The organism is Micromonospora sp. CNB394, from assembly GCF_000374985.1.
Taxonomy (GTDB): domain Bacteria; phylum Actinomycetota; class Actinomycetes; order Mycobacteriales; family Micromonosporaceae; genus Micromonospora; species Micromonospora marina.
Genome location: NZ_KB895840.1, coordinates 1 through 54,589 on the forward strand (window position 1 = coordinate 1; position 54,589 = coordinate 54,589).

The 54,589-nt window shown below is 73.3% G+C and carries 62 protein-coding genes and 2 pseudogenes (1 of these 64 cut by a window edge); 23 read left to right on the forward strand and 41 right to left on the reverse strand.

The window, feature by feature from the left end; all coding sequences use genetic code 11:
* Positions 1 to 495, reverse strand: a 495-nt coding sequence (locus C569_RS0117905; RefSeq protein WP_018787153.1) for a glutamine synthetase beta-grasp domain-containing protein, incomplete at its 3' end; no start/stop codon positions are given.
* Positions 496 to 728: 233 nt separating this feature from the next.
* Between C569_RS0117905 and C569_RS0117910 the strand changes: the two genes are divergently transcribed.
* Both C569_RS0117910 and C569_RS0117915 read left to right on the forward strand, forming a co-directional pair.
* A complete protein-coding gene (locus tag C569_RS0117910) occupies positions 729 to 2,513 on the forward strand; it encodes an N-acetylglutaminylglutamine amidotransferase (RefSeq protein WP_018787154.1) in 1,785 nt (594 codons plus the stop codon).
* Positions 2,514 to 2,532: 19 nt separating this feature from the next.
* Positions 2,533 to 2,793, forward strand: coding sequence for a hypothetical protein (locus tag C569_RS0117915; RefSeq protein WP_018787155.1), 261 nt, complete (start codon positions 2,533 to 2,535; stop codon positions 2,791 to 2,793).
* A gap of 170 nt (positions 2,794 to 2,963) precedes the next feature.
* Here C569_RS0117915 and C569_RS0117925 read toward each other — a convergent pair whose 3' ends face one another.
* The 10 genes from C569_RS0117925 to C569_RS0117970 form a co-directional block, all read right to left on the reverse strand.
* Positions 2,964 to 3,665, reverse strand: coding sequence for an aspartate/glutamate racemase family protein (locus tag C569_RS0117925; protein WP_018787157.1), 702 nt, complete (start codon positions 3,663 to 3,665; stop codon positions 2,964 to 2,966).
* The gene (locus C569_RS0117930; protein ID WP_018787158.1) at positions 3,662 to 4,942 is read right to left on the reverse strand and encodes an FAD-dependent oxidoreductase; all 1,281 of its coding nucleotides are present in this window, start codon (positions 4,940 to 4,942) and stop codon (positions 3,662 to 3,664) included. The genes C569_RS0117925 and C569_RS0117930 overlap by 4 nt, the downstream gene beginning before the upstream one ends.
* 13 nt (positions 4,943 to 4,955) lie before the next feature.
* Positions 4,956 to 5,834 carry a family 3 encapsulin nanocompartment shell protein gene (locus C569_RS0117935; protein ID WP_018787159.1) on the reverse strand — a complete coding sequence of 293 codons (879 nt, stop codon included), beginning with the start codon at positions 5,832 to 5,834 and terminating at the stop codon, positions 4,956 to 4,958.
* A gap of 14 nt (positions 5,835 to 5,848) precedes the next feature.
* On the reverse strand, positions 5,849 to 6,688 hold the full coding sequence (locus C569_RS0117940; RefSeq protein ID WP_018787160.1) for a class I SAM-dependent methyltransferase: 840 nt from the start codon (positions 6,686 to 6,688) through the stop codon (positions 5,849 to 5,851).
* A gap of 29 nt (positions 6,689 to 6,717) precedes the next feature.
* Positions 6,718 to 7,548 (reverse strand): SDR family NAD(P)-dependent oxidoreductase, encoded by an 831-nt coding sequence (locus C569_RS0117945; RefSeq protein ID WP_018787161.1) that lies wholly within the window; start codon positions 7,546 to 7,548, stop codon positions 6,718 to 6,720.
* Positions 7,549 to 7,552: 4 nt separating this feature from the next.
* Positions 7,553 to 8,524 carry a sulfotransferase domain-containing protein gene (locus tag C569_RS0117950; protein WP_018787162.1) on the reverse strand — a complete coding sequence of 324 codons (972 nt, stop codon included), beginning with the start codon at positions 8,522 to 8,524 and terminating at the stop codon, positions 7,553 to 7,555.
* Entirely contained in the window at positions 8,521 to 9,702 is a 1,182-nt protein-coding gene (locus C569_RS0117955) for an MFS transporter (RefSeq protein ID WP_018787163.1), read from the reverse strand. The genes C569_RS0117950 and C569_RS0117955 overlap by 4 nt, the downstream gene beginning before the upstream one ends.
* Positions 9,699 to 11,027, reverse strand: coding sequence for a DegT/DnrJ/EryC1/StrS aminotransferase family protein (locus tag C569_RS0117960; RefSeq protein ID WP_018787164.1), 1,329 nt, complete (start codon positions 11,025 to 11,027; stop codon positions 9,699 to 9,701). The genes C569_RS0117955 and C569_RS0117960 overlap by 4 nt, the downstream gene beginning before the upstream one ends.
* Before the next feature lie 758 nt (positions 11,028 to 11,785).
* Complete coding sequence (locus C569_RS30520; RefSeq protein WP_231394828.1) at positions 11,786 to 12,406, reverse strand: hypothetical protein; 621 nt, start codon at positions 12,404 to 12,406, stop codon at positions 11,786 to 11,788.
* Between the two features lie 39 nt (positions 12,407 to 12,445).
* Positions 12,446 to 13,669, reverse strand: a complete 1,224-nt coding sequence (locus C569_RS0117970; protein WP_018787166.1) for a CdaR family transcriptional regulator — start codon at positions 13,667 to 13,669, stop codon at positions 12,446 to 12,448.
* Positions 13,670 to 13,753: 84 nt separating this feature from the next.
* On the opposite strand from C569_RS0117970, the gene C569_RS0117975 reads away from it, so the two are divergent.
* The 5 genes from C569_RS0117975 (at position 13,754) to C569_RS0117995 (ending at position 21,245) form a co-directional block, all read left to right on the forward strand.
* Positions 13,754 to 14,845, forward strand: coding sequence for a ferredoxin reductase (locus tag C569_RS0117975; RefSeq protein WP_018787167.1), 1,092 nt, complete (start codon positions 13,754 to 13,756; stop codon positions 14,843 to 14,845).
* 14 nt (positions 14,846 to 14,859) lie between these two features.
* Positions 14,860 to 15,999, forward strand: coding sequence for an acyl-CoA desaturase (locus C569_RS0117980; protein ID WP_018787168.1), 1,140 nt, complete (start codon positions 14,860 to 14,862; stop codon positions 15,997 to 15,999).
* A 169-nt stretch (positions 16,000 to 16,168) separates the two neighbouring features.
* The gene (locus C569_RS0117985; protein WP_018787169.1) at positions 16,169 to 17,668 is read left to right on the forward strand and encodes a glycosyltransferase; all 1,500 of its coding nucleotides are present in this window, start codon (positions 16,169 to 16,171) and stop codon (positions 17,666 to 17,668) included.
* A 279-nt stretch (positions 17,669 to 17,947) separates the two neighbouring features.
* The gene (locus tag C569_RS0117990) at positions 17,948 to 19,408 is read left to right on the forward strand and encodes a 26S protease regulatory subunit (RefSeq protein WP_018787170.1); all 1,461 of its coding nucleotides are present in this window, start codon (positions 17,948 to 17,950) and stop codon (positions 19,406 to 19,408) included.
* A 16-nt stretch (positions 19,409 to 19,424) separates the two neighbouring features.
* Positions 19,425 to 21,245 carry an acyl-CoA dehydrogenase gene (locus C569_RS0117995; RefSeq protein ID WP_018787171.1) on the forward strand — a complete coding sequence of 607 codons (1,821 nt, stop codon included), beginning with the start codon at positions 19,425 to 19,427 and terminating at the stop codon, positions 21,243 to 21,245.
* Positions 21,246 to 21,370: 125 nt separating this feature from the next.
* On the opposite strand, the gene C569_RS0118000 is transcribed toward C569_RS0117995, so the two are convergent.
* On the reverse strand, positions 21,371 to 22,381 hold the full coding sequence (locus C569_RS0118000; RefSeq protein WP_018787172.1) for a YafY family protein: 1,011 nt from the start codon (positions 22,379 to 22,381) through the stop codon (positions 21,371 to 21,373).
* A gap of 63 nt (positions 22,382 to 22,444) precedes the next feature.
* Between C569_RS0118000 and C569_RS0118005 the strand changes: the two genes are divergently transcribed.
* Positions 22,445 to 23,602, forward strand: a complete 1,158-nt coding sequence (locus C569_RS0118005; protein ID WP_018787173.1) for an epoxide hydrolase family protein — start codon at positions 22,445 to 22,447, stop codon at positions 23,600 to 23,602.
* Between the two features lie 384 nt (positions 23,603 to 23,986).
* On the opposite strand, the gene C569_RS33265 is transcribed toward C569_RS0118005, so the two are convergent.
* Positions 23,987 to 24,319, reverse strand: coding sequence for a hypothetical protein (locus C569_RS33265; RefSeq protein ID WP_155945561.1), 333 nt, complete (start codon positions 24,317 to 24,319; stop codon positions 23,987 to 23,989).
* A gap of 418 nt (positions 24,320 to 24,737) precedes the next feature.
* Between C569_RS33265 and C569_RS0118015 the strand changes: the two genes are divergently transcribed.
* From C569_RS0118015 to pyrE, 5 genes are all read left to right on the forward strand, one after another.
* On the forward strand, positions 24,738 to 25,928 hold the full coding sequence (locus C569_RS0118015; protein WP_018787175.1) for a helix-turn-helix domain-containing protein: 1,191 nt from the start codon (positions 24,738 to 24,740) through the stop codon (positions 25,926 to 25,928).
* A 224-nt stretch (positions 25,929 to 26,152) separates the two neighbouring features.
* Positions 26,153 to 26,593, forward strand: a complete 441-nt coding sequence (locus C569_RS35065; protein WP_081635972.1) for a hypothetical protein — start codon at positions 26,153 to 26,155, stop codon at positions 26,591 to 26,593.
* Positions 26,590 to 26,808, forward strand: a complete 219-nt coding sequence (locus C569_RS35070; RefSeq protein ID WP_026268310.1) for a hypothetical protein — start codon at positions 26,590 to 26,592, stop codon at positions 26,806 to 26,808. Before C569_RS35065 ends, C569_RS35070 begins: the two co-directional genes overlap by 4 nt.
* A complete protein-coding gene (locus C569_RS33760; protein ID WP_167361570.1) occupies positions 26,805 to 26,978 on the forward strand; it encodes a hypothetical protein in 174 nt (57 codons plus the stop codon). Before C569_RS35070 ends, C569_RS33760 begins: the two co-directional genes overlap by 4 nt.
* A gap of 19 nt (positions 26,979 to 26,997) precedes the next feature.
* Entirely contained in the window at positions 26,998 to 27,522 is a 525-nt protein-coding gene (gene pyrE, locus C569_RS0118035) for an orotate phosphoribosyltransferase (protein WP_018787178.1), read from the forward strand.
* 2 nt (positions 27,523 to 27,524) lie between these two features.
* Here the strand turns inward: pyrE and C569_RS0118040 are convergent, their stop codons facing one another.
* Positions 27,525 to 28,109: a GIY-YIG nuclease family protein gene (locus C569_RS0118040; RefSeq protein WP_018787179.1), complete on the reverse strand. Its 585-nt coding sequence runs from the start codon at positions 28,107 to 28,109 to the stop codon at positions 27,525 to 27,527.
* A gap of 58 nt (positions 28,110 to 28,167) precedes the next feature.
* Between C569_RS0118040 and C569_RS30530 the strand changes: the two genes are divergently transcribed.
* Both C569_RS30530 and C569_RS0118050 read left to right on the forward strand, forming a co-directional pair.
* Positions 28,168 to 28,611 carry a hypothetical protein gene (locus C569_RS30530; RefSeq protein ID WP_196806743.1) on the forward strand — a complete coding sequence of 148 codons (444 nt, stop codon included), beginning with the start codon at positions 28,168 to 28,170 and terminating at the stop codon, positions 28,609 to 28,611.
* A gap of 63 nt (positions 28,612 to 28,674) precedes the next feature.
* A complete protein-coding gene (locus tag C569_RS0118050; RefSeq protein ID WP_036346199.1) occupies positions 28,675 to 29,037 on the forward strand; it encodes an antibiotic biosynthesis monooxygenase in 363 nt (120 codons plus the stop codon).
* Positions 29,038 to 29,140: 103 nt separating this feature from the next.
* On the opposite strand, the gene C569_RS0118055 is transcribed toward C569_RS0118050, so the two are convergent.
* The gene (locus C569_RS0118055; protein ID WP_018787182.1) at positions 29,141 to 30,196 is read right to left on the reverse strand and encodes a cation diffusion facilitator family transporter; all 1,056 of its coding nucleotides are present in this window, start codon (positions 30,194 to 30,196) and stop codon (positions 29,141 to 29,143) included.
* A gap of 185 nt (positions 30,197 to 30,381) precedes the next feature.
* Here C569_RS0118055 and C569_RS30535 point away from each other — a divergent pair, with 185 nt between their 5' ends.
* The 3 genes and pseudogenes from C569_RS30535 to C569_RS0118065 all read left to right on the forward strand — a co-directional run bounded on the left by C569_RS30535 (position 30,382) and on the right by C569_RS0118065 (position 31,365).
* The gene (locus tag C569_RS30535; protein WP_018787184.1) at positions 30,382 to 30,624 is read left to right on the forward strand and encodes a metalloregulator ArsR/SmtB family transcription factor; all 243 of its coding nucleotides are present in this window, start codon (positions 30,382 to 30,384) and stop codon (positions 30,622 to 30,624) included.
* Between the two features lie 20 nt (positions 30,625 to 30,644).
* Positions 30,645 to 30,887, forward strand: a pseudogene (locus C569_RS34370) (phenazine biosynthesis protein PhzF); the annotation flags it as partial.
* 109 nt (positions 30,888 to 30,996) lie between these two features.
* Positions 30,997 to 31,365 (forward strand): YciI family protein, encoded by a 369-nt coding sequence (locus C569_RS0118065; protein ID WP_018787185.1) that lies wholly within the window; start codon positions 30,997 to 30,999, stop codon positions 31,363 to 31,365.
* A 30-nt stretch (positions 31,366 to 31,395) separates the two neighbouring features.
* Here C569_RS0118065 and C569_RS0118070 read toward each other — a convergent pair whose 3' ends face one another.
* From C569_RS0118070 to C569_RS0118095, 6 genes are read right to left on the reverse strand one after another with little or no spacing between them, the layout of a single operon-like run.
* Complete coding sequence (locus C569_RS0118070; RefSeq protein ID WP_018787186.1) at positions 31,396 to 31,590, reverse strand: hypothetical protein; 195 nt, start codon at positions 31,588 to 31,590, stop codon at positions 31,396 to 31,398.
* Positions 31,591 to 31,599: 9 nt separating this feature from the next.
* Positions 31,600 to 32,667, reverse strand: coding sequence for a hypothetical protein (locus C569_RS0118075; RefSeq protein WP_018787187.1), 1,068 nt, complete (start codon positions 32,665 to 32,667; stop codon positions 31,600 to 31,602).
* A gap of 32 nt (positions 32,668 to 32,699) precedes the next feature.
* Entirely contained in the window at positions 32,700 to 33,020 is a 321-nt protein-coding gene (locus C569_RS0118080) for a PadR family transcriptional regulator (RefSeq protein ID WP_026268312.1), read from the reverse strand.
* Positions 33,021 to 33,061: 41 nt separating this feature from the next.
* Entirely contained in the window at positions 33,062 to 33,559 is a 498-nt protein-coding gene (locus C569_RS0118085) for a YcxB family protein (protein WP_018787189.1), read from the reverse strand.
* A 57-nt stretch (positions 33,560 to 33,616) separates the two neighbouring features.
* Positions 33,617 to 34,360, reverse strand: coding sequence for a cyclopropane-fatty-acyl-phospholipid synthase family protein (locus C569_RS0118090; RefSeq protein WP_018787190.1), 744 nt, complete (start codon positions 34,358 to 34,360; stop codon positions 33,617 to 33,619).
* Between the two features lie 40 nt (positions 34,361 to 34,400).
* On the reverse strand, positions 34,401 to 35,177 hold the full coding sequence (locus C569_RS0118095; RefSeq protein ID WP_018787191.1) for a hypothetical protein: 777 nt from the start codon (positions 35,175 to 35,177) through the stop codon (positions 34,401 to 34,403).
* 46 nt (positions 35,178 to 35,223) lie between these two features.
* On the opposite strand from C569_RS0118095, the gene C569_RS34760 reads away from it, so the two are divergent.
* A complete protein-coding gene (locus tag C569_RS34760; RefSeq protein WP_018787192.1) occupies positions 35,224 to 35,346 on the forward strand; it encodes a hypothetical protein in 123 nt (40 codons plus the stop codon).
* Between the two features lie 11 nt (positions 35,347 to 35,357).
* Here the strand turns inward: C569_RS34760 and C569_RS0118105 are convergent, their stop codons facing one another.
* On the reverse strand, positions 35,358 to 35,963 hold the full coding sequence (locus C569_RS0118105; protein ID WP_026268313.1) for a YdeI family protein: 606 nt from the start codon (positions 35,961 to 35,963) through the stop codon (positions 35,358 to 35,360).
* A gap of 132 nt (positions 35,964 to 36,095) precedes the next feature.
* Complete coding sequence (locus tag C569_RS0118110; protein ID WP_018787194.1) at positions 36,096 to 36,752, reverse strand: HAD family hydrolase; 657 nt, start codon at positions 36,750 to 36,752, stop codon at positions 36,096 to 36,098.
* A gap of 62 nt (positions 36,753 to 36,814) precedes the next feature.
* Here C569_RS0118110 and C569_RS0118115 point away from each other — a divergent pair, with 62 nt between their 5' ends.
* Both C569_RS0118115 and C569_RS0118120 read left to right on the forward strand, forming a co-directional pair.
* Complete coding sequence (locus C569_RS0118115; protein WP_231394829.1) at positions 36,815 to 37,396, forward strand: carboxymuconolactone decarboxylase family protein; 582 nt, start codon at positions 36,815 to 36,817, stop codon at positions 37,394 to 37,396.
* Positions 37,397 to 37,508: 112 nt separating this feature from the next.
* On the forward strand, positions 37,509 to 38,153 hold the full coding sequence (locus C569_RS0118120) for an alpha/beta fold hydrolase (RefSeq protein ID WP_018787196.1): 645 nt from the start codon (positions 37,509 to 37,511) through the stop codon (positions 38,151 to 38,153).
* 28 nt (positions 38,154 to 38,181) lie between these two features.
* Here C569_RS0118120 and C569_RS30540 read toward each other — a convergent pair whose 3' ends face one another.
* Together C569_RS30540 and C569_RS0118130 are read right to left on the reverse strand one after the other, a co-directional pair.
* Entirely contained in the window at positions 38,182 to 39,645 is a 1,464-nt protein-coding gene (locus tag C569_RS30540) for a PepSY domain-containing protein (RefSeq protein ID WP_018787197.1), read from the reverse strand.
* 187 nt (positions 39,646 to 39,832) lie between these two features.
* Positions 39,833 to 40,600 (reverse strand): trans-aconitate 2-methyltransferase, encoded by a 768-nt coding sequence (locus C569_RS0118130; protein ID WP_026268315.1) that lies wholly within the window; start codon positions 40,598 to 40,600, stop codon positions 39,833 to 39,835.
* Positions 40,601 to 40,642: 42 nt separating this feature from the next.
* On the opposite strand from C569_RS0118130, the gene C569_RS30545 reads away from it, so the two are divergent.
* Positions 40,643 to 41,290: a methyltransferase domain-containing protein gene (locus C569_RS30545; RefSeq protein WP_018787199.1), complete on the forward strand. Its 648-nt coding sequence runs from the start codon at positions 40,643 to 40,645 to the stop codon at positions 41,288 to 41,290.
* A gap of 9 nt (positions 41,291 to 41,299) precedes the next feature.
* Here the strand turns inward: C569_RS30545 and C569_RS0118140 are convergent, their stop codons facing one another.
* The 11 genes and pseudogenes from C569_RS0118140 to C569_RS30550 form a co-directional block, all read right to left on the reverse strand.
* Positions 41,300 to 42,436, reverse strand: coding sequence for a winged helix DNA-binding domain-containing protein (locus C569_RS0118140; RefSeq protein ID WP_036346205.1), 1,137 nt, complete (start codon positions 42,434 to 42,436; stop codon positions 41,300 to 41,302).
* 54 nt (positions 42,437 to 42,490) lie between these two features.
* Positions 42,491 to 42,616, reverse strand: coding sequence for a hypothetical protein (locus C569_RS34765; RefSeq protein ID WP_255327279.1), 126 nt, complete (start codon positions 42,614 to 42,616; stop codon positions 42,491 to 42,493).
* 48 nt (positions 42,617 to 42,664) lie between these two features.
* Positions 42,665 to 44,344, reverse strand: coding sequence for a long-chain-fatty-acid--CoA ligase (locus C569_RS0118150; RefSeq protein ID WP_018787201.1), 1,680 nt, complete (start codon positions 44,342 to 44,344; stop codon positions 42,665 to 42,667).
* Positions 44,345 to 44,445: 101 nt separating this feature from the next.
* On the reverse strand, positions 44,446 to 44,625 hold the full coding sequence (locus tag C569_RS0118155) for a hypothetical protein (protein ID WP_018787202.1): 180 nt from the start codon (positions 44,623 to 44,625) through the stop codon (positions 44,446 to 44,448).
* Between the two features lie 72 nt (positions 44,626 to 44,697).
* The gene (locus C569_RS0118160) at positions 44,698 to 45,408 is read right to left on the reverse strand and encodes a spermidine synthase (protein ID WP_018787203.1); all 711 of its coding nucleotides are present in this window, start codon (positions 45,406 to 45,408) and stop codon (positions 44,698 to 44,700) included.
* A 74-nt stretch (positions 45,409 to 45,482) separates the two neighbouring features.
* A complete protein-coding gene (locus C569_RS0118165; protein WP_018787204.1) occupies positions 45,483 to 46,091 on the reverse strand; it encodes a bifunctional 2-polyprenyl-6-hydroxyphenol methylase/3-demethylubiquinol 3-O-methyltransferase UbiG in 609 nt (202 codons plus the stop codon).
* The gene (locus C569_RS0118170; RefSeq protein WP_018787205.1) at positions 46,030 to 46,923 is read right to left on the reverse strand and encodes a sulfite exporter TauE/SafE family protein; all 894 of its coding nucleotides are present in this window, start codon (positions 46,921 to 46,923) and stop codon (positions 46,030 to 46,032) included. The genes C569_RS0118165 and C569_RS0118170 overlap by 62 nt, the downstream gene beginning before the upstream one ends.
* Complete coding sequence (locus C569_RS0118175) at positions 46,920 to 47,504, reverse strand: rhodanese-like domain-containing protein (RefSeq protein WP_018787206.1); 585 nt, start codon at positions 47,502 to 47,504, stop codon at positions 46,920 to 46,922. Before C569_RS0118175 ends, C569_RS0118170 begins: the two co-directional genes overlap by 4 nt.
* 84 nt (positions 47,505 to 47,588) lie before the next feature.
* Entirely contained in the window at positions 47,589 to 48,989 is a 1,401-nt protein-coding gene (locus C569_RS0118180; RefSeq protein ID WP_018787207.1) for an MBL fold metallo-hydrolase, read from the reverse strand.
* A gap of 134 nt (positions 48,990 to 49,123) precedes the next feature.
* On the reverse strand, positions 49,124 to 49,393 hold the full coding sequence (locus C569_RS0118185; protein ID WP_026268316.1) for a metal-sensitive transcriptional regulator: 270 nt from the start codon (positions 49,391 to 49,393) through the stop codon (positions 49,124 to 49,126).
* Positions 49,390 to 49,611: pseudogene (locus C569_RS30550) on the reverse strand (thiol reductase thioredoxin); the annotation flags it as partial. The gene C569_RS0118185 and the pseudogene C569_RS30550, both read right to left, overlap by 4 nt.
* Positions 49,612 to 49,711: 100 nt before the next feature.
* Between C569_RS30550 and eccB the strand changes: the two are divergent.
* Positions 49,712 to 51,121, forward strand: coding sequence for a type VII secretion protein EccB (eccB, locus tag C569_RS0118195; protein ID WP_018787210.1), 1,410 nt, complete (start codon positions 49,712 to 49,714; stop codon positions 51,119 to 51,121).
* A gap of 89 nt (positions 51,122 to 51,210) precedes the next feature.
* Here eccB and C569_RS0118200 read toward each other — a convergent pair whose 3' ends face one another.
* The 5 genes in view from C569_RS0118200 to C569_RS0118220 are tightly spaced (at most 32 nt apart) and all read right to left on the reverse strand, a layout consistent with a single transcriptional unit that may run on beyond the window.
* The gene (locus C569_RS0118200; protein WP_018787211.1) at positions 51,211 to 51,816 is read right to left on the reverse strand and encodes a bifunctional 2-polyprenyl-6-hydroxyphenol methylase/3-demethylubiquinol 3-O-methyltransferase UbiG; all 606 of its coding nucleotides are present in this window, start codon (positions 51,814 to 51,816) and stop codon (positions 51,211 to 51,213) included.
* A 32-nt stretch (positions 51,817 to 51,848) separates the two neighbouring features.
* Positions 51,849 to 52,055: a hypothetical protein gene (locus tag C569_RS34375; protein WP_018787212.1), complete on the reverse strand. Its 207-nt coding sequence runs from the start codon at positions 52,053 to 52,055 to the stop codon at positions 51,849 to 51,851.
* 25 nt (positions 52,056 to 52,080) lie between these two features.
* Positions 52,081 to 52,239 (reverse strand): hypothetical protein, encoded by a 159-nt coding sequence (locus tag C569_RS34380; protein ID WP_018787213.1) that lies wholly within the window; start codon positions 52,237 to 52,239, stop codon positions 52,081 to 52,083.
* A gap of 4 nt (positions 52,240 to 52,243) precedes the next feature.
* On the reverse strand, positions 52,244 to 52,504 hold the full coding sequence (locus C569_RS0118215) for a hypothetical protein (RefSeq protein ID WP_018787214.1): 261 nt from the start codon (positions 52,502 to 52,504) through the stop codon (positions 52,244 to 52,246).
* Positions 52,504 to 54,589: the 3' portion of a molybdopterin-dependent oxidoreductase gene (locus C569_RS0118220; RefSeq protein ID WP_018787215.1), read on the reverse strand. The gene runs 14 nt beyond the window's last position; 2,086 of the gene's 2,100 nt are visible here — the last part of the coding sequence; the start codon falls outside the window, past its right edge; it ends in the stop codon at positions 52,504 to 52,506. Before C569_RS0118220 ends, C569_RS0118215 begins: the two co-directional genes overlap by 1 nt.

Sequence of the window (54,589 nt, forward strand, 5' to 3'; positions counted from 1 at the left end):
CCGGCCGCTGTTCCAGGCGCCCTCGATCGAGTCGATGTAGTAGAACGACTGGTGCGCGGAGGTCTCGTGGCGGATCGAGTCGAAGATGTAGAACTCCGCCTCCGCGCCGAAGTACGCGGTGTCCGCGATACCGCTCGCCGCCAGGTACGCCTCGGCCTTCTTCGCCACGTTGCGCGGATCCCGCGAGTACGCCTCACGGGTGAACGGGTCGTGCACGAAGAAGTTCAACGCCAGCGTCTTCTGCGCCCGGAACGGGTCCACGAACGCGGTCGCCACGTCCGGCAGCAGCAGCATGTCCGACTCGTGGATCGACTGGAAGCCGCGGATCGAGGATCCGTCGAAGGCGAGGCCGTCGGTGAAGACACTGTCGTCGAACGACTCGACCGGCAGGTTGAAGTGCTGCATCACGCCGGGCAGGTCACAGAAACGTACGTCGACGAACTTCACGTCCTCGTCAGTGAGGTATCGCAGGAGTTCCTCGGAATTGGCGAACACACGTCCTCCTGGCAGGCGTCGTTGATCCTGGCCACGTCCCGTGGCCGGACCGCCCGGGGACGTGGCCCGTACCGCCACCGTACGACGGCTCGCCGTGCCCGGCTCGGCAACCGCCCATCCGGGTTTCCTTCGCCACAGGCCGGGTAGTCGCCGTACCCGGCGGACCGCCCGGGACACGACGCGGCGGGAGGTTGGCATGGTGGGCGCTCCGCGACTGACCGGTGGACGCTGAGATGTGCGGGATCAGCGGTGAGGCCAGGTTTGACGGGGCCGCCCCCGACGCCGCCGCGGTGACCCGGATGACCGCGGCCATGCGGTCGCGCGGCCCGGACGGCGAGGGCGCGTGGAGTGACGGCTGGATCACGCTCGGGCACCGCCGGCTCACCGTGATCGACCTGTCCGCGGCCGGCGCCCAGCCGATGGTCCGCGACGACCTCGGCCTGGCCCTGGTCTTCAACGGGTGCGTCTACAACTACCCGCAGTTGCGCGACGAACTTCGTGCGGCCGGGCACACCTTCCACAGCACCAGCGACACCGAGGTGATCCTGGTGGCGTACGCGCATTGGGGGGAGCGGTTCGTCGACCACCTGGTCGGCATGTTCGCGGTGGCCCTGGTGGACCGGCGGCGCCGCCGCCTCGTGCTGGCCCGCGACCGGCTCGGCATCAAGCCGCTCTACCTCGCCGAGTCGCCCGGCCGGCTCCGGTTCGCCTCGACGCTGCCGGCGCTGCTGGCCGGCGGCGACGTCGACACCGGCATCGACCCGGTCGCGCTGCACCACTACCTGTCCTGGCACTCGATCGTGCCGGCGCCGCGCACGATCCTGCGCGGGATCCGCAAGCTGCCCCCGGCCACCGTCCGGGTGGTCGAGGCCGACGGGCGCAGCCGCGAGCGCGTCTACTGGCGGCCCGAGTACCGGCGCGACCCGGCCCACGACGGCATGGACGCGGCCGACTGGCGGGCCGCCGTCGGGGACGCGCTGCGCACCGCCGTGCGCCGCCGGCTGGTCGCGGACGTGCCGGTCGGGGTGCTGCTCTCCGGCGGGCTCGACTCCAGCATGATCGTGGCGCTGCTCGACGGCGCCGGACAGCACCACCTCCAGACGTTCAGCATCGGCTTCGACAGCCGCGGCGACGAGACCGGCGACGAGTTCCGCTACTCCGACCTGGTCGCCCGCACGTTCGGCACCGACCACCACCGCATCCGGCTCGCCGACGGCGATCTCGGCCCGGCCGTACGCGCCACCGTGGCGGCCATGACCGAACCGATGGGCAGCCACGACGTGGTGGCGTTCCACCTGCTCGCCGAGCAGGTCGCCCGGCACGTGAAGGTGGCGCAGTCCGGCCAGGGCGCCGACGAGGTGTTCGCCGGCTACGGCTACCACCACCGCCTGGCCCGCGCGAACCGTGAGGACGCGGCGGCCGAGTTCACCGCCGCGTTCTTCGACCGTGACCACGCCGAGCTGACCGAGGTAGTCGAACCGGCGTACGCCTGCGCCGGTGACGCCAGCGGCGACCTGGTCGAAGCGGACCTGGCCGCGCCGGGCGCGCAGACCGCCGTGGACGCGGTGCTGCGCCTGGACACCCACCTGATGCTGCCCGACGACCCGGTCAAGCGGGTGGACAGCATGAGCATGGCGTGGGGGCTGGAGGTGCGTACGCCCTTCCTCGACCAGGACCTGGTCACGCTCGCCGCGGCCTGCCCGCCGGAACACAAGCTGGCCCAGGGCGGCAAGGGCGTGCTCAAGGAGGTCGCCCGCGAGGTGCTGCCGGCCGAGGTCATCGACCGGCCCAAGGGCTACTTCCCGGTGCCGGCGCTGCGCAACGTCGACGGTCCCGTGCGAGAGTTGGTGGTCGAGGCGCTGGGGGCGCCCGAGGCGCGCCGGCGCGGCCTGTTCCGCCGGGCGTACGTCGACGAGCTGCTGGCCGAGCCGGACCGGGCCCAGGCCGCCGCCGGCAGCAACAAGCTGTGGCAACTGGGCCTGCTGGAGCTGTGGCTGCAGACGCACGGCGTGAGCTGAGCGGAGCGGGAGGAGTGCGGTGAAGTTCGTCATCGAGAGCGAGGCCGACGGCAGTGTGGGGTTCACCGTCGTCGGTGCCGACGGTCAGGTGCTCGCCACCGGGACGCCCTGCCCGGACAAGGGCTCGGCGCTCGCCGTGGTCGGGGAGCTGATGCACGGGCTGGGCGACGCCTGCGTCGAGGACCGGACCGAGGCCGGCGCCGGGCCGGTGGCCGGCACCCGGACCGAGATCGGCGACGACATGTCGGACATCGGGCGCTCCGGCATCCCGCCGGTCTGAGCACCACCGCACCCGCCCGGCCGCGCTCGCGGGTCGGGCGGATGCGTCGCGCTCACTGCTCGTCGTCGTCGAGCACCTCCGTGCGGCCGTCCCGCGTGACTGTGGGCGGCAGGTGCTCGTCCGGCTGGGCGCCTCGGCCAGCGTGTGGCGCGGGCGCGACGGCCCCGCGCTCATCCACCCGGCCGGTACGGACGCCGGGTGAGGCTCGCGTACGCCATCGTGGTCAGCGTGACGATGTCGAACACCGGCACGCCCAGCCGCGCCTGGATCCGGTGGGCGAACGGCACCAGGTCGGTGCACTCGACGACCAGCGCCCCCAGGTCCGGGTGCGCGCGGGCCAGCGTGTCGACCCGCTCGTCCACCTCGGCCGCCAGCCGCCCGACGTCGAGGGCGTCGCGCCGCCCCTCCAGCATCACCTCGCGGAACTCCGGCTGCCCGGCCATGCCGGTGACCGCCACCGGGACGTCGTCCGCGCCGATCGCGGCCAGGTGGCGCCGGGTCAGCGCGGCCTCGTCGGCGACCAGCAGCCCGACGCGGCGCCCGACCATCCGGTGCACCATCGGCAGTTGCACCAGGCTCGACGACCACAGCGGGACGCGCACCGCGGCGGCGAGTTCGGCCTGGAACAGCACGAGGAACCCGCACGCGCCGGTGATCCCGGCGACCCCGGCCGCCTCCAGGTCGCGGGCCGCCTCGACGAACGGTTGCAGCAGTGCCGGGTCGGCCTCGCGGACCAGCCGCTGCGGGGTGGCGCCCTCCACCACCCGGTAGCGCACCGGGAAGCCGAACGTGTCCGGGTTGCGGATGTGCCCGGGGATCTTGTCGAAGCTGGTGTCGAGGCAGAGCACGCCGATCTCCGGCCGGTCGCTCACGAGATCCCCTTCCGGAAGCGGTCCACCGCGAACGTCTCCGGCGGCAGGTCCGGCTCGATGCCGGAGACGATCTGGGCGAGCAGCTGGCCGCCGGCCGGGGCCAGACCCATCCCGATGTGCCCGTGCCCGGTGGCCACGCTGACGTTGTCGTAGCCGTCGGCCCGCCCGATCAGCGGCAGGCTGTCCGGGGTGCACGGGCGCAGCCCGGCCCACACGTCCAGCCGCCGGCCGGTGTCCAGCGCCGGCAGGTACCGCCGCGCGGTGTGCAGGATCCCGTCGACGCGGCGCGGTGAGATCGACGCGTCCAGCCCGGACAGCTCCAGCGTGCCGCCGACGCGTACCCGGTCACCCAGCGGCATCACCGCGACCTTGCCCTCGCTGAGCAGCACCGGCCGGGTGGGAGTGCCGGGCTCGGCGGGCAGCGTGACGGTGTAGCCCTTCGCCGGTTGCAGCGTCAGCCCGACGCCGAGCATCCGGGCGCACGCCGCCGACCACACCCCGGCGGCGATCACCACCTCGGCCGGGCGCAGCTCACCGCTGGTGGTGCGCACGGCGCGTACCCGCCGCCCGGTCACCTCGAAGTCGCGTACCTCGGCGCCGGTGACGACGTCCACGCCCCGGGCCCGCAGCGCCGCCGCGAGCGCGACCAGGAACGCCGGGACGCGCAGCGCGGCGCCCTCCTCGTTGAGCAGCGTCCCGGCCACCGCGAAGTCGACGCCCGGTTCCAGCCGGGCCAGCTCGGCCCGGCCCAGCTCACGCAGCGGCACGCCGCGTGCGGTCGCCGCCGGGATCGTCCGGCGCGCCTTCGCGTACCCCTGCTCGGTGTGACAGGCCAGGATCATGCCGCGTTCGGTGAGCGTCCCGGCCAGCTCGTCCTCGGCGCAGATCTCGCGCAGCAACGCGAGGCTGCGCTGCTTGAGCGCGAGCAGCGTCTCGAACCCGGCGCGGGCGTGCTGTTCGGTGCAGTGCCGGCGGAAGTGCCAGAGCCACGCCAGCAGCGCGCCGTCCAGCCGGGGCCGGACCGCGAACGGGCTCTCCGGGCGCAACAGCCAGCGGATCCCGGTGGCCGGCACCCCCGGCTCGGCCAGCGGCGCCGAGCCCTGGGTGCCGACGAAACCGGTGTTCCCGGCCGAGCAGGCCGCCGCGTCGCCGACCTCGCCCCGGTCCACCACCGTGACGGTGTGCCCGGCGCGGCGCAGGAACCAGGCGCAGCACAGGCCCACCACGCCCGCGCCGACGACCAGCACGTCGGGGTCGGTACGGCCCGGCGTCGTCATCAGTCGCCGCCGGTCAGAGCGTCACGACGAAGAAGCAGGTGGGCAGGTTCACCACGACCCGCTCCCAGATCTCGGCGCGCAGCGCCACCCCCGGCTCGGCGAACGTGCCCGGCGGCGGCTCGGCGAACCCGATGGTGGACCGGCCGGCGTCGAACAGCAGCGCGCCGTGGCCGAAGTCCCCGACGATGGCGGTGCCCGGGTCGACCAGCCGGGTACGCACGATGAACACGCCGTTGTCCTCCACGTCCCGCATCAGCGAGCCGCTGCCCAGCAGCCGGTAGTAGTCGGCCGGGTTGACGATCAGCCCGTCGGCGGTGCTGCCCATCTGCTCGACCTCGTTGCACGCGGCCAGGATCGTCGACGCGAACGGTCCCGGGTCGGTGAGCCGGCCCAGGTCCGGCATGGTCAGCAGTCCGCCCTCGCCGCGCAGGATGGTGTGGTTCTCGGCCGTGGCCAGCCGCACCACCAGCCGGTAGTCGATGAACTGCGCGAAGCTGACCGGGTCCTCCCACAGCGTGTCCGGCACCTGCACCCAGGCCGTGGTGGTGAGCAGCGGCGGGATGGGGGAGCGGTGGAAGTGGTTGGCCGCCTCCCGGCGCAGGTCCGCGCCGTCCACCGCCGGGTCGTCCGGGCGGGGCGGACTCTCGTGCCAGTAGTAGTCCTGCGGATCCCGGGACAGGTCCACCACCTTGAGCATGTTCCGCGACGGGTAGCGGGGCTTGCGCCGGGAACTGGTGAGCGAGTCGGTGATCGTCACGTCGTAGTCGACGCTGGTGTCGAAGCCGTCCTTGGCGAACGCCTCGACGAACGTCGCGCCGGGCGACATCTGCGTCTTCCGCTCGGCGACGACCTCGGCGATCGTCCGCTTCACGGTGCCGGTGCGCTGCGACATCTGCTGTCCCTTCCTCAGGCCGGCTTGCGGGCGACGAACATGCCCCAGCCGAACTCGCCCCTGTCGATCGCCGCCTGGATCTCGTCGCACGAGTCGGCGAAGCCGAGGATCCAGGTCCGAGCCGCCTCGTCCGCCGTCGTCTCCGCGCGCTCCCGGGCGGTGCGGCCCAGCACCCGGTACGTCTGCCTGATGTGCGCGTCGAGGCTGCGCGCGACCACGTCCACGAACCCGGCCTCGGTCAGTGCCCGGCGGTAGCCGTCGAGCGAGTAGCCGTCGTTCCAGCGCACCCGGTCGTAGACGTGCCGGCGGGCCGCCTCGCCGATCCGCTCGGTGGGCTGGAGGAAGTCGGACACCGCCAGCACCCCGCCGGGGACGAGCACCCGGAACATCTCGGCGTGGCTGCGCGGCTTGTCCGGCACCAGGAACAACGCGTCCTGGCTGACCACGTGCGTGAACGTGCCGTCGTCGTACGGCAGGGCGGTGGCCGAGCCGTGCCGGAACGACACGGGAAGCGACGCGCCCCGTTCGGCGCGCCGCTGCTCGGCGAAGCGCACCCGCTCGATGCTCAGGTCCACCCCTTCGCCCCGGCATCCGGTGCGCCCGGCCAGACGCAGCAGGAAGTTGCCGCAGCCGCAGCCCACGTCGAGCACGTTGGCCGAGGCGTCGATGCCGGCGTCGGCGGCGAGGATGTCGGAGGTCCGGTCGGCCGCCGCGTGGTAGTCGGTGTCGTCCTCCCCGGTGAAGTAGCCGGTGTGCAGCACGCCCTCGCTGTCCCAGAAGCTGAGGTACGTCTGCGTGGTCTGGTCGAAGAACTCGGAGACGTCCCGCTCGGTGAACCGGCTGGTCGTGGACATGGGCACTCCCTTGTGCGGCGGTCGGTGGGTCAGGCGTAGGTGTCCTTACGGACGCCGGTGAGGTGGGGCAGGTCGGGGCCGGTCGCGGCGGCGCCGCCGTCGATCAGGTGCACCCCGGCGGTCACGTACGACGCCCGCTCACCGGCCAGGAACGCGGCCACCGCGGCGACCTCCTCGGGCCGGGCCAGCCGGCCGACGGCGCTGTGGTGCCCCATCGCGGACAGTCGCGCCTCGACGTCGCCGTCCGCGCCGGCGAGCCGGACCGCGGCGCGTTCCATCGGCGGCGTCCGCACCCCGCCGGGCGCCAGCACGTTGACGGTGATGCCGTCGCGGCCCACGTCGACGGCGAGGCCCTGGGCGAAGCGGACCAGCGCCGCCCGGGTCACCCCGGACAGCACGAGCGGGCCGATCGGCACGCAGGCGGTCTCCGAGGCCACCAGCAGCAGCCGGCCCCAGCCCGCGGCGCGCATGTGCGGCAGCGCGGCCAGCGACACCGCTACCGCCGGCAGCAGCACCCGGTCGACGGCCGCCCGGTAGTCGTCGACGCCGAACCCGGTGGCGGTGCCCACGGGCGGGCTGCCGCCGCTGACCAGCAGCACGTCCACCCCGCCCAGCTCGGCGGCGACCCGGTCCACCCAGCGGGCGGCGGCGCCGGTGTCGGTGAGGTCCACGCCGGTCGCGCTGACCCGGCCGGACGCCACAGCGGTCAGCTCCCGTTCCGCGGCGGCCAGCCGCTGCGGGTCACGCCCGCAGACCGCCACGTGCGCGCCCTCCGCGGCGAACTCCTTCGCGCAGGCCAGCCCGATGCCGCTGGTGCCGCCCGCGACGAGCGCCACCCGGCCCTTGAGCCCCAGATCCACGTCCTCACCTCTCCGTCTCGCCGGCGCGGGCCGCCGCGCCGGGGTGTGCCGGGTCGCGGTCCGGCCCGCCGTACCGGTAGCCGTACCGGGTGGACAGCGGCCAGGCCAGCGCCGCCACGGCGAGCCGCTGCCGGCCGGTGAGCGTGCGCCGCCATCCGTCGTCGCGGTCCCGGATCACCGTCGGGCCGGTCCGGAACCGGTCCGGGTTGCCGGTGACCGTGTGGTTGCCGCGCAGCTCGACGGTGCGGTCCCGCACCGGGTTGGCCGCCGGGTCGACGCCGACCAGCTTCAGCAGGGCGCCGATCGCGGCGGCCGGGTCGGCGGTGAAGTCCTCGTAGCGCAGGAACGCCGACCGGTCCGGGTACCGCCGGTTGATCGCCGCCGACGCCCGGTTGAACCCGTGCCAGTACGCGGTGCTGCGTGCCGCCGACATCGCGTAGACGTACTCCTTCGGCTCCCGCCACGAGTGCGCCACCGCACGCGGGTCGCGCACCAGGTGCAACCAGTACGCCTCGACGCCCGGGACGTGCGGCAGCAACGCCGACTCGCCGGGGATCTTGGTGCTGTCCACGATCACCCGGGCGCCGGTGCGTGCGGCCACCTCCCGGTAGACCGCGCCGAGCAGGCCGGCGTGTGCGCGGGTGTCCGCGTCGTACGCGCCCCGCCGCAGCACCCGCCAGGTGTGCCGGGTCCGCAGCCGGGCCCGTTGCCGCCGGATCACCTCGGCGGCGTGCGCGTCCGCCGGCATGCCCGCCGGACGGCCGACCGGCAGCACCGCCGACCACAGCGGACACGCGGTCAGCGCGGCGCCGCAGCCGCACCTGTCGTTCACTCCACGGCCGGTCGAGTTCTTCCACAGGAAGTGCAGCTCGCCGACGTGCACCACACCGGGCACCTCGCCGAGCACGTTGCCGATGACGGTGCTGCCGTTGCGGCACCAGCCGTTGACGTTCAGGACGGTGACCGGTGCGCTCATGCCGCGCGTACCTCCGCCGGAGCCGGCGCCACCGCGGGCCGGCCGATGCGCAGCGCCATCGCGGCGGCGACCGCCGCGCCGGCCGCGCCCGCGACGAACACCGCCGGATAACCGAGACCGGCCGCGACCAGGCCGGTCGCCGGCCCCCACACCGCCAGGCCCAGATCCCAGAACGAGGTGTACGCCCCGATCGCCGCACCCTGCCGCGCCGGGTCGGTACGGTTCATCACCATCAGCGCCAGCGACGGGTGCAGCAGGGAGAACCCGACGCCCATCACCACGCTGCCGGCCACCGCGACCGGCAGGTTCGGCGCGACCGCGATGACCAGCAGCCCGACCGCCTCGCCCACCCCGCACCAGGTGGCCACCCGGCGCGGGCCGAGCCGGTCGGGCAGGTGGCCGATGACCAGGCGGGTGCCGGCGTACACGGCGCTGAAGACGCTCAGCACCACCACGCCGTGGCCGACGCCCCGGGCGTCCAGGTGCAGCACGACGAACGCGGCCAGGCCCGCGTACCCGGCGGCGCCGAAGGTGAGCGCGATGCCGGGCAGCAGCGCCGGGCGCAGCAGCAGCCCGGCGCCCTTGGCAGCCGGTGCGGTACGCGCCGGCGCGGGCACCAGCGCGACGAGCGCCGCGCCGACCGCCGGGGCGACCGCACTGAGCACCCACACCGACTGGTAACCGGCCTGCTGCACGGTGGCGCCGAGGAACGTGCCGGCGGAGATGCCGCCCCACATGCTCACCCCGTACAGGCCGATGAGCTGGCCGCGCCGCTCGTGCGGGGCGAGCTGCACGATCCACACCGCGCCTGCGGTGAACAGCGCCGCCTCACCGGCACCGAGCAGCAGCCGGACCGCCACCAGCGCGGGTACGCCGAGCGGGGCCAGGTAGAGCAGGCCGCCGCCGGCCACCACGAGCGCCCCGGCCAGCATCACCGTGCGGTGTCCGTGCCGGTCCGCGAGGGCGCCCGCGACCGGGCGCACCAGCAGCGCGGTCACCGCCGTCACCGTGATCACCACGCCGACTGTCAGGTCACCGGCGTCGTGCCGTTCGCGCAGGAAGCCGGGCAGCACCGGGATCACCGCGGTCAGCCCGAGGTAGCCGGTGAACAGCCCGCCGAGCAGACCGGCCAGCGCGAGCCGGGGCAGCGGCCGGGCGGGGGCCTGCGCGCCGGTCACGACCCGACCAGGGTGGACGCGCGGGCGGCGGCCACCTTGCGGACGGCGCGGACCAGGTCGTCGCAGTCAGCGGGCGTGAGGTTCGACGACAGCGGCACGTCGACGGTCTCGGTCAGCAGCCGCGCGGTGCGCGGCAGCGTCGCGCGGATCTCCCCGGGGTCGGCGCTGTCGTACAGGAACCGCCAGTTCCAGAACGCCCGCACGTTGACGTCGTCGTCCGCGCCGATGTTGCGGGCGTCGATCCCCTCGGCCCGCAGCGCGCGGGCGAACCAGCCCGCGTCGCCCCAGCCCGCCGCGCCGCCGGGCACCCGGAACACGAACGCCTCCCCGAGGTACGCCCCGGGCGCGACCGGCCGCCGGACCGCGATGCCGGGCAGCCCGGCCAGGGCGGCGCTGACGTGCGCGTAGTTGCGGTGGAACAGCGCCAGCCGCTGCGGCAGCCGGGTCAGCTCGGCGCGCAGCAGGGCCGCCCGGATCTCGTCCATCCGCAGGCTCAGCAGCGGCAGGTCCAGGCCGGTCAGCGGCGGCTCGCCGTGCGGGAAGTGCCGCCGCAGCCGTCCCTCGTACGCGCCGGACAGCGCCACCGCCCGTGCGAACAGCGTGCTGTCGTCGGTGATCAGGAAGCCGCCCTCGCCGCAGTTGAGCGCCTTGTCGGACTGCGTGCTGAACGCCCCGGCGGCCCCGAACGTGCCGAGCTTGCGGCCGTGGAGTTCGGCGCCGAGCGCTGGTACCGCGTCCTCGATCAGCGGCACGCCCATCTCGGCGGCGAACGCGGACAGCGCCTCGACGTCGGCGGCGAAGCCGCGCATGTGCACGACCATGACGGCACGGATCTCGGGCCGCCAGCGGCGGCGCAGGTCGTCGAGGTCCATCCGCAGGTCGTCGTCGACCTCGACCAGGAATGGCCGGCAACCGGCCAGCACAATGGCGCTGGGGGAGGCGACGAAAGTGAATCCGGGGCAGGCCACCAATGATCCCGGTGGCACTCCGGCGCCCATCAGGGCGAGCGCCAGCGCCGCGGTCCCGCTGGAAACGGCCAGCGCGTGCCGGGTGCCGAAATAGCGACACAGTTCGTCCTCGAACCGTCCGCATTCGGTTTCGTCAGGTGGGCGGTGGTCGTATCGGAAGTAGAGGTGGCTGCGGACGGCGCGAATAGCCGCGTCCTCGTCCTCGGTGTGCACGAAGACCGCGCCCTTGTCGTACGTCGGCCAGGGCGTTCGCCGCACCGGCTGCCCGCCGTGCAGGGCGAGCTGTTCGGGCAGATCAGAGCCGTTCTGCACCGGCCTCGGCGGGCTCGGTGCGGGAGCGTCGTTGTTCCCGTCCACCGGCGGACTCCTCGGGCGTGCGGCGACAATTCCTAGTGGATCGATAGGATCACCGGGACGTACGCCGGGCGTGGTCGCCCGACGGGATCGCAGTCCCGGCGCGATCCCGTCGAGGGGTAAGAAATGCCACCAGATCCGACATCGATCGTACGTCGATCCAGCGAGAGTAATGATTGTCGTCGATCCCGCACGCGTCAACAGACGGGTGTGAATATGTTTGGCGCCGGCCCGTGCCGACGGTGAACTTTGCGGAATTGTCGTCGCCGCCCCGCTGATCCGCCCCGCCCCCGCCGCCCTCGCCCCCGCCGCCCTGCCGCCCTCCTGTCGCTGGACGGCGCGTCGCCACGGCGCGTCGCCACGGCGCGTCGCCACGGCGCGTCGCCACGGCGCGTCGCCACGGCGCGTCGCCACGGCGCGTCGCCCAGCCGCTCGGCGCGGCTGTTGCTGGGCTGCGTCCTGCTCGCGCCGGCCTGGCCGTGTCGGCCGTGGTCGCGTCGGGCTCGGCCACTTCGGCGTGGCCGCACCGGATTGCCGTCACCGAGGGTAGTGGCACGGCCTCCCCGGCATGACTCCCCTCGCGTCCTTTGCTCTGCAGCCATCGGCGCATCGGTAACTCGCGGCCACCGTCGCTCATGCGGCTGCAGAGCAAAGGGCGCGCAGGGGTATGAGTGCGGCCGTCGCCCTCTCCGGCGTTCCCGCAGCTCAAGAGCTTGCTGCGAAGAAAACGGGACCAATCGACTGCGGAAGTGTGCGTCACCCTACGTGACTCGCTGCTCGACAGGCTGACATGACGCACAGTAACGCCCGAAGCTGCCAAGGGCGCCGAAGTCCAGTCGGACGGCCGGCAGGGGAGGACCGGAAGTGCGATCGTCGATCGCCGCACCGCGGGTCAGCTCCTCCGGAGACAGGTAGCGGCGCGAGCCGGTCAGCCGATCGGAGTCGAGCACCAACGGTCCCGGCCGGTACGCGAGGATCGTGTCCAGCGCCGCGCGTACCTCGGCGACCGGCAGCCGCTGGAAGCCAGCCAGGCCGCTCCGATCGCTGCCGCCGCCGGTGGTGGCGTGGCTGAGCACGGTGCCGTCGCACCACGGGTACACCAGCGTCGGGCCGTCCGTGCCGTCGCGTACCAGCTCGGGCCGGACCATCGCCGGGTGCCGGACCGCCGCGTGCAGGCCCAGCGCGCGGGTCAGCGACCCCCGCGCGGCGGGTGTCCCGGCCCGCTTGACGAACCAGCGCCGGCCCGCCGACTCCACGCCGTAGGAGGCGCACCCGGAGTCCTGGTCGCCGAAGACCACGAACGCGGCAGCCGGATTCAGATCCCACACGCGCGTCGAGGCCACGACGAAGCCCTGCCGCTCCGGGTCCACCACCTCGATCACGTCTCCCGGCCGCACCGGGCCGTGCGCCCCGGCGCGGCGTCAGGCGGCCTCCGGCTCCGGGGGTACGGCGAGAGCGATGGTGAGGTCGAGAACCGTGGCGGGGTCGTGCAGCCGGTCGCCGAACAGCTCGCGCAGCTTGCCCATCCGGTAGCGGACGGTCTGCGGGTGCACGAACAGGTCGGCCGCCACGTCGTCGCGGCGTCCCTGGTGCAGCAGCCACGACCGCAGGGTCCCGGCCAGCCGGTGTGCGGTGGCCGGGGGCAGCGGGGCCAGCGGCGCGAGCGCCTGCGCGCGCAGGTCGGCCAGGGCTTCCGGGTCCATGCTGAGCAGCAGCGTTGCCAGGTGGCGTTCGGTGTCGACCGGCCCGGCGTCCGGCTCGCCCAGGCCGAGCGCGAGCGCCCGGGTGGCCCGGTGGTACGACGCGGCCACCCGGTGCCAGGGCCGGGCCGGGCCGAGCACCGCCCGGTGCCCGTGCAGCAGCCGGGTGAGCTGGCGGCGCCGCCCGCCGTGCATGTCCGGCACCAGCAGTACGGCCAGCTCCTCGACCGCGTTCATGCCGGGCAGGTCCTCGCCGCTCTCCAGCGTGTACGGGTTGAGCAGTGCCAGCACCGCGCGCAGGTGCCGGCGGGGCAGCAGCACCACGGTGAGCGTCTGCGGCGGCGGCCAGTCGGCGCGTTCGGCGCTGCGCCGCAGTGACTCCTCCGGCTCGCCCGCGAGCAGTTGCTGGGTGAGCCGTTCCAGGCTGCGGCGGCGCATCCGGCCGGCGCTGGCCAGCTCGTCGGCGTGCCCGGCGACGCTCGCGGCGGACAGCTCGTCGATGTAGGCGAACATCAGCTCGGCGAACTCGGCCACCGTCTCGGCGGCCAGCCCGCTGCGTACCGTGGTGGTGGACACCTCGCGCCAGGCCACCCGGGCGCCCACCCGGTACGCGGCCAGCAACGCGTCCATGCTGCGCCCCGAGCGGGCCTCGCCGCTGCCCAGCGCGTACGCGGCCTCCAGCGCGGGGGCCAGGGGAGTGCTCGGGTCGAACGCCTGGGTACCCTCGATGAGCTGGAGGAACGTTCCCAGTGCGATGCGTACCGCGTTTTCGATCTTCGCCCGCATGGCGCCGGTGAGCGCGCCGGAGTAGTCAGGCACCTCGGCCGTGATCGCGGTGACCGTCCGTTCGGCGACCATCGGCAGCCGCGCGCGCAGCGTCTCCGCCACCCCGGCGTCGAGGTTGAGGTGGGCGGCGCGCTGCCCCGTGCCGGCCTCCGACGTCATGTTTGTTCCCTCCGAACAAAAACCTGCGGCTGTTTCACCTTTGTCGGTCAAGATGTTATGCGATCGGGCGGTCACGCTGGTCATATGACCACAACTGCCTCCCGCCGCCCGCAGAAGGTCACCTTCCGGGACAGGCTGCTGCGGCTGGCCGGAGCGGTCACCACGCCGGTGCTGCCCGACGACTATCTCGACCTGATCGCGCCGCTGCGCGCGGGCGCGCCGCTGCGCGGCCGGATCGTCGCCGTCCGGCCGCAGACCCGGGACGCCGCCACGCTGGTCATCCAGCCCGGCCGCGCCTGGCAGGGCCACACGCCCGGGCAGTACATCCGCCTCGGCGTGGACGTCGACGGGGTGCGCCAGTGGCGCGCGTACTCGCTCACCTCGCCCCCGGACGCCGCCGACGGCCGGATCTCCGTCACGGTGAAGGCGATCCCCGACGGCAAGGTCAGCAACCATCTCGTACGCCGGATCCGGCCCGGCACGATCGTGCACCTCGACCAGGCCCAGGGCGAGTTCGTGCTGCCCGCCGCGACTCCCGAGCGCGTCCTGTTCCTCACCGCAGGCAGCGGCATCACCCCGGTCATGGGAATGCTGCGCTCCGGGCTGGCCGACCGGGCCGACGTGGTGCTCGTGCACTCGGCACCCACCCGCGACGACGTCATCTTCGGTACGGAGCTGCGCGCGCTCGCCGAACGCGGCGCGCTGCGGCTGGTCGAGCGGCACACCGACACCGACGGCCTGCTCGACGTCGCCGAACTGGCCGCTCTGGTGCCAGACCACCTCGACCGCCAGACGTGGGCCTGCGGACCGATCGGCATGCTCGACGCGGTCGAGGGGTATTGGTCCGCCAACGACCTCGTCGAGCGGTTACACACCGAGCGGTTCCGCCCGACGGTGATCACACCGGGCGAGGGAGGCACCGTGACCTTCACCGGGGCGGGGGTGACCGTCGAGTCCGACGGCGCCACCACCCTGCTCGACGCGGGGGAGAGCGCCGGGGTGCTGATGCCTTCCGGGTGCCGGATGGGCATCTGCTTCGGCTGCGTCGTACCGCTGCGCCAGGGTGCCGTCCGCGACCTGCGCAACGGCGACGTCACCACCGCCGTACCGGGGGACGGCGTGCTGGTCCAGACATGCGTGTCGGCCGCCGCCGGTACCTGCGACATCGATCTCTGACAGGAGCCACCCACGTGACCGTCATCCAGAAGAAGGCCGTCAACCCGATCGCCCACCTGAGCGCCGAGGACATCGAGATCATCGGCAAGGAACTGGACGCGATCCGGGACCGGGTCCTCGCCGACCGGGGGGAGCGGGACGCCCGCTACATCCGCAAGGTGGTCAAGACCCAGCGGACACTGGAGATGAGCAGCCGTGCGGTGCTGCTGTTCTCGCTGTTCCCGCCGGCCTGGCTCGTCGGCACGGCCGGTCTCACGGTCGCCAAGATCCTGGAGAACATGGAGATCGGGCACAACGTCCTGCACGGCCAGTGGGACTGGATGCGTGACCCGAAGATCCACTCCACCACCTGGGAGTGGGACCACGTCTCCCCGGCCGACCAGTGGAAGCAGTCGCACAACGAGCTGCACCACCGGTACACCAACGTGGTCGGCAAGGACAACGACCTCGGGTACGGCATCATGCGCGTCGACGAGGACCAGCCGTGGCACCCGATGCACCTCGGGCAGCCGCTGTGGAACCTGCTCAACGCCGCGTTCTTCGAGTACGGCATCGCCGCGTACGACATGGAGCTGGGCGACCACCTCAAGCAGCGCAAGCTCAAGGACCCCACGTTCCGGGCCAAGGCCAGGGCGGTCGGCCGCAAGATCCGCCGCCAGGTGCTCAAGGACTACGTGGTGCACCCGCTGCTGTCCGGGCCGTCGTTCCTGTCCACGCTCGCTGCCACGTTCACCGCGAACCTGCTGCGCAACGTGTGGAGCCACTCGGTGATCATGTGCGGGCACTTCCCGAACGGCGTGGAGACGTTCGAGAAGACCTCTATCGAGGGCGAGACCCGCGGCGAGTGGTACCTGCGGCAGATGCTCGGCTCGGCCAACATCAGCGGAAGCCGCCTCCTGCACATCATGACCGGCAACCTGTCGTTCCAGATCGAGCACCACCTCTTCCCCGACCTGCCCAGCAACCGCTACCAGGAGGTCGCCCCGCAGGTACGGGCGCTGTTCGACAGGTACGGCCTGCGGTACACCACCGGCCCGCTGCCCAAGCAGGTCGCCTCCGCCTGGTGGAAGGTCATCCGCCTGTCGCTGCCCAACCGCAGGGACAGCCGGCAGCCGATCGCCCCGGCCCCACTCGTCACCTCCGGCGCGGCCTGACCCGCCCCGTTCGGTGCACGGCCGGTGAACTTCCACCGGCCGGCACCTGACCGTCTGCTGCACGGCCGGCATCGCCACAGCTCAGAGCCCGTTTCGCGGCCGCCGGAACGGTCCCGGGGCCCCGTACACTCGCGCCCGTCCGGGCGTACGGGTGAAGGGTGGAACGCCGATGCGGCGCGACGACACGACGCGGCTCGGCCGGCGCGTGGTCATGCTCGTCGACAACGCGGTCGACGGTGACTCGCGGGTGCAGAAGACGGCCCGCTCGGCCGCCGACGCCGGCTGGGACGTCACGCTGATCGGCTGCGCCCACGTCGACGCCGAACGCCGCTGGCGGCTCGGCGAGGCCGAGGTACGCGTCCTGCCGCTCGCCGCCGCTCGCGCTACTCCACCCGCCACCGCACCACCCGCCACTGCACCGGCCGTCGTCTCCCGCCCGGGCGGCGGTGTCCCCGGCCCCGAGGGCGCCGACGTCTCCGCTTCGGGCCGTGGCGCTGGTTCGCGCGACGGCTCCGGCCTGCGTGGCGTCTCGGGGCTGCGGGGCGTGTCCGGGCTGCGGGCTCGGCTGGTGGCCCGGGGCGGGCTGCCGTTGCGTGCGGCGCGACTGGTCCGCCGGCCGGTGGAGCACGCCCAGGTCCGCTACTGGCGGGCCCGGCTGCGCGACGGGGCCTGGCGGCGGCTGGAACCGGGGCTCTGGGACTACGAACGGGTCGCCGGTCCGGTCGTCGACGAGCTGCGCCCCGACCTGATCCACGCGCACGACTTCCGGATGCTCGGCGTGGCCGCCCGCGCCGTCGAGCGTGCCCGCGCCGCCGGACGCGACACCAAGCTGGTCTGGGACGCGCACGAGTGGCTGCCCGGTGCCCGGCCGCGCCGCGACAACGCCCGCTGGCTGCCCGCGCACCTCGGCTACGTCCGCGAGTTCGCCGGCCACGCCGACGCGGTCGTCACCGTCTCGGACACGCTCGCCGACCTGCTGGTACGCGATCACGCCCTGCCCGAGCGCCCGGCCGTGATCCTGAACGCCCCGGTCACCGCCGCCTCAGAGCCGGCCGCCTTCGAGCCGTCCGCTCCCGACCTGCGGGAGCGGTGCGGTCTGCCCCCGGACACGCCGCTGCTCGTCTACAGCGGGGCGATGGCCGTCCAGCGCGGCGTAGACACGGTGGTCGAGGCGCTGCCGCTGCTGCCCGGCGTGCACCTGGCCCTTGTCGTCGCCGACCCGGCCGCCGCCTACGTCCGTCAGGTCGTGGCCCGCGCCGCCCGGCATCAGGTGGCCGACCGGGTGCACGTGCTGCCGTACGTGCCGCACCGCCAGCTCGTCGCGTTCCTCGCCACTGCCGACATCGGGCTGATCCCGCTGCACCACTGGCCCAACCACGAGATCGCGCTGATCACGAAGTTCTTCGAGTACGCGCACGCGCGGCTGCCGATCGTGGTCAGCGACGTCCGGACCATGGCCGAGACGGTCCGGGCCACCGGTCAGGGTGAGGTGTTCCGCGCCCGCGACACCGCCGATCTGGCCCGCGCCGTCCGGGCGGTGCTCGCGGATCCGGCCCGCTACCGTGCCGCCTACGAGGGCCCGGACTCGCCACTGCCCGGCTGGACGTGGGAGGCGCAGGCCGAACGCCTCGACGCCCTCTACCGCCGCCTGCTCACTCCCACCCGCTGACGCCCGCCCGGGTGGAACACTACGGGTGTCTCCGGCCCGTTTTGACACCCATGACGTTCCACCCGCACCTTTGGGCGGCCATGGTCAACTCCAGCTCGGCGAAGTGGCGGCATCCGAGTGCCGGTGACCCCGCCATTTCGGGGGAGTGGTGTTGATCTTGAGCGGCCGGGCGAGCGAGGGCCGGGTGCGCAGCGGTGGCCGCCCGGTCGGGCCGGTGCCAGACTCGGAGGCGGACGCCACGCGAGGGAAGCGGACGCCGCCGCGAGGAGAGGGCTGCCGATGACCGAGGTTCGGCCGGACGAGGAGACGGTGCCGCTGCTCGGCGCCGAGGTGCGCATCACCGACGCGGCCGGGCTGCTCGCCGCCGCCGTCGACGGGCCGGTCGAACTGCTGGCCGGGGGCGACTTCCCCGCCCCGGTGCGGGAGGTCCGCTGCACCGTGCGCGTCGACACCGCCGCCGAGCCGCCGGTGCACCGCTTCGAGGCGTACCTGCGGGTGGAGGCCGCACCGGCGGGCCTGCTCGCCCTCGGGCTGACCGGGCCGGTCGGCGTGCTGCTCGCCGAGCGGCTGGCCGCGCGCGGCGGCGACGGCCCGGCCGCCGCGGTGGGCCGGATGGCCGCCGAGGCCGGACGGCGGATCTGGCCGCGACCGGTCGCCACGCTCGCCGCGCCGCCGGGCGACGCGGCCGGTCGGGAGGTGCTGCGCACGGCCCGGGAAGCCGGGCTGCGGCCTCGCGTCGACCAGGACGACGGCACGGTACGCATCCACGCCGACGTGCCCAGCGCCGAGGTGGGACCGGCGCACCTGCGGGCGATGCTGGGCCTGCTGCTCCAGGCCGTACGCGAGTTGTCCGGCGACAGCGAGCAACCGGCCGTGCTGCGCGGACGGACGTACCTCGTGGGGCGGCGACCGGTCGCGGCGGCCGGGCCGCGCAGCGCGGCGGTGACCCTCGACCAGGTCGGCGGCCTGCCCGACGTGGTCGCCCGGTTCCGCGAGGTGGCGGTGTCGTTCCGGCACCCGCAGGCGATGGCCCGCTGGGGTGCGCGCCGGCCGCAGGGCATCCTGATGTACGGGCCGCCGGGCACCGGCAAGACCATGCTGGCCCGCGCCCTGGCGAACGAGGTCGGCGCGGACTTCGTGGAGATCCGCACCCCGGAGATCCTGGACAAGTACCTCGGCGGCTCGGAACGCAACATCAAGCGCATCTTCCGGGAGGCACGCCGCTACCGGCGGCCCACGGTGATGCTGTTCGACGAGTTCGACTCGATCATCAGCTACGCCGGTGCGGGCGGCGACGCGGCCAGCCAGGCGGTCAACGCCGTAGCGGGCATCTTCAAGCAGGAGATGAACACGCTGTTCGAGGAGAACCCCGACGTCATCGTGGTCGCCACCACCAACTTCCCGCAGCGCGTGGACGCCTCGCTGATCCGCTCCGGCCGCTTCGACCTGAAGATCGCCATTCCCGCGCCGGACGAGGCCGGGCGTGCGGAGATCCTCACCAAGATGGTCCGCGAGCTGATCGACCGGCACGAGCGGCCCGGCTTCCGGATGTTCGCCGACGACCTCGACCCGGCCGCCCTGGCCTTCGACACGGCCGGGCTGACCGGCGCGGACCTGCGGGAGGCGCTGCGCCGGGTGCAACTCGCCAAGGCGCTCCGGGAGGCGGCGGAGGGTGCGCCACCGGCTCCGATCGGTCAGGATGACCTGCGGGAGGCCGTCGCCGGGTTGCGCCGCGGCTGACCGGAAGGAGTCCACATTGTCCTCGTCCGATCTGCTGCTGTCCCGCCGTGACCTCGCGTTCCTGTTGCACGACTGGCTGGACGTGACCCGGCTGACCGAGCGCCCCCGCTACGCCGAGCACACCCGGGAGACCGTCGACGAGGTGCTGGACCTCGCCGCCCGGGTCGCCGCCGAACGGTTCGCCCCGCACAACCGGGTCGCCGACACCGGCGAACCCACGTTCGACGGGCAGCGCGTACGGACCATCCCGCAGGTGAACGCCGCTCTGGCGGCGTTCGCCGAGACCGGGCTGCTCGCCGCCACCATGGACGAGTCGGTCGGCGGCCTGCAACTGCCGCACACGGTCGCCGCCGCCGCGTTCGCCTGGTTCCAGGCCGCCAACGTCGGCACGTCGGCGTACCCGATGCTCACCCTCGCCAACGCCAACCTGCTGCTCGCCCACGGCAGCGCCGAGCAGATCGACACCTGGGTACGCCCCATGGTCGAGGGGCGGTTCTTCGGCACCATGTGCCTGTCCGAGCCGCAGGCCGGCAGCTCCCTGACCGACCTGACCACGCGGGCCGAGCCGCAGGACGACGGCACGTACCGGATCGTCGGCACCAAGATGTGGATCTCCGGCGGCGACCACGAACTGGCCGAGAACATCGTCCACCTGGTGCTGGCCCGCATCCCGGGCGCACCGCCCGGCGTGAAGGGCCTGTCGCTGTTCATCGTGCCGAAGGTACTGCTCGACGACGACGGCAACCTCGGGCCGCGCAACGACGTGGTGCTGGTCGGGCTGAACCACAAGCTCGGCTACCGCGGCACCACCAACACGCTGCTGAACTTCGGTGAGGGCGTGCACCGGCCGTACGGGCGGGCCGGTGCGGTCGGCTACCTGGTGGGACAGCCGCATCAGGGGCTCGCGGTGATGTTCCACATGATGAACGAGGCGCGCATCGGCATCGGCGCCGGTGCCACAGCGCTCGGCTACACCGCGTACCTGAAGTCCGTCGCGTACGCCCGGCAGCGCCCGCAGGGCCGCCCGGTCGCCGACAAGGATCCGACCACGCCGCAGGTGCCGATCGTGGCCCACCCCGACGTACGCCGGATGCTGCTGGCCCAGAAGAGCTACGTGGAGGGCGCACTCGCGCTGGTGCTCTACTGCGGACGGCTGCTCGACGAGCAGAAGACCGCGCCCGCCGAGGCCGACCGCGAACGGGCGCAGCTGCTGCTGGACCTGCTCACCCCGATCACCAAGAGCTGGCCGGCGCAGTGGTGCCTGGCCGCCAACGACCTGGCCATCCAGGTGCACGGCGGGTACGGCTACACCCGCGACTACGACGTCGAACAGCACTGGCGGGACAACCGGCTCAACGCCATCCACGAGGGCACCCACGGCATCCAGGCCCTCGACCTGCTCGGCCGCAAGGTCACCATGCGCGACGGCGCAGCCCTGGAACTGCTGCTGGAGACGATCCGCGGCACCATCACCCGGGCCTGGAAGGCCGAGGGGTTCGCCTCCGAGCTGGCCGGACAGCTCGCCGCAGCGGTGGACCGGATCGCCGTGGTGACGCGGCGGTTGTGGGCACCGGGCGACCCGGAGCTGGCGCTGGCGAACGCCTCGGTGTACCTGGAGGCGGTCGGGCACGTGGTGATCGCGTGGATGTGGCTGGAGCAGGTGCTGGCGGCGGAGGCGCTCGGGTCGCCGGACGGCGCCGAGGGGGAGTTCCTGGCGGGGAAGAGGCAGGCGGCGCGGTACTTCTACCGGTGGGAGCTGCCGAAGGTGGGAGCGCAGTTCGACCTGCTGGAAGGGCTGGACCGGACGACGCTGGACATGCGCGAGAGCTGGTTCTGAGCGGACGACACGTCCTTCCGTGCACGCGCGTACGCGACCAGACGTACACCGGGAACCAGCGTATCAAGAACGTCACGCGCACCTGCCCGTCCGGCGGTGCCGACCAGCGGCAGAGGCAGACGCCATCAGCCGGCGGCAGGAGTCTCGGTTGTGGACGGTGAGCGGACAGGCCCGCCGCAGGGCGCTCCCTCGCCGGCCTGAGCCAGGCGGGTGGCGAGTTCGCGTACGTGTGCTGTCAGCTCGGCCGGCTCGTGGATCCGGAAGCGGAACCCGAGGAGCCCGACGTACAGGGCCAGCTCGTCCAGCGAGTTCGATCCGGTGTGCAGCATGCAGCTGTCTCCGGTGACGGTCTCTACCACGCCGACAGTGGGTGGGATCCGGTCGGCGACGGCCTCCGCCGGGGCGTACACGGTGATGCGCGCCCGGTACCGGTAGGGCGCGGAGGACACGCCACGGGTCAGGTAGCCGGCGAGGTCCACGTCGGGTGGTGTGCGCGGGAGGAAGCGGGGACCGCCGGGAATTCGGGGTCGGACCCGGTCGGCGCGGTAGGTGCGCCAGTCACGTCGGTCGGTGTCCCAACCGACGAGGTACCAGCGCCGCCCGGTGTGGACGAGCCGGTGCGGTTCGGTCTCGCGCGGGGAGGTGCTGCCGTCGTGGCGCCGGTAGTCGAAGCGGAGCCGCTGGCGGTCGCGACAGGCGGAGGCGATTGCCGCGAGCACGTCGGGGTCGACGGTCGGGCCGCCGTCGGGCACCGCCACAGTGACCGAGTGGAGCAGGCCGACCCGGTGCCGGACGCGCGACGGGAGGACCTGATCGAGCTTGGCCAGCGCCCGCAGAGAGCTGTCCTCGATGCCGGTGACCGCGCCCCGGACGGCTGTGCGCAGGCCCACCGCCACGGCGACCGCCTCGTCGTCGTCGAGCAGTAGCGGCGGCAGTTTCGACCCGGCGCCGAGCCGGTAGCCGGCCGCGCCCGGGGTGGCGTGCACCGGGTAGCCGAGGTCGCGCAGCTTCTGGATGTCCCGGCGCACGGTGCGGATGTCCACCCCGAGGTGTTCGGCCAGGTCGGCACCGCGCCAGTCGCGGGGCGTCTGAAGGAGCGAGAGCAGGCGCAGCAGCCGCGCCGAGGTTTCCCACATGACCGCGAGTCTGCCAGCAAGCTAGGGCGGAAGCTGTCCTAGCTCGCGCCTAGCGTGAGGTTCATGACCGAAGAGATCACTCCGTTCCGGATCGACATCTCCCAGGACCGCCTCGACGACCTGCGGAACCGGCTGGACCAGACCTGCTGGCCGACGCCTCTGCCCGGCGACGACTGGGACACCGGCGTGCCGACCGGCTGGCTCAGGGAACTGACCGAGCACTGGCGTACGGGCTACGACTGGCGGGCCGCCGAGGCGCAGCTCAATGTCTACCCGCAGTTCACCACGACAATCGACGGACAACGAATCCATTTCCTGCACGTCCGGTCGCCCGAGCCGGACGCACTCCCGCTCGTGCTCACCCACGGCTGGCCCGGGTCGGTGGTCGAGTTCCTCGACTTGATCGGGCCGCTGACCGACCCTGCTGCCCACGGCGGCGAGCAGTCCGACGCGTTCCACCTGGTGATCCCCTCCCTGCCCGGTTTCGGATTCTCCGGGCCCACCGTCGAGGCCGGCTGGGACACCGACCGAATTGCCCGCGCCTGGGCCGAGCTGATGCGCCGACTCGGCTACCACCGGTACGGTGCCCACGGCGGGGACATCGGCGCGGCCGTCAGCCCTCAACTGGGCCGCGTCGCACCGGACCGGGTGGCCGGCGTGCATGTCAACGGCGGCCCCGGACCTATGCCGCCGCTGCCTCTGGCCGAGGAGGACCTGGCCACCCTTTCCGATGTCGAACGGGACCGGATCCGTCGAATCGAGGCGTTCATGCAGGAGGAGTTCGGCTACATCGCGATCCAGTCGACCCGCCCGCAGACCCTGGCGTACGGCCTGACCGATTCCCCGGTCGGTCAGCTCGCCTGGCTGATGGACAAGTTCCGCGAGTGGACTCACCCGCGTCGGGCTCTGCCCGATCAGATCATCGACCGGGACCGCCTGCTCACCAATGCGATGATCTACTGGCTGACCGGCACCGCCGGGTCGGCGGCCTACGTCGGGTACGCCCAGGAAGCCGCCTGGGGTGCCCCGAGCCCGAACTCGGGTGTGCCGACGGGGGCGATCGTCTTCGCCCACGACGTCGGGATCCGCCGCTACGCCGAAACCGAGAACACCGTCACCCGTTGGGTCGACGTGGACCGGGGCGGTCACTTCGCGGCCCTCGAGGAACCCGAGCTGCTGACCACCGACCTCCGGGAGTTCTTCCGGGATCTGCGCCGGTAGCGGTAGCCGGTGGCCGCCCCCGCCCGGCCCCGTCCCGGGACGGACGGGGGCGGCCACCGCGTGATCGTCTGTGCTCCGCGGACACGGTCCGCCGCCGGGACTCCCGGCACGCTCTACCTCGGTACCAGTGATTGTCCTGCCTCGTTCCGGATCGTTTTCGACGGCCTGTGACGACCTGGAACAGACGTTCGGCGAACCGTGACGAGCGGCGGCTGCTTCGAAATCGATGGCGCCAGGCCGTCCTTCGAGTTTGGGTGCACCATGAGCATCGAACTGCATACCCCGCGCGTTGATGCGCTGTCTTCAGCGGTGGACGCGCTCAAGCGGTGGCAGTACGACGGGGGACCGCTGCATCTGCATCCCGGCGATCTCGGCTGGCACTCGTTACGTGGTGCCGAGGCCACAGCGGCTGCGATCCGGATGTGGTCGCAGGACGGGGAGGTTCTCGCGATCGGGCTGCTGGACGGCTCCGAACTGGTGCGCATGGCCGTCGCTCCCGGCTGGCGTGATGACGACGCACTGGCCCGCCGGCTTGCCGCTGATCTGGACGCCCCAGGGCGTGTCCTGGATCCCGAAGGTGCGACCGTCGAAGCCCGAGGTGCGGAGCGTCTCACCCAGTTGCTGCTGGGGCGGGGTTGGGAGCGGGATGAGCCGTGGCATGGGGTTCAACGGCTGCGGGTTCGGGCCGACGAACGTGACGCTGTGGGAGATGTCCATCGCGGCCGAGTCCGGCGAGCCCGGACGGGTGATCGAGCTGTCCCGCACGGTACGGCCGCAGGTGCTGGCGGCGTCGATCCGGCAGATGTCGTACTGGCTCGACCTCGGGCGGGGCGCTGGCCGATTCCGGTCGCCGGGACAACGAGGCGATCGCGGCGTTCGTGCGTGCGGAGCAGGCCGCGCCGGTGCCGTTCTCGCTCAATCCGCTCGCCCAGGACGCCGTCGTCGCGATGGCGCAGCGGGCCGGCGGCACCTCCGGTCAGCCCAACCAGTCGACCACAGGGCGCAGAGGAGCGGCAGGTAGCAACCGCCTCGACGTCAATGCAAGAGCACCGCTCCCCGTACACTGGCGAACGGGTATGCCGGCTCACCGGCCGGTGCCGAAGTCCCAGCCCTCGTCCTGGGAGGCAGGCGAGACATGGCCAGCAAGGCCGACACGATCGGTGCCCGGATCCGCTACTGGCGGATGCGCCGGGGCGGGATGAGCCAAGCCGTCCTCGCCGGGCTCGCCGGCGTCAGCCAGTCCTACATCTCCCAGGTCGAGTCCGGCCGCAAGACGATCGACAGACGCTCCACCCTGGTCGCCGTCGCCGCCGCGTTGCAGATCACGGTCGCGGACCTGCTCGGGCAGGGCACCGAGACGGGTGACCCGGCGCGTGAGCGCGCGGCCGAGTGCGTCCCGGCGATCTGGTCCGCCCTCATCGAGATCGAGGACGGCGAGCGGCGGCAGGCGACGCTCAGCCGGGAGGAACTGGCGGCGGGTATCGCGCGCAGTGAGCAACTTCGCCACCGCTCGAACTTCCCTGCTATGGCCCAGATGTTGCCCGGCCTGCTGCTGGATGCCGCTGCAGTGGGCGGACCCGTGCTCGCGCAGGTGGCGTACCAGGCGTCGGCCTGCCTGCGGCACCTCGGGTACCGTCACCTGGCGTTGAACGCGGCGCGGGTGGCGGTGACGGCGGCCGAGGGCGTGGAGGAGGCGGCGTGGCTGGGCGCAACACGCTTCGCGTACGCGCAGAGCCTGCCGATCGAGTCGGCACCGCTTGCCGCGCGGGCGGCTGACCGGTCGCTCGCGGAGCTTCAATCTGCCGCCTCCGACGAGCGGGTCCGGCAGATGCTCGGCCAGTTGCACCTGTCGGCGGCATTGGCCTCGACAGTCAGCGGGCGCCTCGACGCCGCGCGTGACCATCTGACCGAGGCCGCCCGGGAAGCGGCGACTTTGGGTGACCCGGCGGACGGCATGGGGTTCAACGGCTGCGGGTTCGGGCCGACGAACGTGACGCTGTGGGAGATGTCCATTGCGGCCGAGTCCGGCGAGCCCGGACGGGTGATCGAGCTGTCCCGCACGGTACGACCGCAGGTGCTGGCGGCGTCGATCCGGCAGATGTCGTACTGGCTCGACCTCGGGCGGGCGTTGGCCGATTCCGGTCGCCGGGACAACGAGGCGATCGCGGCGTTCGTGCGTGCGGAGCAGGCCGCGCCGGTGCCGTTCTCGCTCAATCCGCTCGCCCAGGACGCCGTCGTCGCGATGGCGCAGCGGGCCAAGCGGCGGGCGGTGCCGAACGAGCTGCGTCTGCTGGCCGGGCGGCTGGGCATCAGTCTGGTGGCATAACCAGCGGTAATTTCTCCATCACCATGCGGCCCTAGTGTCCGTTTTCGGGTGGGGAAACGCCTCATCCTGCCGGGCGCGACGCCGCACTCCCTTGTGCGGTGATCCGTCGCGCCGGAGCGGACGGAGGTGGTGATGGGCGGTCGGAATCGTTGGCGCCCCACAGGCCAGGAGACGCAGCAGGCCGAATGGGAGGCGGCGAAGCGGAGGATTCTCGGTCTGGCCGAATCCGATCAGGCGCAAACAGCGCGCGGCGAGTCGACAGCGGCGCAAGCTCCGCGCCGGGACGCCGACGTCGTCGCACGCTCCAGGCCGCGCCTGCCGTACGAGAGCTACCTCCTCGCCGTCGCGTCGACGCTCGTGCACCGGCATCGCCCGGCGTGGTCGTGGCGGAAGTGGCGGTGGGTGTGCCGGTGTGGTGCGGACCTGCCGTGCCGCAACCGCCACCGCGTACCGATCAATCGCGGTCACTGGCCGTCGCAGGAGGACCAGTGAGCACCGCGGAACAGGCGATCCTTGCGGTGCACGTACGGGGTCTGGACGGGATGTGCGTGGGTTGCCGGCTGTGGTGGGCGCGGCTGACTCCGTACCCCTGCTGGCAGGTCGCGTGGGCGACCAGCCGGCAGGCGCGCGCGAGCGTCGCCCGCTTCCTGGGGGTGCGCGGGTGAGCACCCACGGCCCGGTGCTGCCGGTCTGGACGTGCGGTGGGTGCGGTGCGCCGTGGCCGTGCGCGACGCGGCGGCGGGAGCTTCTTGCGGAGTACGAGGGTGCGCCGGTGTCGCTGGCGGTGTACCTGGGGGCGCAGCTGGTACGGGCGACGGCGGATCTGAGCTGGGCGCCGGCGGGAACGTTGCATCGGCGGTTTCTGGGGTGGGTGCGGTGAGCGTGTTGCGGGCCGGCGACGAGAAGTTCCACTACAGCGACGGGTCGCACCGGTGGACGGCGCCGGACCCGGAGTACGACCAGGAGGTGTGGGAGGAGCAGGTCCGTCAGCACAAGCTGGGTCACCTGCGCAACGAGCCTCCGAGGGTACGCATCCGCCGGATCGTGTGACGGGTGCGAAACTGGGCCGGTGACTCATCCGCTCGCGCGCCGCGTCTACGACACCTGCCATCTCACCGGCCGGTTCCATCTTCGATCCGGGCAGGACAGCGACGAGTACTTCGACAAGTACCTGTTCGAGGGGAAGCCGGAGCTGCTGCGCGAGGTCGCCGAGGCGATGGTCGCTCTGCTGCCGGAGTGCGACGTGCTGGCGGGGATGGAGATGGGTGGCATCCCGATCGCCACGGTGATGTCCCAGCTGACCGGACTGCCCACGGTCTTCGTGCGGAAGCAGGCGAAGGAGTACGGCACCGCGAAGGTGGCCGAGGGTGGGCCGGTGAGCGGTCTGCGGGTCGTGGTGATCGAGGACGTGGTGACCACGGGAGGCGCGCTCCTGGCCTCGTGTGGACACCTGCGGTCCGTCGGTGCACAGGTGGAGACGGTGGTCTGCGCGATCGACCGCGAGCAGGGCGGTCGGGAGAACCTGGCGGCCGAAGGGCTGCACCTCCGCGCCGCCCTCACCCGCCGGGATCTGGACGCATCGTTGACGGCGTAAAGCTAGGGCCGCTCCGGGCCGCTGCTGGCGTTGTACGCGTTCTTGGCGGCGACCACTGCGGCCTGAACGTGCTCGGGGTCGACGCCGTGGACGTTGAGCGGTGGGTGCAGACGCCGGACAAGTTCGGCCTCGATGTTGGCCGGCTCGGGATCCTCGGCCCAGGTCAGACGCAGATTGTCGTGCATCCAGGCGGTCAGCCGTGTCTCGTCTGCGGGGACCAGGACGACCCGGTCGGTCCAGGTCGTCCGGTAGCCCTCGGAGACGAGAAGCCCGGCCAACGTGCGGCGCAACGTCGAGTTGCCCGAGCGGCGCAGATGATTGCGCAGGATCCGGCCGCGCAGGCTGGTCGCCCGGCCGAGATAGAGCATCCGCCGCGACGGGTCGCTGTCGTTCGGTGGTCCGGGGAGATCGGGGAGGACCGAGGGAGCGGCCCACCAGGCGTAGACGCCGCTGCCGCGGGCGAGCCGCTTGACGGCGACATCGAGCGCGACCGGCGGGCCGGTCAGCAACCGCAGGGCCGCGTCGACCCGTTCTTCGTCAGTCGGGACGTCGGTGGGCCGCCGTTCGGGGAAGGTCACCGGGACCATCCTAGGCGCGTGGTGGAGTACTTGACTCTCGACCCGGTCGAGGGCCGACCCTTCCCGGGTGACGTTTGAGGAGCACGACAAACGACCAGTCCCTCTCGTGATCGACCTGGAGATCCTGCGGCCGGTGCTGCGCGCCGGTTGGGGAGCGGACACCTGCGACCCGCACGACCTGGAGGATTGGCACGCCGGCAACCCGGCGCGCGGTCAGTGCGGGGTGACCGCATTGATCATTCAAGACCTGCTCGGGGGAGAGCTGATCCTCGGCGAGGTCTCCGCCGGAGACGCCAAGGTCGGCCACCACTACTGGAACCGGCTGGCCGACGGTCGTGAGGTGGACCTGACGGCCGACCAGTTCCGGCCACCGGAAGTCGTTGTCGGCGGTCAGGTTCAGCAACGGCCGCCGGGCCCACCGGTACGGTGCCGCCGGCAGTACGAGATCCTGCGGGACCGGGTCTTCGTCGCCCTCTACGGCGGCAGGTCATTGAATGGATCCCACTCTTGATGTCAACGTCGGTTGAGGTTGCAGGATGGCGGCAGCCTGCCCTGCATGATGAGGAGTGCGTACGTGAGCGCCGATGTCAGCTTCAACTCGATCATCGACTACACGGTTGACGGCCCCGACACCCAACGGGAGTTCGTAGCGGCCTTCGCAGAGATCCAGGAGCGCTGGGTGCGCTTCTATCCTGGCTACCAGTCGGCTCGCTTCTACCTGAGCACCGACGGCACCCGGGTGTACACCGTCGTGCGTTGGGCCAGCGAGGCGGACTACCGCAATTTCGTGGAGACCTCGGACACCGAAGGCCGGATGGCCGCCATCGCTCAGGCCCTGGCGGGGCTGTCCGGCAAGGCCGAAGCGCGCATGACCGGCGTTCCCACGTACACCATCGCCCGCGAGGTCGGCCCCGGGCCACAGCGTCTCGACGTCTGACCGGACGGGGTCACGCCGCGTCTGCTCGGCACGGACGGGATGCGAGGCTGAGCGCGATGAGCTTGGTGTCGGCGTTCGTACCGGTCTGGATTCAAGAGGAAGATCAACCTGAGAGCCGGCGGCGCTGGTGGGACAGGTTGAGGTGGTGGTGTCCGCCTGGGTGGCTGTCCGGGTCGGTGTGGACGGTGGCGGTGGTCAGCCGGGGTACGGCGTGGGTGAGCTGGTGTTCGGCGTCGGCGGCGATCTGGTGCGCGTCGACGAGGGTGAGACCGGCGTCCACGACGAGTTCGGCTTCGGCGTGCAGCCGGTGGCCGACCCATCGGAGTCGTACCGCAGCCACGTCCTGGACGCCGTCGACAGCCCGCAGGGCGGTTTCGGCCTGATCAACCAGTTCGGGGTCGACGGCGTCCATCAGTCGGCGGTAGACCTCCCGGGCGGCGTCCTTGAGGACGACGGCGATGGCGACGGCGATGACCAGGCCGATGACCGGGTCCGCCCAGCGCCAGCCGAGTGCGGCGCCACCGGCGGCGGCGAGGACTGCGAGGGAGGTGTAGCCGTCGGTACGGGCGTGCAGGCCGTCGGCGACCAGGGCGGCGGAGCCGATGCGGCGTCCGACGCGGATACGGTAGCGGGCGACCAGTTCGTTGCCGATGAACCCGACGAGACCGGCGGCGGCGACCCAGGGCAGATGGGTCACCTCTGCGGGGCGTAGCAGCCGGTCCACTGCGGTCCAGGCGGCGGCGACCGCTGACCCGGCGATGACCACGACGATGACGATCCCGGCGAGGTCTTCGGCCCGGCCGTATCCGTAGGTGTAGGCGCGGGTGGCGGCACGGCGGCCGAGGAGGAAGGCGATCCCGAGCGGTACGGCGGTCAGGGCGTCGGCGACGTTGTGCAGGGTGTCGCCGAGCAGGGCGACCGAGCCGGACAGCACCACGATGACAGCTTGGGCGAGCGCGGTGATCCCGAGCCCGACCAGTGAGATCCACAGCGCGCGCAGCCCGTCACGGGAAGACTCCAGCGCCGGGTCGGTCTTCGCCCGGGAGTCGTGGGAGTGCGGGACGACGGCGTGTGTCAGCCGGTGCCACCAGGCGGCGAGAAGGCCGTCGTGGCGATGGCCGTGGTCGGCCGGGTGGTTGTGGTCGTGGTGCTCGGTCATCACTCCCCCGATCACGCGGTCATGCAGAAGTCCTTCCGCGACGGTGGCGACAATATGTGCTCATGTACGCACGCGACAACGTTGCAGATGCCAGTGACCTGCAACAACACCTACCTGGCGCGCAGCAGGTCGATGCCGCCACGGACATGTTGCGGATGCTGGCCGATCCCACGTGACTGCGGTTGATGGCGCTGGTCAGCGAGGGCGAGTACGACGTGACCGCGCTGGTGGAGGCGGTGGGCACGGCCCGGCCGGCGGTGTCGCAGCACCTGGGCAAGCTGCGCCTGGCGGGACTGGTCAGCGTGCGGCGGGAGGGCCGGCGCGCGTTGTACCGGGCCAGGGGCGGGCATGTGCGGCGGCTGGTGATCGAGGTGCTGCACGCGGCGTCGCATCGGGTACCAGCAGAGGCGGACGGATCCCCACCATGATTGGATTCTCCGTGTCGTGGTGGTGGCCGGACGATTTCGACGCGACGCTGCCGCCGCGAGTTGCGTACGCCGGGGCCTGGCATCCGATCGTGGCCGCCGCGACCCGGCAGCGCCTGGCGGCGTGGTCGAGGACGCCGCCGACGACCGTCACCGTGCGGCAGGGCGAGAACATGGGACGGCCGAGCCTGCTCACCGTCGGCATCCCCGCCGGTCCCGGCACCGGGACCTCGGTGACCGGCACCGCCGTGCCCATCCCGCCCGCGGAGGAGGCGGTCCGGTGCGGAGGACGCGTGTCGTCGGATCCCGGGTGGCTCGTTCGTAGTACGGGTGAGAGGCGGCCGGACCGGGCCGCCCGGACAAGGGAGTCATGGCATGCCGCGGTACCTGATCTCGTTCAACGACGGCGCGATGGACCACATCCCCGCCGAGGAGATTCCCCAGGTGGGCAAGGACGCGCACGCGGTCATCCAGGAGGCCGTGAACGCGGGCGTGTTCGTGTACGGCACCGGGCTCGAACGCCAGCAGGCGACCATCGTCGGCACGGACGGGGTGGTCACCGACGGCCCGTTCCCGGAGACCAAGGAGGTCATCGGCGGGTTCGTGGTCCTCGACGTGGCCTCCCGGGACGAGGCGCTGAAGTGGGCCGCCAAGATCGCCGCCGCGTGCCGCTGCGCCCAGGAGGTCCGGGAGATCATGCCCGACCCCGAGACGGAGGCGATGCTCCGCGCGGCGGGCCGGTGACGGCTCAGGCGTCGCCGCGACAGCGCCTCGTCAGCGCAGCCGCAGGTCGTGCTCGTCGAGGGCGGCCTCGATGACGCTCAGCGCCTTCGGTCCCATGCCGTGCAGGCGGGCGAGTTCCGCGCGCGGCACCCCGGCGAGCTGGCGCAGCGTGGTGTAGCCGGCGGCGGTCAGCGCCCTCGTGGCCGGTGCGCTGATCTTCGGCAGGCGGTCCAGGGACGACGTCATCGCCCGATGCTAGACCGCCGGCTGCGAGCCCGATGTCCCGGCGAGCGGGCGGGCCGCCGGGCGCCGGTGCGGCAGCGCCGCCACGCCCAGGACGAGCAGCAGCAGGACCGCGCCGAGCAGGAACGGCAGCGACAGGGTGGGCTGGCCGAGCCACTCCCACGGCACGTGCCAGCGGGGATGCGGCTCGCTCAGGTGGTGCGCGAGCATCAGCGGCGCGCTCGACAGGATCGGCGCGGTCCAGAACAGCATCGCGACGCCGTACAGGACCTTCGCCGGGCCCTGCACCAGCGTGTGTCGTCCCGCGGTGCGGCGGCTGGCCCAGCCGAACAGCACCCAGCCGCCCAGCGTGCCCAGTGCGAGGCCGAGCAGGCCGGCGGGGTAGGCGGCGCCGGGGGTGGCGCGGCTGAGGGTGAGGCTCGTCGAGCCCTCGGCGCCGAGTTCCACGGCGAGGATGTGGTCACCGCGTGCGGCGTACACGGTGATGTCGGAGGGGATGGTCGCCGGGTCGCACCGTGGATGGCCGGGGATGCAGTCGTACGCGTGGGAATGGACGGGCTCGCTCTGCTCCCACCCGGCGGCGTCCAGACGCTGCCGCAGCTCGGTGAGGCCGGCGGCCGGCGTCTGGTCGAACGACGCGGTCAGCTCGGCCGGCGCGTACTCGCCGCCGTCGCCGAGCAGCAGCTCGGGCAGGAGGTCCGCGTCGAGCGGTTGGCCGTAGATGAGGAACACGGCGGGCGGGTCGTCCTGGTCGAGGTGGCCGGCCTGCCGGTCCGGGTAGAGCTGTCCCACCACGGCGGCGAGGTCGCGGTGGTCGAGCGGGCGGGAGCCGAGCCAGGCGAGCCATGTGCCGAACGACGCGGCGAACAGACCGCAGACCACCGCGAAGACGGCCGCCCAGGCCACGACGGAACGGCTCGCCGGCCGTCCCAGCCGGGCGCGCAGACCATGGCGTACGAGATTCGCCGCGACCCGGGCACGCCGGTGGGCGGACCCGACGTCCCGTACCGTGTCCAGGATCTCGGCCCCGCGCGCCCGGCGGTAGTCACGGGGGTAGGCCAGCAGCAGCCAGCGGTGCACGGGTGTCTCCCTACGGGGCCGCGACGGTGGGGTCAGGCGGTGCGGGGCCGCAGGGCGCGCAGCCGGATCTCGGCGGCGGACGCGAGCTGCCGCAGGCGCACGGTCTGGCGGGCCAGCTCGGCCCGGCCGTCGGCGCGCAGCCGGTAGTAGCGGCGCAGGCGGCCGTCGACCACCTCTTCGTGGCTGAGTTCGACGAGGCCCTGCGCGACCAGCCGGTCCAGGGCGGCGTAGAGCGTGCCCGGCAGCAGGGTGACGCGACCGCCGGACAGGCCGGCGACCTCCTGGATGATCCCGTAGCCGTGGCGCGGCTCGTCGGCCAGCGCGGTCAGGATCAGGAAGGTCGCCTCGCGCATCTCGGTCACCGAGGCAATATATACAGCCGATCAATGCATAGTCAACGATCGCCGAGCAGCTGCCGCTCGGCCATGAAGGCGCGCAGCCTCCCGGCGTCCTCGGTGGACATCAGCCAGCGCGGGATCACCGTGGCCGGCATCCGTCCGACGTACACGATCCAGAAATCGGGGGTCTCGGTGACCCGCGTGACGCCGTCCCAGGCGATGCCGCCGGACTCCGAGCCGCTGCGCATCATGATGTTGCGCTCGTCGATGTCGTAGCCGCCCTCGACCGCATAGCCACCGGAGCGGCGCCGGGCCCGCCACCTGACCCATGGCGCGTACAGCATCGACAGCACGCCGGCCACGACGAGCGCGGTCCACAGCGACGCGAAGCGGTCACCCCGCTCCGACGCCTGCGAGGCGACCCAGCCGATCACCCCGACCGCGGCGAGAGCCGCGCCGATGTAGCCGAACCGGCGCAGCCGGGCGGCGGCGAGCGCGGCGGCCACGCGGGCCGGATAGGCGGGATCGGCCGGTACGGCGAAACGGATCTGCACGCCCGAACGATAGTCCCCCGCCCGCCTGTGCCGGACTGGACCCGCGTGGCGCGCCAGTCAGGTCCGGCGCAGCACCAGCGTCACGAAGCCCAACACACCGCGGTATCCGCGCAGCCACTGGTCCCGGTGCTCCCGGGCGGCGGCGAACGCGTCGGTGGCGTCCGGGTGACCCGGATTGTCCAGCGCCCACTCGGTCAGCGAGCCGGTCCACGACCACTCGTAGTCGTCCCACTCGGCGACGTCGCTGACATGCCCGTACACCGGGGTCCAGCCGGCCTGCTCGGCGGCGTCGACCAGACCGGCGAGGTCGGTGTGGTCGTCGGGTTTCGCGCCCAGCGCGGCAAGCGCCGCAGGCGTCGGCGGCACCGGCCAGAAGCCCTCGCCGACCATCAGGATGCCGTCGGGGTCCACGTGCCGGCCGGCCAGTTCCAACGTCCCGCCGAACCCCCCGAACGCGTGCGTCGACCCGACGCAGAGCACCAGGTCGTAGTCGCCGTCCGGCACGTACGACCGGGCGTCGCGCTCGTGCAGCGTCAGCCGGTCGGCGAGGCCGCGCACGGCGGCGGCCTCCGCGGCGCGTTCCAGCGCGTACGGGTTGAGATCCACGCCGTCGGCGTGCCCGTCCGGGTGGTGCGCGAGCGCCTGCAGCGCCCAGGCGGCCTCACCGCAGCCCAGGTCGAGGATGCGGGCCGCCGGCCGGCGACCGGCCCGGCGCAGCAGCCGGTTGACGTTGACACCGGAGACCGGGGCCGCGATCGGATGGTGCGAGTGCGCGATGCTGCTCAGCCGTTGACGGTCCATCGCCGCAGTCAACACGAGGACAGCCGGATTGTCGTGCCGGTCAGGTGCGGCAGACGATCGTCGCGTCGTCGGTGGCGACGCCCTCACGCGCCTCGGCCTCGCGCACCCGGCGGACGACCTCGGCGGGGCCGTCGGTTTCCAGCAGACGCAGCAGCCCCGGCCAGCCGGTCAGGCCGAAGGTGTCCACGAGGCGGCTCGCGCCGTTGCTGAGCAGCGCCGCCGTGCGCACCTCGTCGACCCGGCACTCGCCGGTGACCGCCTCGTCCACGACTGCCGGATCGTCCTTCGCGACCCAGAACCCGCCGGGGCTGTTACGGCGGGATCGCAGCTCCATCAGCAGCCTCCGGTACTCGTCGCCGCCCTCGGGCACGTCCTTCAACCGCTCCTCGACGGACCGGGCGATCACCACCTCCCGCGGATCGTGGGCGACGAGCGGCTCACCACCCGCCCGGCCGACGATCGCCACCGCGTCGCCGAGGACCAGGTGCTCGACGGCCCCGCCGGAGAACCGGAGCATCGCCACGGCCGCGAACGGGCTGATCGGATGGGTCACGTCGCACGTGTCGCGGTGTGCGTCGGTGACCCGCCCGATGCCCTCGGCCAGCACGTCGCGCAGGCGCCGATCCGACGACAGCGCGCCGAGCAGCGCGCCGCCTAGCCGGGCCGCGTACCAGGCGATGCCGTGATGGCAGACCTCGTGTGCGCCGGCGATGCCACCGGCGCCGTCGACCAGCACCATGCCGCACGGCACGGCGCCCGCGAAGTCCTCATTGGCGCGCCCGGGATGCCCCGCGTCGGTCGCCATCGCCACCCGCATCGGCTCATCATGCCGAAACCGGCCGGATCGCGAGGCCCCTCGCGGCTTGATCCGCCACCGGCACGCCGACGTCGACGGCCTGGCGGTGTTCCTCCGCGAGGCCGGAGGTCCCGGCGGCCCGGCGGAGTGCGCCGCGCTCATGCGCGCGTTCGTCCTCGACAACTCGTGAGACACGGCGGGTCACGGGGTGGCCGGCGGCTTCGCCTTCTGCGGGTGGATCGTCTCGTGCCGGGCCAGCATGGCGACGAACTCGCCGATCTTGCGCTGCCGGGTCTCCGCGCGCTTGACCGCGTTGAGCCGGTAGATGAGCGTGAACCTGTTGGCGCTGGTGAGGACGTCGAACATGGCCTGGGCGGCGGGCTCGGCGGCGATGGCGGCGAGCAGGTCGGCGGGCACCTCGGCCTCCGACGGCGGTGCGTAGGCCGCAGCCCACCGGCCGTCCGCCTTCGCGGCCTCCACCGCGGCCCGGCCCGCGGGCGTCATCCGCCCCTCCGACTCCAGCCGGGCCACGTGCGCGACGTTGCGCTGCGACCAGGAACTGCGCGCCCGGCGTGGGGTGTACCGGATCCAGGAACTCTCGTGGTCGCGCTTGCGGGCCTGCCCGTCGATCCAGCCGAAGCAGAGCGCCTCGTCGACCGCCTGCTGCCAGGTCACTGTGGTGACAGTGCCGCCCTTGCGGGTCAGGGCGAGCCAGACACCGGGTGACGTGTCGTGGTGGGCGGACAGCCACGCGCGCAGCGCGGCCGCGTCGGGCACGATCAGCTCGTCCAGCTCGTCGCTCGGCATGGTGGTCAGGCTAAACCGGGCGTACGACATCGGCTGCAGCCGCCGCTCGTGCGGCTCTCGGCCGTCGGCAACCCGTCCGGCAGCGGCATCGCTCGCGACGGAGCATGTCTGCGACTTCGGTGACGTGCCGGCTTAGCCGCCCGCCGCGTTGTGCCGCGCGACCAGGGCGGGCAGCACGTCCAGCGTGTCGATGCGGAACAGGCACCGGTCGGCGACGTCCGGCATGTCGAGGATGTGGCCCCACGGGCCGCGCCGGATCAGGCACGCCGACATGCCTGCGGCCATCGCCGGGGCGGCGTCGTTGTCCGGCCGGTCACCCACGTACAGGATCGCCGACGGGTCGCCGCCGCCCTCGCGGACCACCCGGGTGAAGAACTCCGGCGCCGGTTTCGCCACGCCCCAGGCCGCCGACGTGCCGATCACGTCCACCGGCAGGTCCAGCGCCCGCAACGTCGCCTCGGCGTGCTCGGGCTGGTTGCCGGCCAGGCCGACCCGCAGTCCCTGCTCCCGCAGGGCGGCCAGGCAGGCCCGCGCGTCCGGGTAGAGATCGTCGGCGCCGAACGACTCCGGGTCACCGGCCGCGACCCGGCGCGCGAGTTCGGCGGTGAGATCGAAGCCGGGCCGGAAGGCCCGGAACACCTCCTGGTAGTCCAGCCCTCGGGCGATCACCGCGCCGAAGACGGCGGAGAAGGTGTGCCGTGGCACGCCGAGCCAGTCCGCCCAGGTCGCGAACTCGCGCGTCTCGTCGAGGATCGTCCCGCCCACGTCGAAGAAGACCGCCTGGATCATCAGCGGATCGTACTGTCGTTGATCAGCCAGTGGGGGACGTCCGGGTGGCGCAGACTGCCCGCATGAATCCCGCCTTCCTTCCCGAACCGCCGCAGAGCCCGGCGGCGAAAACCGCCTATGAGGACGACCTCGCCGCCGACGGCTACGTCAACAACCTCACCCGCGTCTGGTGCTGGCGTCCCGACGTGCTGATGTCGTTCCAGAGCACGCGCACCGAACTACTGTCCGAGTCCACGCTGTCCTCGCGGGAGGTGGCAGTGCTGGTCGCCGCCACGGCCGCCGCCCGGGGCGACTCGTACTGCGCGCTGGCCTGGGGTGCGCGGCTGGCCGGGATGAGCGACGAGACGACAGCCGCCGCGGTGCTGCGCGGCACCGAGGCGGACCTGTCGCAGCGGGAGACGGCGCTCGCCGCCTGGTCCCGCCGGGTGGTGACGGACCCGAACGCCACCACCGAGGCCGACACGCAACGCCTGCGTGACGCCGGCCTGACTGACCGGGAGATCTTCGAGGCGACCACGCTCATCGCGTTCCGGCTGGCCTTCTCCACTGTGAACGACGCGCTCGGCGCCCGGCCGGACGCGCAACTGGCGGAGAAGGCACCACCGCTCGTCCGGGAGGCGGTGACGTTCGGCCGCCCGGTCTGAACGGGCGGGTCCGGGCGCTGGTCGAGGGTGGCCGCGTGCGAAGCCCGGAAGGCGGACGTGGGCCGACTCCGCACGGCCACGGCATGTCGTACCGGCGTGGGAGGGTACGGACATGACGACGTTCGTGCTCATCCACGGCGGCGGGGGCAGCGCATGGGACTGGCATCTGCTGGTACCCGAGCTGGCCGCCCGCGGCCACGACGCGGTGGTGCCGGAGCTGCCGATCGGGGACCGGTCGGCGGGGTTCGCCGCCTTCCGCCAGGCGGTGGTCGACGCCGTCGGTGCCCGCGACGACCTCGCGGTGGTCGGGCACTCGTACGGCGCGTTCACCGCACCGCTGGTCGCCGACCGGCTGCCGGTGCGGCTGCTGGTCCTGCTCACCCCGATGATCCCGCGGCCCGGCGAGAAGCCGGGGGACTGGTGGGGCAACACCGGCTACCGCGAGCCGGAAGGGCTCAGTGAGGAGCAGCAGTTCTACAACGGCGTGCCGGCCGAGATCGTCGCCGAGGCGCCGGCGCACGGCCGGGAGCAGGTCAGCGCGGAAGGGGACGAGCCGTGGCCGCTGACCACCTGGCCGGCCGTGCCGACGAAGGTGCTCATCGGCCGCGACGACCAGTTCTTCCCCGCCGGCTTCCAACGCCGGGTGGCCGCGGACCGGCTCGGCGTGGTGCCCGACGAGATCGACGGCGGCCACGCGGTGGCGCTCAGCCGGCCGGGCCCGCTCGCCGACCGGCTGACCGCCTACCTGGCGTCCTGATCCCGCCCCGTGCTGATCCGCCGCCGGATCAGCTCCCGGCCGGGGCGGGTGAGACGGGTAGGGCCCGGCGGCGCCGACGGGCGAGCACGCCGAGGACGAGATCGACGACGAGGAAGCCGAGCAGGGTCACGCCGAACCAGGGCAGTGCCCAGCCGAGTGCCAGGGTGACCGGTACGCCGAGCAGCAGCGCCCACCACGGGAGCCCTCGGAGACCGCCCCGGGCGGGCGGCGAGCCGAGCCGGGCGCGGCGGCCGGCGCGGGTGGGGCGGCGCTGCCACCACATGCGGTAGCCCCAGACGATGACGCAGAGCAGACCGAGAGCGAGCGCGGCGAGCAGGACCTGGTTGACCGGCCCGAACAGGATTCCCATGTGGGCTTGGATGCCGAGGCTGCTGAGCTGCGCGAGCAGCGGCCAGTCGGCGAAGTCGCTGCGGGCGGTGACCGCGCCGGTGGTCGGTTCGACGGCGATGCGGTCCTTCGCGACCGGCCAGGTGTTGTCGACCTGGGCGACGGTCCAGGCCAGGCCGGGCTCCGCCGCAGGGCTGATCTCCACCGGTCCCGAGAGTCCGGCGCTGCGCGCGGAGGCCAGCACGTTGTCGTAGGACGCCGGACTGTCCGCCGTGCCGGTATCCGCGCCACCGTGCTGGTGCTCACCGCCGCCCGCGGGCGCGGCCACGCCGTCAACGGTGGCGGAGAGTGCGGGCGTGCCGGCGCGCAGGGTGTCCAGGCCGGTGCTGAAGTTCGCGCCGGCGTACCGGGACCAGGTCAGGCCGGTGGCGGAGAGGAACAGCAGGCCGACCGCGAGCCAGACACCGGTGGTGGCGTGCCAGCCCCGGGTACGGCGGACTCCCTTGCGGGCGGTCAGGTCCGGCACGAGCAGGTGTGCCGTCCGGGCGCGGGTGGCGCTGCGGCGGCGCCACCACAGGACTACCCCGCCGAGAACGAGGACCCACAACCAGCTGGCGGCGATCTCGGAGTAATGCCGGCCGACCTCGCCGAGGTGCAGGTTGCGGTGCAGGTCGTCGAGCCAGGTGGTGGCCGGGGTGGAGCCGAACCAGGTGGTGAGCTGCCCGGTCACCTCGCCGGTGTACGGGTCGACGTAGACGGTGTGCTGCTTGTCGCCGAGTTCCTCGAGCGAGAACACCACCTGGGTGGTCCGGTCGCCGGTGCCGGGCGCCACGGCGGCGATGGTGCCGTCGGGGTGCGCGGCCCGTGCGGCGGTGACCTGTTGGGCGAGGGTCTTCGGCTGGTCACCGACGGCGGCCACGGTCAGCCGGTCGCCGTAGAGGGCCTGGTCCAGTTGCGGGGTGATGGTGTACGCCAGGCCGGTCAGGGCGGCGACCAGCAGGAACGGGGCAACCAGGATGCCGGCGTAGAAGTGCAGCCGGGTCAGCAGCGCGGCGAACGGCGTGGGCTGGCGGCCCGGCCGAGCGGCCGACGCGGCGGTGGAGGTGCCCGGCGCGGGATCGCCGGACAGTTCGGTGACGGACATCGACTACTCCGATCGAAAATATGGGCTTTTGGTTCGGGGTGGCTCGTGCCCGTCGAGCCATGGGCTGCCCGGTTGCCGTCTCCCGATCGAGTAGTCGGCCAGGTGTGTCGGGAAGTTCCCTCGTCCGCGTAAATCTTCGGTTGGTCTTCCGGCGCGGTGGCGTCAAGGATCACCCGGGGCCGGTCGATCAGGGCTGCGACGTCCGCCGCGCCAGGTGCACAGTGACGTCGGCGGTGACCTCGACCGTGCCGGGCAGGACGTCCCGGATGCGGTCGAACACCTGCTCGCGTACGGGCGGAGGCAGTTCGAGATAGGCCGAGACGGTCGACGGGACACCGACGTAGTCGTCGGCGCACACGGTGATCCGCCGCGGGATCTCCGACTGGCGCACGTCGGTGAACCACCCGCATGCGCGTAGCTCGGTGCCGGGCCACTGCATCCGGGCCGCCGGTGGCGTCCCGTCCGGGGACGGGATCTCGTCGTCGGCGAGGTACGCGGACCGGGCCACGGCCACCGCGTCGCGCACAGCCGGATCAGCCAGCCGCAGCGGCCCGCCGAAGGAGGCGAACACGCCGCCGGGCGTGAGCAGCCCGGCGATCCGTTCCCACCGCCGGTCCGGGGCCGTCCAGTGCAGGGCCGCCGCCGCGTACACCAGGTCGTGGCGCTCGTCGGCGCGCAACTGTTCGAACGCGGCCTGCCGGACCCGCACGTCCGCGGGGACGTGCCGGCGCAGCTCGGCGAGCATCGCGGGGTCCGGGTCGGTGGTGGTGACCGTGATGCCGCGCCGGGCGAACAGCCGGGTCGCCTTGCCGGTCCCGGCGCCGATCTCCAATGCGGTCCGGACGGGTCGGCCCGTGTACGCCAGCACCAGATCGGCCAGTTCCTCCGGATAGCCGGGCCGGAACCGCTCGTACGCCCGCGCTGCCGCCCCGAAGCTCAACGCCCGATCCGGCATGCCGGTCATCATTCCACCACCGGTCCGTCGTTCGCGGCTATCGTGCGCGGCGTGAGCGACACCGGCTGGCTGGACGACACCCGCACCTCCTACGACACGGTGGCGGTCGATTATGCCGACCTGCTGCGCGACGCCCTGGCGAACGAGCCGTTCCAGCGCGGCATCCTCGCGCTCTTCGCCGAGCTGGTCCGGGCGCGGGGGACCGGGCCGGTGGCGGACGTCGGATGCGGACCGGGACGGATCACCCGTCATCTGCATGATCTGGGTCTGAGCGCGTTCGGCATCGATCTGTCACCGGTGATGATCGACGTGGCCCGGCGCGACCACCCGGGCCTGCGTTTCGAGGTGGGCTCGATGACCCGTCTCGACCTCACCGACGGGCAGCTGACCGGGTTGCTCGCCTGGTTCTCGCTGATCCACGTGCCGGACGACGAGGTGCCCGCCGTCCTCGCCGGATTCCACCGGGTGCTGCGGCCCGGCGGGGTCGTGCTGCTCGGGTTCCACGCCGGTGACGGAAGCCGGCTCAAGACGCAGGGATACGGCGGGCATCCGATGCACGTCCACGTGCACCGCCGCCGGCCGGAGCGGGTCGCGGCCTGGCTGACCGACGCCGGGTTCACCGTCGAGGCCGAGATGACGCATCACCCCGCCCCGGACGTCGAAGGCGGCTTCGTCTTCGCCCACCGCTGACGTGGCGGTCTACGCGTTCGGGTGCCTTGCCGCGATCCGGTCGAGCACGCGCCGGTCGCCCTCGACGTCGACGCCGGCCAGCGGCACACCCCGGTATGCGGCGAGCCGCTCCGCCTCCACGACGACCGCGTCGCGGGCGCTGCCGGTGAGCTTGCGCCACGGCTGGACCGTGACCGTGAGGGAGCGGCCGGACCTGCGGGGGCGCCAGGTGCCGGCCAGGTCGCCGTCGACGAGGACGGCGCCGGGGCGGCCGAGCACCGGCCACAGCTCCTTGACCCGAGCCGCGTCCGGCACCAGCGTCGCCCGGTCCTTCGCCTGTAGGAACAGGTCGAACGGGCCGAGCAGGCGGGTCGCCGTGGTCTCGGCCGACGCCAGCGCGGCCTCGTCGGCAGCGAGCAGCCAGCGCGTCTCGCCGTCGACGCTCACCTCGACCGCGTCGCTCGGCCAGCGGGCCTTCACCTCCTTGACCGGGGCGTCGAGGTAGTCGGCCACGTGCTTCGGGGTGGCCGGGCCGAGCAGCCGCAGGTAGGCGCGGACGAGGTCGAACCGGTCGCCGGGCGCGGCGGCGGGACGGAACCCGGGGATGCGTTCCAGGACCGGCGGTGAGGTGCCGAGCCGCAGCTCCAGCCCGGCCCGCACGGCGGCCAGCCGGAACGGCATCTCGTAGAGGTGGGTCGCGTTGCACGGCCGGCAGAACCGCAGGTAGGGCTCGGGCATCACGTCGGCCAGGCGGCCGGAGACCTCGCCCTTGACCGTCGGCCGACCGACGATCTCCCGCATCCGCGCGGCCACCTCGTCGAGCGCGGCGAGAATGCCGATGCCTGCCGCCTTCAACGGTTTCGCCGCGTCGTAGATGCGCTTGCCCGCGTCGGCGTCGGAGAACGGCTCGACCGCGGCGGCGACCGTGCCCACGTCGGCCCGGCGGTAGAGGTGCGGCGCGCCGCGTACGGTCCAGAGCAGGGCCAGGTCGGCACCGCTCAGCGGGGTCACGTCGACCCCGCGTGCGGCGAGCGCCCATCGGCCGCCGTCGGGACCGGTGTCCTGCACGCCGATGTCGAGCACGGCGGTGTCGGCGAGCGACCCCTCGGCCCGGTCGAGCTGCTGGGCCCGGATCCGGAAGTTCAGCACCTGACGCCTGTCGATCATGTCCACAGCGTAGGCGGCGGCACCGGCACGTCCGGTGCAGCGCGGTCCGGTACGTCAGCGCGCGGCGGGCGGAACGCAGCCCGCCGTCCGGTCGGGGCCGGAGCGCTTGAGCAGGAACACCCCGCCGCCGACCAGGCGCATGAGGTAACGACCGACCGACCTGCCCCGTGAATTCACCATGGACGCCCGTCCACCCTCCCCGCCTGGCCGGTGAACGGGCGGCCCGGGTCAGCGGCCTGCGAGCAGCCGTTCGCGTACCTCGCGGCGCAGGATCTTGCCGATCTGGGAGTACGGCAGCTCGTCGACGATCACGATCCGGCGCGGCACCTTGTATCCGGCCAGGTGGGTGCGGCACGAGGTCCGGATCGCCTCCGGCGTCACGGCCACCGCCGGGTCGATCACCACGGCGGCGACGACCTCCTCGCCGTCGCCGGTGGGCAGTCCCACGGCGGCGGCCTCGCGTACGTACGGGATGCGGCGCAGCGCCTCCTCCACCTCGGACGGGTAGACGTTGAAGCCGCCGGTGATGATCAGTTCCTTGATCCGGTCGACCACCGTGATGAAGCCGTCGGCGTCCATGGTGACGATGTCGCCGGTACGCATCCAACCGCCCGGCAGCAGCACCTTGGCCGTCTCCTCCGGGCGGTGCCAGTAGCCGGAGAACACCTGCGGGCCGCGGACCAGCAGCTCGCCGGCCTCGCCCGGCGCGCGGTCGCGGGTCGGGTCCTCCGGGTCGACGATGCGCGCGTCGGTGGAGGGGAACGGCACGCCCACGGTGCCGGGCCGGCGGGTCGGCGCGACCGGGTTGCCCACCGTGATCGGGGACGTCTCGGTCATGCCGTATCCCTCGACCAGCAGGCCGCCGGTCACCTGCTCCCACAGCTCCACGGTGGCCGGTGGCAGCGACATCGCGCCGGAGATCGCGTACCGGATGGAGGTGAGGTCGACGCCGCGTTCGCGGGCGACGGTGGCGAGCTTCGCGTAGACCGGCGGTACGGCGGGCAGGAACGTCGGCGGGCGGCGGCGGACGGCGTCGAGCACCTGGTCGGCGTCGAAGCGGGGGAACAGCACGAGTGTCGCCCCGATGCTCACGGCGAAGGTGAGGCAGAGCGTCAGTCCGTAGGCGTGGAACAGCGGCAGCACCGCGTACACCGTCTCGGCGCCGTCGCGCAGGCCCGGGACCCAGGCCCGGCCCTGCGCGGCGTTGGCGCGCAGGTTGCGGTGGGTCAGGACCGCGCCCTTGGGCTCGCCGGTGGTGCCGCCGGTGTACTGCAGCAGCGCCACGTCCCCGGCCGCCGGCGCGGGATGCCCGGCGGGCAGCGGCCCGGCGGCGGCGACCAGCTCCGACCAGGGCAGGGCACCGGGCGCGGGGGCGGTCATCGCGGAGCGGGCGGCGCGGACCTTCGGCAGCGGCATCCGCAGCGCCCACCGCTTGAGCCGCGGCAACGCCGCGGTCAGGTCGACCGCCACCACGGTACGCACGGCGCCGCGTCCCGCCACCAGCGGCGCGACCTTGTCCCACGCGATCGCGACGACAGCGCCGTGGTCGGTGAGCTGCCGGTCCAGTTCGTCGGCGGTGTACAGCGGGTTGTGCTCGACGACCACCGCGCCGAGGCGCAGCACGGCGTAGAACGCGACCACGTGTTGCGGGCAGTTCGGCAGCACCAGGGCGACCCGGTCGCCCGGGCCGACGCCGAGCCGGCGTAGTGCCTCGGCGGCGCGGGCCACCTGGTCGGCCAGTTCGGTGAACGTGGTGGTGGCGCCGTAGAAGTCGAGCGCGACCCGGGGACCGAACCGCCCGGCAGCCTCGTCGAGCAGGTCGACGAGCGAGCCGTCCGGCTCGGCGATGTCGGCCGGCACCCCGGGTGCGTAGCTACGGGTCCAGGGTCGCTGGGCGGTCGCGTCCATCGCCGTTACTCCTCGTCGCGCGGATGACGCCCCCAGCCTAACTTGACCATTCGGTAACCTACGTTCACGTAGGTTGCCGGGTGGGTCACACTCTCCGCAGGTCAGCGTCGGCGGGTCGAGTGCTGGTGCACCACCCGCCGGCCCTTCACGATGCCGAAGATGATGACCGCGGCGAGCGCGATCACGCCGATGATGACGAGCCAGCGGACCGCCTCCAGCAGCAACCCGAGCAGGATGAGCACACCGGCGACCACGCCGACCACCCACAGCAACGCGCGCATGTCCCAGCCTCCCGTCGTACGGTGGGCCGTGCGCTTTCCCGCTGATCGGGCGGCCATGCGCCGCCGGGTGGATCAGTGCCGGGCCACGTACACCGTGTTCGCCGCCTCCCGGCCCTGCAACGGGTTCGGGAACCGGACGACGTGCGCCACCGAGGTCGGGAACACCTCGGTGAGCGTGCGCTGGAACGCCGGGTCCGGCGGGTCGTTCGACCACAGCGCGAAGACGCCCTCCGGGTGCAGCAGCGCGGCCAGCCGGCGCAGCCCGCCGACCGTGTAGAACGGGGCGTGGCTGGGGTGCAGCACCTGGCGGGGGGAGTGGTCCACGTCCAGCAGCACCGCGTGGAAGCGGCGTCCGGGCTCGTCGTCGTCGAAACCGTCGCCCGCGACCGCGGCGAAGAAGTCCGCCCGCACGAACCGGGTACGCGGATCGGTGGCCAGGCCGGCGGCGAACGGCAGCAGATCCCGCCGGTGCCAGTCGATGACGTCCTCGATCGCCTCGACCACCACCAGCGAACGCACCCGGGGATCCTCCAGCGCGGTCCGTGCGGTGTAGCCGAGGCCGAGCCCGCCGACCACCACGTCCAGCGCCTCACCGGTCAGCGGGGCCAGCCCGAGCCGGGCCAGTTCGATCTCCGCGACCGGGAAGGCGCTGGACATGAGGTACTCGTCGTCGAGCTTCACCTCGTACACGTCGGAGTCCAGAGCCGGGTCACGGCGCCGCCGCAGGCTGATCTCGCCGATCGGCGTCTCCCGCCAGGCCAGTTCCTCGAAACGCGCGCCCACCCGGTGTCCTCTCCGCCGATCCGTCCCCGGATGCTACCGGCCGGTCCCGGGCCCGGCCCGGCGAAACGACGGCGTCAGTCGGCGGGGCGGGTGGCCACCACGACGGTGTCCAGCGCGTCGACGGTGCCGCCGTCGGTGCCCGGGACCGGCCGGTGGGCCGTCTCGGCCCGCTGCACCCGCAGCCCGGCCAGCCCGTCGACCACCGACTCCGGCGTGAGCAGCACGTCCGGGTCCTGCGGACCGCCGATGCCGCCGGCGAGGTTGGCCAGGTCGTGGCCGACCACCACGAGCGTGCCGCCGGGGCGCAGCGCGGACTTCGCCGCGGCGAGCACCCCGGCGAACTCCGGCGCGGGCAGGTGCAGGTAGCTGATCAGCACCAGGTCGTAGCTGTTCGGCACCGGCCGGTACGCGGTCACGTCCGCGACCCGCCAGTCAACTGTGACGCCGCGCGCGTCGGCCAGCTCCCGCCCCCGGTCGACGGCCACCGCGGAGAAGTCCACCGCGTTGACCCGCCACCCCTGACCGGCCAGCCACACCGCGTTGCGGCCCTCGCCGGCGGCGATGTCCAGCGCTGACCCGGGAGTCAGCCCGATGACCGACTCGACAACGAAGCGGTTGGGCTCAGCGCTCCACACCAGTCCGGACGTGTCGGCGTACCGGCTGTCCCAGGCGCTGCTGTCCACTGTGCCCCCTCCTTCGGCGGCCCCACACCGCCATGGTGACCGTACCGGCCACGGCAAGCGGTCCCACGGCGAGTCCCCACACCGGCGGCAACTGCTGCGCGAGCACGAACACGCCCATCACCACGACGAACCAGCCGAACCCCCGGCGCAGCAGGTCGGCCGGGATCCGGCCGGCGAGCCGGCCACCGAGCAGGCTGCCGACGACCGCGGCGGCGGTGATCCCGGCGGCCAGACCCCAGTGGATCTGCACGCTGGACAGGTAGCCGGCCAGGCCGGCGAACGACTTCATCGCGATGACGACCAGCGAGGTGCCGACCGCGACCGGCATCGGCAACCCGCCCAGCAGGGCCAGGGCGGGTACGACCAGGAAGCCGCCGCCCGCGCCGACCAGACCGGTGACCAGGCCGACGACCACGCCGTCACCGACCACCCGCAGCATCGGCAGCTCGTGCGGCACCGGGTGCCCCTCGACGGGCTTGCCCCGGAGCATCGCGACCGCGGTGGCGAGCATCATCAGGGCGAACCCGGTCAGCAGTACGCCGGCCGGGACGAACTCGGCCAGCCGGCCGCCCGCGTAGGCGCCGGTCATGCCGGCCACGCCGAAGATGAGCCCGGTACGCCAGCGGACCCGGTTCGCCCGCGCGTGCGGCAGTACCGCGACGGCGCTCGTCACGCCGACGACGAGCAGCGAGGTGGCGATCGCCTCCTTCGCGGGCAGGTCGGCGACGTAGACCAGCAGCGGCACGGCGAGGATCGATCCGCCGCCGCCGAGCAGGCCCAGCGTCGCGCCGATCAGCACCGCGCCGGCCAGCGTCAGCACGAGGGTGGTCACCTGCGGCTCCCGTCACGCAACTGCCCCACGATCGTGTCGAGGTCGCAGCTCGCGCCGCGGTTGTACGGCAGCTTGCTCAGCAGCACGCCCATGGCGCAGGTGTTGGTGAGCGCGGCGAACGTGAGGCCCGCGCCGATGAGCGCGGCGACCCACTTGAGGCCGGGGACGAACACCGACCCGAGGACGGCGGCGAGCACGATCGAGCCGGCGACGAGGCGCACCTGGCGCTCCAGGTCCCAGCGCGGCCGGCCCTGGTTGACCTGTGCGCCGGTGGCCTGCCAGGCCAGCATTCCGCCGTCGAGCACCTTGACGTTGGGCAGGCCGACGGTGCCGAGCGCCTGACCGGCCTGGCCGGCCCGGGCGCCGGAGCGGCAGATCAGCACCACGTCCTCGTCCAGGTGGCCGCGCAGCTCCGCGCGGTGCTCCCGGAGCAGGTCCAGGGGCACGTTGTACGCGCCGGGGATGTGCGCCGCCTCGAACTCGCCGGGCGTGCGCACGTCGAGCATCCGCGGCGTACGGCCGGCGGCGATCAGTTCGCGCAGGGTCGCCGCGTCGATGGTGGTGGGGGTGGCCGTGGTCATGCTCTGTCTCCTTCACCGGTGTTCTCGGGCAGGGTCCGGCGCCGGCCGGCGTGGGGACACGCCGGCCGGGCGCTGGGGGAGAGGTCAGGCGACGGGCGCCATGCGTACGCCGGCCGCCTCGGCCCGGCCGTACGAGTCGTCGATCAGCACCACGTCCCGGCCGGCGTTGGCGAGCAGGGACGCGGCGGCGGTGGCCCGGTAGCCGGAGCCGCAGTGCACCCAGATCGTCCCGGCGGGGATGTCGGCGAGCCGCTTCGGCACGTCCGGCAGCGGCACGTGCACCGCACCGTCGATGTGCCCGGCCGTCCACTCGCCTGTCATCCGCACGTCGAGGACGACCTGCGGCTCGGGCAGCCCGGCCGGGGTCTTCCCGGCCTGCGCGGCGGCGAGCGCGCCGAAGTCGGCCACGGGCAGCTCACGCAGCTGCGACGGATCCGTGGCCCACTGCGCGGGTTCGCCGGTGGCCTGGGCGGCCGGACGGTCGATGCCGATGCGCACCAGTTCCCGCTGGGCGTCGGCGACCTGCTCCGGGGTCTGCGCCAGGAACGTGATCGGCACGCCCCAGTCGATCAGCCAGCCGAGCCACGTCGACATCGGCCCGTCCAGGCCGAGGCTGACGGTGCCGGCCAGGTGCGAGGCCGCGTACGCCTTGCGGTGGCGCAGGTCGACCACCCACTCCCCGGCGGCGATGCGGCGGCGCAGCTCGTCGGCGTCGGCGCGGGCCACCGGCGTGAGGTCGACCGGGGTGGGACCGGCGGCGTTGGCGACGCCCATGTGGGCGTAGTACGCCGGGTAGGCGTCCAGCCCGGCCAGTGTCTCGGTGACGAACTGGTCGGCGGCCAGCCGCAGCACCGGGTTGGCCTGCTTCTCCCGGCCGATCGTCGACTCGGGCGCGTCGGCCTGGCTGGCCGAGCAGAAGCTGCCGAAGCCGTGCGTCGGCCACACCTGCGCGCCGTCGGGCAGCAGGTCGGCCAGCTTGCGTGCCGAGGCGTGCTGGTGGTGCGCCAGATCGTGCGCGTACTGCTGGCCGAGCAGGTCGGTGCGGCCGGTGGTGCCGAACAGCAGCGAGCCGCCGGTGAACACGCCGGCCGGGTTCCAGCCGCCGTCGGTGGCCTCGTCGAGCGCGTACGACAGGTGGTGGAACGTGTGGCCCGGGGTGCCGATCACCCGCAGCCGCATCGTGTCCGACACCGGCACGGTGTCGCCGTCGGAGACCGGGGTCCGGTCGAATTCGACCGGGTCGGCGGCGGCCACCAGGTACTGCGCGCCGGTGATCCGGGCCAGTTCCAGGCCGCCGGAGACGTAGTCGTTGTGGATGTGCGTCTCGACCACGTGGGTGATCCGTACGCCCTCGGCGCCGGCCAGGTACAGGATGCGGTCGATGTCGCGCTGCGGGTCGACCACGATCGCCACCCGGCCGTCGGAGGCGAGGTAGCTGCGGTCGCCGAGCGAGGACGTCGCGATGACGGACACGTCGAGAGTCATGCCGTTTCCTCTCTTTCCCCATATACCCCCGGGGGTATATGGGGGGCAGGCTGCGGCCCGGGGTTTCCGGGCAGATGTCTACCCGCCCGCGTCGCGGTCACACGGCGCGGACGGGATCCGGTCGGGCGGGCGCGTCAGGCCAGGGACAGGAAGAGCTTCTCCAGCTCCTCCTCGGTCATCTCCGGCTCGTCGCCCGCCTGGCGGGCGGCGTCGCAGTAGCGCATGCCGGAGGCGATGATCTTGAAGCCGGCCCGGTCGATGGCCTTGGAGACCGCGGCGAGCTGGGTCAGCGCGGCGCGGCAGTCCTCGCCGTTCTCCATCATCTCGATGACGGCGTTGAGCTGCCCCCGGGCCCGCTTGAGCCGGGTCAGCGCATCGCCTGTCATCTCCGGTCGAAGATTCACGTCCCACCTCCTGCGATCGAAGATACCCCAGGGGGTACCAGTGTCGCCACCCGTCCGGCGGCCTTGGTCCGGACCTCGTCCATGTCGAGGTCACACACCGCCCGGATCGGCTCCTCCAGCCCGGCCGTCGGCAGGGCGCCCGGCTGGGCGAACACCAGCACGCCGTCCCGGAGCGCCATGAGTGTCGGGATCGACCGGGTCTGGGCGGCGGCTGCCAGGGCGGGCCGACGAACTAAGGTCGGCGAGGACACGGAGGGTCTCCAGGGACGTGACGGAGCGTCTATTCTGTGCGCCGGCGATCCCGGCGGAAGGTACACGATGGCGTCGCGGCAGGAGCAGCTCCACTCGTACCAGTTCAGCGTCCAGCGGGCGGTCGCCGCGCTCGTCATGCGGGAGACGGACCCGCCGCAGTCGCCGTTCCGGCGGCTGGCCGGCGCGGGTCTGGCGAGCGTCCTGGTCGCGGCGATCGCGCTCGGCGGCGTCGCGCTCCACGGCCTGTTCACCGGTGGCGGCGACTCGTGGCGGGAGACCGGCGCGGTGATCGTGGAGAAGGAGTCGGGTGCGCGGTTCGTCTACCGGGACGACAAGCTGCACCCGGTGCTCAACTACGCCTCCGCGCTGCTGATCATCGGCGCGGAGCGGCCGAAGACGGTGCTGGTCAGCCGCCGTGCCATCGACGGGGTGCCACGCGGCCTGCCGCTCGGCATCGCCGACGCACCGGACTCGCTGCCCGCGTCGGACCGGCTCGTCCGCGACGCCTGGACGCTGTGCTCGGCGGCGGGCGACGACGCCGGGCGCGAGGAGGGCGGGCGCCCGGCGGCCGGGCGCGGCGAGGCCCGTTCGGTGCTGCTGATCGGGCGGGCAGCCCCCGGCGGCCGGGCGCTCGGCGACCAGGGCCTGCTCGCCCGGCACCCGGACGGCGGCCTGCACCTGCTCTGGCACGACCGGCGCTACCTGCTGCGCGACACCGACCGGGTGCTCGCCGCGCTCGCCGCCACCCGGGAGCGGGCGGTGCCGGTGGCGGCGGCGCTGCTGAACACGCTCCCGGCCGGCGCCGATCTGGCCCCGCCACCGGTGGACGACCTCGGCGCGCCGTCCGAGCGGGTCGCCGGCGCGGCGGTGGGCGACGTCTACCTGGTGCGCAACTCCGGCGGCGGACGGCAGTACGCGGTCGCCCAGCGGGGCGGGCTGGCCGGCATCACCGAACTGCAGGCGGCGCTCCTGCTGGCCCGGACCGGCCAGCGGGAGCCGGAACCGATCACGCTCGGCCGGTTCGCCGCGCTGCCGAAGCTGCCCGGTCTGGTGCCCGGCGGGGCGACCGCGCCGCCCGCCGTACCGCCCCGGCTGGCCTCCGCCGAGGGTGCGCTCTGCGCGCGGGCCGGCGACGACGGCGGCCTCCGCGAGCTCCGCCTCGGCGTCACCGCGCCGGACCCGGCCGCCGCCGCGCGCATGCCGGGCGGCCGGGCCGGGCTCGCCGACGCGGTGGTGGTCGAGCCGGGACGTGGCGCGCTCGTGGAGGCGGCGCCCGCGCCGGGCGCGACCGGCGGCGCGATCTGCGTCGTCACCGACCTGGGCCGGCGGTACGCGCTGACCGGCGCCGACGTGCCGGGCATGCTCGGCTACGCGGGCGTGCGTCCGGCGCGGCTGCCGGCGGGCCTGGTGGACCTGCTGCCGGCCGGCAGCCCGCTGGATCCGGAGGCCGCCCGCACGGTCGCCGCACCCGCCTGAGCGCCGGGCCGCGCCGGCTCGGACGCACAGCCGCGCCGGGCCGCGCCGGCTCGGACGCACAGCCGCCGAGCCGGGGAAAGAGCAGCGGGTCAGCCGGCGGGGCGGCGCAGCACCGTCACCGCGAAGTCGGCGTCGTCCCGCCACGGCCGCAGGTCCCAGGTGGCGAACCGGTGCTCGGGGCGCAGCCCGGCGGCGATCGCGTCGGCGTCCAGGTCGGCCACCGGGTAGCCGCGGTCGGTGGCGAAGCCGACCACCACCAGCCCGTCCGGGCGTACGTGCGCGGCGACGCGGCCCAGCACGTCACGTTCGGTGCCGGGGGCGACGAACACCATCACGTTGCCGGCCAGCACCGCGGCGTCGAACGGCTCCGCCTCGCCCTGCTCGGCCAGGTCCAGCTCGGCCAGGTCGGCGACCAGGAAGCGGGGGCCCGGGTGGTCGGCCCGGGCCGCCTCGACGAGCGTCGGGTCGGCGTCCACGCCCACGACGTCGTGCCCGCGGGCGGCGAGCGCGGCGGCGACCCGGCCGGTGCCGCAGCCGGCATCCAGGACACGTGCACCAGGCGGTACGAGCGCGTCGAGCAGCCGCGCCTCACCGGCCAGGTCCGCGCCCTCGGCGGCGAGCTGACGGAACCGGTCCACGTACCACTGCGAGTGGCCGGGGTTCGTGTCGGTCACCCATCGGGTCGGCTTGGCCATGCGTCCACCGTAACTGATCTTGCGAGGCCGGGTCAGGTGAGCGCCAGGAACGCGCCCGCGGCGAGCGGCCCGCCCAGCGCGACGCCGGCCAGCACCTGCGGCCAGGTGTGGTCGCCCATCAGCAGCAGCAACCCGGCCGCTACCGAGGCCAGCCCGATCGACAGCGGCCGGGCACGCTGCGTGCGGTCGCCGACGTGCCGGTCGGTGAGACGCCCTCGGCGGACGCCGTACGCGAGCACCCGATCGGGATGACGGCGCAGAACGTCAGCGCGATGCCGCCCGGAGCAGGAATTGGCCCGCCGAGCGGCTGACCCGGGCGGCGGCGATCAGCGGCAGCGCCGTGACCAGGACGGTCCGGGCGAGCGCCTCGGTGAGCAGCCGGACCGCCCACGCGCCGGCCCGGCGTTGCCGTGATGCTCGCACCCGATCATCCGGACGCCCAGCCCTTCTCCGCCCCGCTGGTGAATCCCTCGGTGAGCAGGCGTTCCCCGGCGAAGAACAGCACCACGATCGGCAGCGTGCTGATGACCGAGCCGGCCATCAGCACGGTCTTGGGCACCTCGACGCCGTCGGCGAGCAGCGACAGGCCCAGCGACACGGTCCACCGGTCCGGCCGGTCGACCAGGAACACCAGCGCGAACAGGTACTCGTTCCAGGCAATCATGAAGTCGTGCAGCGCGACCGCCATCACCGACGGGGCGGCCAGCGGCAGGCTGACCCGGCGGATGATGCCGAGCCGGCCGGCTCGACCTCCACCCGGCAGTCGTGGAACGTCGGCGCCTCGCCCAAATCGGTGTCCCGGACGCCGGTGACCGCGTTGACAGTGGACCGGCCGGGGCTGCGCCGCGCCCAGTACGCCTTGTAGGTGAACGCCAGCCCCGGCCGGGTCGCCTCGTCGACAGCCACCGCGGCGAGGAACGCGCCCCGGTCGTTGTGCACGCGTACCGCGTCGCCGTCGGCGAGTCCGCGCGCCGCCGCGTCGGCCTGGTGCAGGTGCACCCGGGGCGGCCCGGCGCGGCGGGTGTGCCACGGCAGCGAGGCGAACGTGGAGTTCATCAGGTAACGGTTGGCCGGGGTGAGCAGCGTCAGCGGGAACCGGTGGGCCAGCTCCGGGTCCGCCGCCTCGGCCGGTGGCGTGTACCCGGGCAGCGGGTCCACCCCGAGCGCGGCCAGCGCCGGGTCGTGCAGCCGGGCCCGCCCGTCCGGAGTGGGGAAACCACCCTCGGCGTACGGCGCGGAGCCCACCGGCACGCCGGTGAGCCGGGCGTAGGTGCGTTCGCGCAGCTCCTCGTAGGTGATCGGGGCGCCGGCCAGCAACTGCCGGGCCAGGTCCTCGTCGCTGTCCCGGAACGCCGGGTGGTCGATCCCGAGCGCGGCGGCGATCCGCCGGAAGATCTCGGTGTTCGGCAGCGCCGCGCCCGGCGCGCGGGTCACCGGCAGGTTCAGCGTCGTGTAGTGGTGCCCGTAGGAGGTCTGGAGGTCCAGGTGCTCGGGCTGCATGGTCGCCGGGAGCACCACGTCGGCGTAGTCGCAGGTGTCGGTCCAGCGCTGCTCCAGCACGACGGTGAACAGGTCGGCGCGGCCGAGCCCGGTCAGCAGCCGGGCCTGGTCCGGCGCGGTCGCCGCCGGGTTGGCGTCGAACACCACGAGCGAGGTGACCGGCGGGTCGGCCTCCCCGGTGAGCACGGCGGCCAGCCGGCTCATGTTCAGCGACCGGGCCGGCGGGGCGGGCATGCCGGCCGGGCGGATCACCGGCCCGTTGTCGACCGGGTGGTGGCCGCTGGTGGTCACCAGCGCCCCGCCGCCCGGGTACCGGAAGTCGCCGGTGACCAGCGGCAGCGCGCAGATCGCCCGGATCGCCTGCCCGGCGCCGTGGTGCCGTTGCAGGCCCAGCCCGACCCGTACCGCCGTCGGGCGGGTGGTGGCGATCCGGTCACCGAGCCGGCGGATCGTCCCGGCGGGCAGGCCGCACTCGGCGGCGGCGCGCTCCACCGGCCAGTCGTCGAGCCGGGCGGCCAGTTCCGGCCAGCCGGTGGTGTGCGCGGCCAGCCACGCCTCGTCGGCCGCCCCGGCGTCGCGGACGTGCCGCGTCAGCCCGAGCGCGAGCGCCGCGTCGGTGCCTGGTAGCGGTGCGACGTGCTCGTCGCTGCGGGCCGCCGTGTCGGTGCGCAGCGGGTCGATGGTCACCACGTACGCGCCGCGCTCGCGGGCCTGCTGCACGAACGGCCACAGGTGCAGGTTGGTGACGAGCGGGTTGGCGCCCCAGAGGACGATCAGGTTCGCCTCGACGATCGACTCCGGCTCGAAGCCGACCGAGGCGCCGTAGAGCGAGCGCAGCGCCGCCCGCGCCGCCGCCGTGCAGATGGTCGTGTCCAGCCGGGACGCGCCCAGGTGGGCGAAGAGCCGCGGGCCCATGGTCCAGCCCTGGACCAGGCCCATCGTGCCGGCGAAGTAGTAGGGCAGCACCGACTCCGGGCCGTCCCGTTCGATGCTCGCGCGCAGCCCGGCGGCCACCCGGCCGACTGCCTCGTCCCAGCTCGCCGGCCGGTACGCGACCCGGCCGGTGCCCTTGCGGCCGGTGCGGATCCAGGGCGTGGTGAGCCGGTCCGGCCCGTTGACCGCATCCAGGTAGCGGTTGACCTTGCCGCAGAGTGCGCCCCTGGTGAACGGGTGGTCGCGGTCGCCGCGCAGCGCGACCGCCCGGCCGTCCTCCACCGTGAGCTGCCAGACGCAGGTGTCCGGGCAGTCCAGCGGGCAGGCACCGGGGTGGGTG

Bases quoted from the DNA above. Each gene is read 5' to 3' on its own strand.
- C569_RS0117910 (WP_018787154.1), top strand. From the start codon at position 729: ATGTGCGGGATCAGCGGTGAGGCCAGGTTTGACGGGGCCGCCCCCGAC.
- C569_RS0117930 (WP_018787158.1), bottom strand. From the start codon at position 4,942: ATGACGACGCCGGGCCGTACCGACCCCGACGTGCTGGTCGTCGGCGCG.
- C569_RS0117935 (WP_018787159.1), bottom strand. From the start codon at position 5,834: ATGTCGCAGCGCACCGGCACCGTGAAGCGGACGATCGCCGAGGTCGTC.
- C569_RS0117940 (WP_018787160.1), bottom strand. From the start codon at position 6,688: ATGTCCACGACCAGCCGGTTCACCGAGCGGGACGTCTCCGAGTTCTTC.
- C569_RS0117950 (WP_018787162.1), bottom strand. From the start codon at position 8,524: ATGAGCGCACCGGTCACCGTCCTGAACGTCAACGGCTGGTGCCGCAAC.
- C569_RS0117970 (WP_018787166.1), bottom strand. From the start codon at position 13,669: ATGACGTCGGAGGCCGGCACGGGGCAGCGCGCCGCCCACCTCAACCTC.
- C569_RS0117975 (WP_018787167.1), top strand. From the start codon at position 13,754: ATGACCACAACTGCCTCCCGCCGCCCGCAGAAGGTCACCTTCCGGGAC.
- C569_RS0117985 (WP_018787169.1), top strand. From the start codon at position 16,169: ATGCGGCGCGACGACACGACGCGGCTCGGCCGGCGCGTGGTCATGCTC.
- C569_RS0117990 (WP_018787170.1), top strand. From the start codon at position 17,948: ATGACCGAGGTTCGGCCGGACGAGGAGACGGTGCCGCTGCTCGGCGCC.
- C569_RS0118000 (WP_018787172.1), bottom strand. From the start codon at position 22,381: ATGTGGGAAACCTCGGCGCGGCTGCTGCGCCTGCTCTCGCTCCTTCAG.
- C569_RS0118005 (WP_018787173.1), top strand. From the start codon at position 22,445: ATGACCGAAGAGATCACTCCGTTCCGGATCGACATCTCCCAGGACCGC.
- C569_RS33265 (WP_155945561.1), bottom strand. From the start codon at position 24,319: ATGGACATCTCCCACAGCGTCACGTTCGTCGGCCCGAACCCGCAGCCG.
- C569_RS0118015 (WP_018787175.1), top strand. From the start codon at position 24,738: ATGGCCAGCAAGGCCGACACGATCGGTGCCCGGATCCGCTACTGGCGG.
- C569_RS0118040 (WP_018787179.1), bottom strand. From the start codon at position 28,109: ATGGTCCCGGTGACCTTCCCCGAACGGCGGCCCACCGACGTCCCGACT.
- C569_RS0118055 (WP_018787182.1), bottom strand. From the start codon at position 30,196: ATGACCGAGCACCACGACCACAACCACCCGGCCGACCACGGCCATCGC.
- C569_RS30535 (WP_018787184.1), top strand. From the start codon at position 30,382: ATGGCGCTGGTCAGCGAGGGCGAGTACGACGTGACCGCGCTGGTGGAG.
- C569_RS0118065 (WP_018787185.1), top strand. From the start codon at position 30,997: ATGCCGCGGTACCTGATCTCGTTCAACGACGGCGCGATGGACCACATC.
- C569_RS0118070 (WP_018787186.1), bottom strand. From the start codon at position 31,590: ATGACGTCGTCCCTGGACCGCCTGCCGAAGATCAGCGCACCGGCCACG.
- C569_RS0118080 (WP_026268312.1), bottom strand. From the start codon at position 33,020: ATGCGCGAGGCGACCTTCCTGATCCTGACCGCGCTGGCCGACGAGCCG.
- C569_RS0118090 (WP_018787190.1), bottom strand. From the start codon at position 34,360: ATGGACCGTCAACGGCTGAGCAGCATCGCGCACTCGCACCATCCGATC.
- C569_RS0118095 (WP_018787191.1), bottom strand. From the start codon at position 35,177: ATGCGGGTGGCGATGGCGACCGACGCGGGGCATCCCGGGCGCGCCAAT.
- C569_RS0118105 (WP_026268313.1), bottom strand. From the start codon at position 35,963: ATGCCGAGCGACGAGCTGGACGAGCTGATCGTGCCCGACGCGGCCGCG.
- C569_RS0118110 (WP_018787194.1), bottom strand. From the start codon at position 36,752: ATGATCCAGGCGGTCTTCTTCGACGTGGGCGGGACGATCCTCGACGAG.
- C569_RS0118115 (WP_231394829.1), top strand. From the start codon at position 36,815: ATGAATCCCGCCTTCCTTCCCGAACCGCCGCAGAGCCCGGCGGCGAAA.
- C569_RS0118120 (WP_018787196.1), top strand. From the start codon at position 37,509: ATGACGACGTTCGTGCTCATCCACGGCGGCGGGGGCAGCGCATGGGAC.
- C569_RS30540 (WP_018787197.1), bottom strand. From the start codon at position 39,645: ATGTCCGTCACCGAACTGTCCGGCGATCCCGCGCCGGGCACCTCCACC.
- C569_RS0118130 (WP_026268315.1), bottom strand. From the start codon at position 40,600: ATGCCGGATCGGGCGTTGAGCTTCGGGGCGGCAGCGCGGGCGTACGAG.
- C569_RS0118140 (WP_036346205.1), bottom strand. From the start codon at position 42,436: ATGATCGACAGGCGTCAGGTGCTGAACTTCCGGATCCGGGCCCAGCAG.
- C569_RS34765 (WP_255327279.1), bottom strand. From the start codon at position 42,616: ATGGTGAATTCACGGGGCAGGTCGGTCGGTCGTTACCTCATGCGCCTG.
- C569_RS0118150 (WP_018787201.1), bottom strand. From the start codon at position 44,344: ATGGACGCGACCGCCCAGCGACCCTGGACCCGTAGCTACGCACCCGGG.
- C569_RS0118155 (WP_018787202.1), bottom strand. From the start codon at position 44,625: ATGCGCGCGTTGCTGTGGGTGGTCGGCGTGGTCGCCGGTGTGCTCATC.
- C569_RS0118175 (WP_018787206.1), bottom strand. From the start codon at position 47,504: ATGACCACGGCCACCCCCACCACCATCGACGCGGCGACCCTGCGCGAA.
- C569_RS0118180 (WP_018787207.1), bottom strand. From the start codon at position 48,989: ATGACTCTCGACGTGTCCGTCATCGCGACGTCCTCGCTCGGCGACCGC.
- eccB (WP_018787210.1), top strand. From the start codon at position 49,712: ATGGCGTCGCGGCAGGAGCAGCTCCACTCGTACCAGTTCAGCGTCCAG.
- C569_RS0118200 (WP_018787211.1), bottom strand. From the start codon at position 51,816: ATGGCCAAGCCGACCCGATGGGTGACCGACACGAACCCCGGCCACTCG.
- C569_RS0118215 (WP_018787214.1), bottom strand. From the start codon at position 52,504: ATGGCGGTCGCGCTGCACGACTTCATGATTGCCTGGAACGAGTACCTG.